A 54,705-nucleotide genomic window follows, 5' to 3' on the forward strand; every position below is an offset into this window, starting at 1 on the left:
CGCGAGTATGGCGCGATGTTCATGCGTGGCGTGCGCCCGCACGACGTGCTGATGTACTGGGGCGGCGACGAACGCGGCAACGATTACGGCGGCAACGCGGCCAAGGACTTCCCGTTCTGCGTGCCGATCTCCACCCAGTGCCTGCATGCCGCAGGCGCCGCGCTGAAGTTCAAGCTCAACAAGGAACCGCAGATCGCCGTGGCGGTGTGCGGCGACGGCGGCAGCTCCAAGACCGACTTCTACGCGGCACTGAATTCGGCCGGCGCCTACAAGCTCCCGCTGATCCTGTGCATCGTCAACAACGGCTGGGCCATCTCGGTCCCGCGTTCGGCCCAGACCGGTGCCGAAACGCTGGCGCAGAAGGGCCTGGCTGGCGGCCTGCACTGCCTGCAGGTGGACGGCAACGACCTGATCGCGGTGCTGGCTGCCATGGAGCAGGCGCGCGAACGTGCGCTGGCCGGCGACGGTGGCACCGTGCTGGAACTGATGACTTACCGCCTGTCCGACCACACCACCGCCGATGACGCGCGCCGCTACCGCGACGATGCTGAAGTGAAGGATGCCTGGCAGCGCGAGCCGATGCTGCGCCTGCGCAAGTACCTGATCAACGCCGGTGTGTGGAGCGAGGATGAGGAAAGCGCCTGGGTCGCCGAGTGCGGCAAGCGCGTGGACGAGGAAGTGAACCTGTACCTCAACACGCCGGTGCAGCCGGTCGAGGCGATGTTCGACTTCCTGTATGCCGATCCGCCGCCGGACCTGCTGGCCCAGCGTGCCCAGGCGATCGCCCTGGAGAAGCGCCATGGATGAGATCAAGAACGGCGCGCCCGGCGCGCACACCAACGCCGCCGACAGCGCTGCGGTCGCGCGCGGAGAAGAGAGCATGACCACCACCCCGATCACCCTCATCGAAGCCATCACCCAGGCGCTGGCCTGGGAGCTGGAACACGACCCGTCGGTGCTGGTGCTGGGCGAGGACGTGGGCGTCAACGGCGGCGTGTTCCGCGCCACCGCCGGGCTGCAGCAGCGCTTCGGCTCGGACCGCATCCTCGATACCCCGCTGGACGAAACCACCATCGCCGGCCTGACCATCGGCCTGGCCGCACAGGGCATGAAGCCGGTGGCCGAAGCCCAGTTCGACGGCTTCATGTACCCGATGGTCGACCATATCGTCTGCCACGCGGCACGCCTGCGTTACCGCACGCGTGGCCGCCTGCACTGCCCGATGGTGCTGCGCGTGCCGTGGGGCGGTGGCATCCGCGCGCCGGAACACCACAGCGAAGCCAACGAGGCGATCTTCACCAACGTGCCGGGCCTGCGCGTGGTGCTGCCGTCGTCGCCGCAGCGTGCCTATGGCCTGCTGCTGGCCGCGATCCGCGAGCCGGATCCGGTGATCTACATGGAGCCCAAGCGCATCTACCGCCAGTACAAGGAAGTGGTCGTCAACGACGGCGAAGCCTTGCCGCTGGACGTCTGCTTCGTGCTGCGCGACGGCACCGACGTGACCCTGGTGACCTGGGGCGCGCAGGTGAAGGAAGCGCTGGAAGCGGCGGACAAGCTGGCCGGCGAAGGCATCAGTGCCGAAGTCATCGACGTGGCCACGCTGCGTCCGCTGGACTTCGCCACCATCGCCGAATCGGTGGCCAAGACCGGCCGCTGCGTGATCGTGCAGGAGGCCCCGAAGACCGCGGGCTTCGGCGCCGAGATCGCCGCGCGCCTGGCCGAGGAATCGATCTACGACCTGCTGGCACCGGTCGAGCGCGTCACTGGCTACGACACCCACATTCCGCTGTTCCGCCTGGAAATGAAGTACCTGCCGAGCGTTGAGCGGATCGTGGCTGCGGCCAAGCGCGCGGTGGCGGCCGGCTGACATGCGGGCCCGCCTTCTGGGGGCTTACCGCAGCCAGTATCCCAACCCGCTCCGGTTCCGCACCGGCCAGATCGTCGAAGTAGGTGTCCGTGACGAGGAATGGCCGGCGTTTGCCTGGGTACGCACCAACGATGGGCGCGCTGGATGGGCGCCCATCGCTTGGTTGCAGCTGCTGGACGAGGGTCGCGCCGAAGCACTGTGCGACTACGACGCCCGCGAGCTGGATGTGGAAAGCGGCGAGATGGTGAAGCTTCATCACGAACACGGCGGGTGGTGGTGGTCCGAGCGCGCCAATGGCGCGACGGGCTGGCTGCCGGCCCGCGAACTGGAACTGCTGGAAGAGAACTGCAAATGAGCCAGACCAAGAACTTCAACCTGCCCGACCTGGGCGAAGGCCTGCCGGACGCGACCATCGTCGAGTGGTTCGTCAAGGAAGGCGATGTGATCAAGCTGGACGAGCCGCTGGTGTCGATGGAGACCGCCAAGGCCGTGGTGGAAGTGCCCTCGCCGTTCTCCGGCAAGGTGCTGAAGCTGTCCGGCGGCGCCGGCGACATCATCCCGACCGGCTCGGTGCTGGCCAGCTTCGAACTGGACCCGAACCTGCCGCAGCGAGCCGATGGCCAGGACACCGGCCACAGCCATGGCCACGCTGCACCGGCGGCCGCACCGACCCCGCCGCCGCTGCCGGCTGCGGCCGCTCCGGTTGCCGCCGAGGAGGCCAAGCCCGCCGCGGCCGAGCGCGATGACGCCGGTACCGTGGTCGGCGCGATGCAGAGCTCCAATGCCGTGCATGCCGAACAGGCGCTGGCCGTCGGTGGCGTCAAGGCCGTGCCGGCCGTGCGTGCGATGGCGCGCAAGCTGGGCGTGGACCTGAGCCGCGTGGCCGCTACCGGCACCGATGGCGCGGTGACCATGGCCGACGTCAAGCAGGCTGCCGCCAGCGGCAGCGCCAAGCTCGGCGCTGCTCCGGCACCGGTTGCCGCTGCTGCCTATGCCGCGCCGGCCCCGGCGCAGGTGTCTGCCCCGGTGCAGAGCGAAGCCCGCACCCCGCTGTCCGCCGCCGGCAAGCCGATGCGTACCCAGCCGCCGGGCGTGGTCGCCAAGGGCCAGCCGGAACCGCTGAAGGGCGTGCGCCGCAACATGGCACGCGTGATGGCCGATGCGCACAGCAAGGTCGTGCCGACCACGCTGAACGACGACGCCGACATCCACGCCTGGCTGCCGGGCAACGACGTCACCGCGCGCCTGGTGCGTTCGATCGTGGTCGCCGCGCAGAAGGTGCCGGCGATGAACGCCTGGTTCGACGGTGAAGCGCTGACCCGTACCCTGCACGCGCAGGTGGACATCGGCATCGCCGTGGACACCGACGACGGCCTGTTCGTGCCGGCCCTGCGCAACGCCGACATGCTCGACGCACGCGGCATCCGCGAAGGCGTCAACCGCCTGCGCGAGCAGGTGGAATCGCGTTCGATCGCGGCGTCGGAACTGAGTGGCTACACCATCTCGCTGTCCAACTTCGGCATGTTCGCCGGCCGCTACGCGACCCCGGTCGTGGTGCCGCCGTGCGTGGCCATCGTCGGTGCCGGCCGAGCCCGCCACCAGATGACCCCGGTGATGGGCGGCGTGGAAGCGCACAAGGTGATCCCGCTGTCGGTCACCTTCGACCACCGCGCAGCCACGGGTGGTGAAGCCGCCCGCTTCCTGCGCGCGATGATGGACGACCTGGCACTGGCCAGCTGATCGGCCACCTGACCGGTGGGTGCCAACCGTTGGTTGGCACATGACTTGGAGAGAACGCCGGGCATTGCCCGGCGTTTTTTTTCCGGCATCCACGCATGGCGTGGATCTACACAATGCGGGCGATCAATCGCGCGCGACCATGCCTTCGGCGCGGCTGTACACACGCAGCCGGTGGCCATCAGGGTCGGCACCGACGAAGGTGTGGCCGAACTCCAGCGTCACCGGCGACTGCAGGATCTGCACGCCGAGCCCACGCCACGCATCGTGCATCTGCTGCACGGCCTCGGGGTTTGCGACCACCATCGCCAGTTCGGCGGCGCCTGCCTGCGCAGACACCGGCGGTTGCACGTCATCGCGTTGCCACAGGCCGAGTGCGGCGCCATCGCCGAGCAGGAACAGGGCGAAGCCAGGCGACTGCTCGACCGGCGGTTTGCCGAGGATGCCGCTGTAGAAGGTGGCGCTGGTGGCGACGTCGCGCACGTACTGCAGCAGGGTGCTGGGCGTGAACATGGGGAAGCTCCGTTGTTGGGAGCGATCATGTTGGTACGGCCCTGCTGACAGATTCTGTCAGTAGCGGCGAGCGTGCTCTACTGCTGTCGCTCCTGCCCTGGTAGAGGCCGAGCTTGCTCGACTGCCGTTGCCACTGCCCTGGTAGAGGTCGAGCTTGCTCGACTGCTGTTCGCGAAGATCAAAGGCGGTCGAGCAAGCTCGCCCCCTACCAGGAGCAAAGTGCGAAGGCCGCCCTCCCCCAGAGGCAGGAAGCAGAACGCAGCAGCAGTCGAGCAGGCCCGACGCTACGAACGGTCCAGCCAGTCCGGCGCCACGCTGCTGCGCCTTCTGCCAGCGCCGCAGCAGCGTGGCGCGTGGTACGAGGTAGTGCTCCTCCAGCACGCGCACCTGGCGGATGCGATTCAGGCGGAAATGGCGAAAATCCTCGCGGCGCTCACACCACGCCGCAAGCATCGGCACCTCATCGAAGTAGCCCAGCGCGAACGGCCAGACGATGCGCTCGCTGCGCTGGCCGTGCGCGTCCTCGTAGCCGAACTTCAGGCGCTGCTGTGAACCGACAGCCTCTCGCACGGCCTGCAGACGAGCAGGGGGAACCTTGGCCGCCGCACGCGAAGGGCCCACCCGCAGGCCACTGTCACGCAGGGCCTCGCGCCGCGCTGCGGGCAACACATGGGCGATACGCGCCAGGGCATCGCGTGCGGCTTCGGCCAACGCGGGTTCGGTACGGGCCGCCACCCAGCGCAGGCCCAGCACCAGTGCGTCGATCTCGACCGGTGGCAGGGTCATCGGCGGCAGGGTATCGCTCGGCGTCAGCTGGTAGCCGACGCCGGCCTCGCCGCGCAGGTCGGCGCCCTGCTCGCGCAGGGTTTCGATATCGCGGTACAGCGTGCGCAGGCTGACTCCCAGCGCGTCGGCCAGCACCTGGCCGGCCACCGGCCGCCGATGGCGGCGCAGCAGCTGTTGGAGCTGGGTCAGGCGCAGCGCACGCGACATCAGCCGGCCAGTGCGCTCGATGCCACCACGTGCTCACCCGGTTGCGGGGCCAGCGCGGCCTCGACCAGCGCCTTGGCGATCTCGCTGGCCGGGTTGATCCGCCACGCCCGTGGCAGTACCGGCCCCAGCACGCCCAGCACCTTCAGCGCGAGACGCTCACCGCGCCGCACCTCGTTGCGCTCGCCACCGATCAACCCTGGGCGGACCAGGGTCAACGAGGTGAAGCCCAGCGCGCGCAGATCGCGCTCCAATTCACCCTTCACCCGGCTGTAGAAGATCGACGACCGCGGATCGGCACCGGCTGCGGAATTCAGCACATAGGTCTGCGCACCCTTCGCCTGCGCCAGACGGGCGAACGCCAGCGGGTAATCATGGTCGATGCGATGGAAGGCCTCGCGGCTGCCAGCCTGGGCAATGGTGCTGCCGAGCGCGCAGATGACCGCGTCCACGCCCGCCCACCCGGCGGCGGCGGGCAGCGCATCGAAGGCCAGTACCGGGTTCTCCAGCTTCCCGTGGGCTGCGCCCAACGGGCGACGGGTCGGGGCGATCAGGGCGCTGCAGCGCGGGTCGTCCAGCAGCCGGGGCAGGGTCAGCCCACCGACCAGGCCGGTCGCCCCCAGCAACATCACGCGCATCACCACCTCCACTGCGGCATCCTGTCGCCCATCCTAGCCGTTCAAGCCGTCGGCGGCCGCGCCGATATGCTGGAACCAGTCCCTGCCAGCCCCCAGGATTCGCTCCATGACGGACCAGCCCGACCACCGCCCTGCCCCCGGTACCGCCCTTGGGCCGCCGGCACGCGTGCGCGCGGTGGTGGACGATGGGCTGGGCGACCGCGTGGTGCTGCGGGGCGGCGGTGGCGTGGCGCTGCAGCAGCTGTTCGCAGGCGCCGACGCGCCGGAACCGCTGCTGGCCGCATTCGCCAACGGCATGGCCACCCTGCCCGGCGAGCTGGGCGATATGGGCGACCGCCTGCAGTCGGCGCAGGCCAGCGCCGATTGGCCGCGCTACGGGCGCGCGATGCGCCAGTTGATCGACAAGTACATCCGCACCATCGAACAGCATTCGCCGGATGGGCAACCCGAAAGCCTGCGCCTGTCCGAGCAGCTGCGGCTGCTGCTGGGCGGCGCGGTGGTGGCGCTGCTGCAGCACGACCCGGACCTGCGCGAACAGGCGCAGGCACTGGCCATGCACCTGCGCCAGTGGCAGCCAGGCACGGCGCTGGAACCGATCGAGCAGGGCGTGCGCGAACTTGGCCACCAGGTCGGCGTGCGTGCCGAGAGCTGGCAGGAGCAGCAGGCACTGCTGCTGGAGCTGTTCGCGCTGCTGCTGGAGAACGTGAGCGAGCTGCTGGATGACCGCAGCTGGCTGCAGGGCCAGATCGCCGCGGTGCGCCAGCTGCTGGACGGGCCGTTGGAAGCTGAGGCGGTCGAGCGCACCCGCGCCGAACTGCGCGAAGTGATCTACAAGCAGGGCCTGCTGCGCCAGGGCATTGACGATTCGAAGGCGGCGATGCGCGGGCTGATGGGTGAGTTCATCGAGCGCATGGATGGCATGGCCACCAGCACCGGCGAATACCACGATCGCATCGGCAGCTATGCGCTGCAGCTGCGCGAGGCGCGCAGCATCGCCGACCTCAACCAGCTTCTGCAGGACGTGATGCGCGACACCGGCAAGGTGCAGCAGCAGGCCGCGCAGGCGCGCGATCACCTGGCCAACGCACGGCAGGAAGTGGAGCGTGCCGAGCAGCGCATCGCCGAGCTGGAGCAGGAACTGCGCGCGGCCGGTGACCTGGCACGCATCGATCCACTGACCCAGGCGCTGAACCGCCGTGGCCTGGACGAACTGCTGCAACGCGAGCTGGCCCGTGCCGCACGCAACAACTCGCCGCTGGGCGTGGCGGTGATCGATCTGGATGATTTCCACCAGACCAACGATGCACATGGTCATGCCGGTGGCGATGCACTGCTGCAGCACCTGGTGGCCGTCTGCAAGCTGCTGCTGCGCGCCACCGATGGCATCGCGCGGCTGGGCGGCGACGAGTTCGTACTGGTGCTGCCGGAAACCCAGGGCGCCGACAGCATGGCCACGGTGCAGCGCCTTCAGCGTTCACTGGCGCATCGCGTGCTGACCGTGCAGGACCGGCGCGTACCGGTGCATTTCAGTGCCGGGCTGGCGCAATGGCAACCCGGCGACGACACCGAAACCCTGCTGCGGCGCGCGGACGACGCGCTGTATGCCGCCAAGCGACAGGGCAAGAACCGCGTGCAGGCAGGCTGACCGTCCGGCCCGCAGCAAACTACGTTGGTAGGTGCCAACCTTGGTTGGCACACGCAGAAACAAAGCGCCGACCAAGGTCGGCCTCTACCCGGCGACCCGCCGGCGATGATCCCGACCACCCTGAACCGCTTTGGTAGGTGCCAACCTTGGTTGGCACACGCAGGAAACAAAGCGCCGACCAAGGTCGGCCTCTACCGGGGAACCCGCCGGCGACGATGCCGACCACCTTGAACCGCTTTGGTAGGTGCCAACCTTGGTTGGCACGCGTGGGAAACAAAGCGCCGACCAAGGTCGGCCTCTACCGGGAACCTGCCGGCGACTACTTGCCGCGCAGCTTCTGGAACCCGGTCACCGCCGCCAGCACGATGGCGCCGGCGATGATGCCCACCACCATGTTGCCCGCCGCGCTGACCAGCCAGCCCCACTGGCCCTCGCCGCCCAGCGCCTGTACTGCGTGGTGCAGCGCCGGCACGTTGTGCACCAGGATGCCGCCGCCGACCAGGAACATGGCAATGGTGCCGGCCACCGACAGGAACTTCATCAGCCACGGTGCCGACGCGACCAGGCCGCGACCGAAGGCGGCAACAGCCCCACCCTTGCGCGACAGGTACAGGCCCACGTCATCCAGCTTGACGATGCCCGCCACCAGCCCATAGACGAAGACCGTCATCGCCAGTGCAACCACGGCCAGCGTGACCAGCTGGTTGGTGAACGATGCGGTGGCGACCACGCCCAGGGTCAGTACGATGATCTCGGCCGAAAGGATGAAGTCGGTGCGGATCGCACCCTTCACCTTGTCCTTCTCCCACGCGACCATGTCCACCTGCGCGTCGGCCAGCGCCTTGCGGCGTTCGGTCTGGCGCTCGGCATCGTCGTCGGCCGAATGCAGGAAGCGGTGCGCCAGCTTCTCCACGCCCTCGAAGCACAGGAAGGCACCACCGATCATCATCAGCGGCACGATCAGGGGCACGTTCCAGCCGCGGCTGTGCAGCCAGGCTTCCAGCGCACTGATCGCCAGGGCCGCCGGCACCAGGATCACCTTGTTGACCAGCGAGCCCTTGGCCACCGCCCAGACCACCGGCAGTTCGCGGTTGGCGTTGACCCCGGTGACCTGCTGCGCGTTGAGCGCCAGATCGTCACCGAGCACGCCGGCGGTCTTCTTCGCGGCGACCTTGGTCAGCACCGAGACATCGTCGAGCAGAGTGGCGATATCGTCGAGCAGGGCGAACAGGCTGGCACCGGCCATGGGGCGTCCAAGAAAGGGAATAGGCGGATTCTGACCGATCCGGTGTGGACTGCGGAAGACACCGGGTTCACCGCATGCCCACCGCCCCCCGGCGACACTGCGGAATCCGGACATTGCCGGCCCGCAGCCGGCGCTACCTGTCTTCGTCGCATGGGAGTCCCGCTTGAGCAATCCGTCCGCCGCCAATGGCAATCCCCCGCTGGTCAAAGGCATGAGCCGGCGCAGCCAGATCCTGCGCCTGCTGATGCGCTACCGCCATTCGGGCGTGTTCTCGGGCATGAACCTGGATGCGGCAAGCAACCAGGCCGACGTGCCCGCCGACGGCAATCCGGAACAGTTCGTCAGCGACCTGGAAGCGTTGGGGCCGACCTTCGTCAAGCTGGGCCAGATGCTGTCCACGCGGCCGGACATGGTGCCGGTAGAGTTCGCCACGGCGCTGGAGCGCATGCAGGAGAAGGTGGCGCCGATCCCCGTCGAGCGCATCCACGCGATCATCGAGCAGGAACTGGGCGTAGGGGTGAACAAGCTGTTTGCCTCGTTCGATCCCGAGCCGTTGGGCTGTGCTTCGATCGCGCAGGTACATCGCGCGGTGCTGCACGATGGCCGCCAGGTGGCGGTGAAGGTGCAGAAGCCTGAAGTGGCCGCGCAGCTGCGCTCGGACCTGGAGGCACTGCGCAGCTTCGCGCTGGCCGCCGATCACCTGACCCAGGTCGGACGCCGCGTGCGCCTGCGCGACTGGCTCAACGAGTTCGCCAAGACCCTGATGCAGGAGCTGGACTACCACGCCGAGGCCGAGAACCTGGCGCGCTTCGGACGGCACCTGCGGCCGTTCCGCCGGCTGTGGGTGCCGCAGCCGATCTGGGACTACAGCAGCCAGCGCGTGCTGACGATGGAGCTTGCCACCGGCGTGCGCGTGGATGCGATCTCCGGCGTACGCCGCACCGAGCAGGACATGGACCCGTTGGCGGCGGCGCTGATCCGCGGCTACCTGGACCAGATCTTCGTGCATGGCGAGATCCATGCAGACCCGCACCCGGGCAACCTGCGGGTGATGCCCGACGGCCGGCTGGCGATCTTCGACCTGGGCATGGTCGCGCACATGCCGCCGCGCCTGCGCGAGCGTCTGCTGAAGATCCTGTTCGCGGCGGTCGACGGCCGTGGCGAGGAAGTGGCCGATGACCTGATCAGTATCAGCACGCGGCTGGAGGCCTTCGATGAAGAGCGCTACCTGCGCGAAACCGGTCAGCTGATCGCGCGCTATGCGGCCAGTGGCAGCTTCTCCGAAGGCCGCGTGGTGCTGGACATGGTGCGCATCGCCACCGCCTGCGGCCTGCGCACGCCGCCGGAACTGAGCCTGCTCGGCAAGGCCCTGCTCAACCTGGAAACCGTGTGCCGGCTGCTGGCGCCAGAGCTGGACACGCGCCGCATCGTCGAGCGCCAGCTGCAGCACGTGATGCGTGCGCGCCTGAAGAAGTCGCTGTCTGCAGCCAACATCGCCAGCGAGGCGATGGAGCTGCAGCAGCTGCTGCGTGATGGGCCGCGCAAGCTGTCGGACATCATGGCGCTGCTGGCCGAGAACCGCCTGCAGATGAAGGTCACCGGCCTGGAAGAATCGCGGCTGATGGAGAACCTGCAGAAGATCGCCAACCGCGTGGCGGCCGGCATCATCAGCGCCGCATTGATCATGGCCGCCGCGATGATGATGAGGATCGACACCGGCTGGCACCTGTTCGGTTACCCGCTCATCGCCCTGATCCTGTTGTTCATCGGCGTGGTGCTCGGCCTGGGCATCGTAACCAGTGCATTGCTGTTCGACCGTCGTGCGCGGGCACGCGAAGAACGCGGGCATCGCTAGCGCATCGACGAAAACGCCCGTATTCATGCAGTTTTTAATGCAATCCAGCTACCCCTTTCACGCTCGTTTTACCTTCTGAGCGCGATTACGCGCGCGTCATTTCAACAAACATTTCAGTCAGGTTCGTGCATGCACTATCGGGTCATCGGCCTGTCACATGCATGTGCTTGCGGCAGCGCCGGTCGGATGGACACGCGTCGGTACGACGTCCATCACCACCACCCCGTCACTGCCGAAGCTGCCTATGCTCTGGATACTGCTGCTGTCGTTGTTGCTGTTGTGCTGGTTGTTCCTCGCGTCCGACAAGTGGGTGTGGTGGAAGGCCGGCGCGTTCTCGCTGCTGCTGCTGATGCTCAGCGCGTGGTGGCTGATCGACAAGCTGTCCGGTGATGGGCTCAATGCCGCCACCCTGTACCACCTCGGCGCCGACATGGAAGGTGCCGGTGTCTCCGACTTCAAGGGCTACATCGCCGGCTTCATCGTGTTGGCGCTGGTCTCGCTGCTGCCACTGTTCGCCACACGGGTGAAGCGCTGGCGCCGGCCCGGCCACGGTGGCGCGTTGTTCGCCGGTTTCGCGGCCGTGTGGGTGGCCACGATCATGATCAGCCCGCTGGCCCGTGACGGCCAGCGCCTGTACCAGCAGCTGCGCCCGGTCGACTTCGCCCGCATCGCCCCTGAGTACCAGGTGCCGACGCAGCCGCTGCAGCGCCCGCGCAACATCGTCTGGATCTACGGCGAAAGCCTGGAACGCACCTATCTGGACGAGGCCGTGTTTCCCGGCCTGATGCCCAACCTCAACCGCCTGGCGTCCGAGTCGCTGGACGTGCGTGGGCTGGCCTCGGCCGAAGGCAGCGGCTGGACCATCGCCGGCCTGGTGTCGTCGATGTGCGGCGTGCCGCTGACCACCTCGCAGGGCGATGAAAACAGCATGGACCGCATGGGCAGCTTCCTGCCCAAGGCGGTCTGCCTGGGCGACTACCTGAAGCAGCAGGGCTACACCAACCACTATCTGGGGGGTGCCAACGGCCAGTTCGCCGGCAAGGGCCAGTTCCTGGCCAGCCACGGCTTTGATGAAGTGCATGACCTCGCTTGGTTCAAGCAGCAGAAGAAGATCGGCCGCATCCACTACTCGGCCTGGGGCGTGCACGACGACGTGCTGCTGGACACCGCTTACCAGCGCTTCGAACAGCTCTCGCGCGCCGGTTCACCGTTCATGCTGACCACGTTGACCATGGACACCCACCACCCGGCGGGCCACCTGCCGGTATCGTGCAAGGGCGAGCGCTACCAGAGCCAGTACGGCAACATCAACATGCTCAACGCGCTCAAGTGCAGCGACCGGCTGATCTCGCAGCTGGTGCAGCGCATCCAGGCCAGCCCGTACGGCAAGGACACGCTGATCGTGATCGCCTCCGACCACCTGGCGATGCCCAACGATCTGACCCACATCCTGACCCGGCAGAAGCGCGAGAACCTGCTGCTGTTCCTGGGCGATGGCATTACCCCGCAGCAGCTCAGCGCCGACGCCGGCACCACCCTGGATTCGGGTGCCACCCTGCTCAGCCTGCTGGACCCGAACCTGAAGACGATGGGCTTTGGCCGCTCGTTGATCGACAGCCAACGCGCACCCAGCGCCAGCGTGGCGGCCCGGCGCGATGGTGGCCGCGACTACCCGCAGTACCTGGCCTTCGCCCGCTCACTGTGGCTGGGCGAACCGACCCGCGAACTGAAGATCGATGGCGATGACCAGGTAGTAGTCGGCCTGCAGCACGTGCAGCCGCCGGTGCTGCTGGAGTACGACAAGGACTGGGGGCTGAAGTCGGTCTACCTGGAGAACACCTCGCGCCAGTTCGATGACGCGGATCCGGACAACACGCTGGCCTATGTTGATCGCTGCACCGCATTCGAGGACGGCTCGGCCGACGGCGACTGGTGTGCGCTGCTCGTCAACCGCGACAACGGCATCAAGCTGTACCGCGACAATGACCTGCGCGGCGGCATCGCGGTCGATGCACCGCTGGACGCATTCCAGGGCCCGCGCCCGAGCGTGCGCCAGGCGCACATGATCACCCAGAAGGGCCGCCGCACCCGTGCCGGCCAGTACATGCTGCAGCTGGTGGCGAGCACGCGCCCGGATCGCGGTTTCTGGATCGAGGCGGTGTCCTCGCAGCGCAAGGTGGTGCTGGCCCAGCAGTGGGTGCAGCCCGATGCCGACGGCAAGATCAACGTGTCGTTCGGGCTGGACCACGAAGTGGATGATCTGGAGATCCGCGCGTGGTTGAACCATGCCGAGAAGCTGGCGGTGGATACGTTCGCACTGGTGCCCTCGCGCAGCCGACCACGGGGATAGGGTTCTTTGCAGGGCTGCGCCCTGCACCCGTGGTAGTGCCGGCCGCTGGCCGGCAACCTCAGAAGCAACGGCAACAGCGTGCAATCCGTGGTTTGGCGGGGCAGTGTCGACCTTGGTCGACACACTCTGTCAGATATCGAAAATCAAGATGGGGTCAGATCCGTTTTCCTCCGGAAAACGGATCTGACCCCAAGAGCATTTCCGACAGATCGCGGGAAACTGTCGAAGGCGGGGTGGGTCCGATCGCGGGAGTGTCCGCGGCATGGATGCCGCGGCCAAGCCCCCATGGGTGATGGCGCTTTGCTTGCGAAGCACTGCTTCGCAAGCGCCCGAACGCACAGCCGCCAGCGGCTGGGCCGGCCTGGGGGTTTACGGCGTCTCCCGCAACCGGACCCACCCCGCCATCCCGCAGGAAATCAGCTGTCGCTGTTGCTGTTGAAGTTGCCGGCCAGCGGCCGGCACTACTGGGGGTGCAGGGCGCAGCCCTGCAACACAACCCCTACTCCTGCGGGTCGCGGATGATGTGGATGTCGGTCGGGGTCGACAGCGGGATGTTCCGCTCGGCCAGGATCTGCAGCAGGCTGAAGTACAGATCACTGCGGGTTGCATACACCTGCCGCGGGCTGGCCACGTACGCGAAACTGTTGATGGTGATCTGGCCACCGGCAATGCTGTCGATGTAGACCGTCGGCGCCGGCTGCTTCAGCACGTTGGTGTGCGCGGTGTACGCATCCAGCAGCGCCTGCCGCAGGTTGCCGACATCGGTGCTGGGCGGCACCGCGAACTGGATCTGGATGCGGCCCTGGTTGTTGCCCATCGTCATGTTGCGCACGGTCTTGGTGACCAGCTCGGAGTTGGGCACGATCAGCGTCGACTTGTCGCCCACCTGGATCTCGGTCGATCGCAGGCTGATGCGGCGGATGTCGCCCTCCTGGTCACCCAGCTTCACCCAGTCGCCGATCTTCACCGGGCGCTCGGCCAGCAGGATCAGGCCGGAGACGAAGTTCTGGGTGATCACCTGCAGGCCGAAGCCAATACCCACCGACAGTGCGCTGACCAGCAGGGCCAGCTTGCTCAGCTGCAGCCCCATCGCCGACAGCGCCCAGATCACCGCGATGATGATGCCCACGTAACGGGCAACGGTGCTCACCGAATTGCGCGCGCCCAGGTCCAGCTCGGTCTTGGGCAGGTAGGTGTCGGTCAGCCAGCGCTGCACCAGCTGGGTGATCGCCAGGCCGGCCAGCAGCGCCAGTACCGCCAACACGATCCCCGCCGGTGCCAGCTTGGTGCCACCGATATCGAATCCGGTCGTGAACAGTGAAGTGAAGCGCTCCACCACCGCGCCGATGTTGCCGAACGGTGCCACCAGCGCCAGCAGCGCGATCAGTACGACGATGGTACGCAGCGCTGCCGACAGCAGCACGCCCGCCTGTTCCAGCCGCGATACGCTCAGGCCGGTGCTGAGCAGGATGGTCTGGCCGACCTTGCTGTCGGCGTTGAGCATCCACGTGCTCAGGTCATCGACGAACTTGAACAGCAACGTCGCGGCCAACACCACGATGCTGCCGCCGATCAATTGCTGGTTCACGAACTTGGCGAAATTCAGGTAGCCCAGCAATGTGGCAATGATGGCGGCCACCACCGCGATGTTGCCCGCTACCCGGGCCAGTACCAGCCAGCTGCTGCGGCGCACCGGCGTGGCTGCACCCACGCCATCGGCCTGCGCTTCCAGCTTGGCCTCGGCCTCGGCGGTCTGCCGGCGATGCAGGCGCGCCAGGGTCACCAGCATGGCCATGATCAGGCCGAGGTAAGTCAGCGCAATCAGTCCGTCCAGCGCCACCGTGGTGACGTCGCTGGTGCGCGTGGCCTGGTCCAGGGCCACCAGCACCGTGCTCAGCCAGGCCAGCGCCGCCGCGCCCCAGGCGTATTTGCGCAGCTTCAGCGCGGCGGTGTCGTCCAGGTTCAACAGCCGCCATGACGGGCGCTTGGGCACCAGCAGGCAGGCGCTGAGTGCGGCGATGAAGGCCGCGCGGAACGTTGCGGTCTCCAGGCCGTCGGCCACCACCTGCAGGCGCGGCGCGATCGCATCGATGGCATCCAGCGCCGCCATCAGCACCACCACGGCGTAACCGGGCAGCAGCGTGCCCACCAGCAGCAGCCACATGGCCAGGCCGGACCGGCGCAGGCGACCATCGGGCGCACGCTCGGACGCAGCAAAGCGGCGTCCCAGCCTGCGCAGCCACAGCCGCAACGGGAACATCATCACCAGCGCGGCCAGCAGGCCCAGCAACGGCGTGCCCCAGCCATGGGCGCGGATACCGGCGACCAGCGCATCGCGGCCCTGCCCGGCCAATGGCACAACCCGCGCGATATCGATCGGCAGACGCTCGGCCACCTTGCTCCACAGCGCGGGCGACAACGGCGAGGCCACCTTCTGGCCCAGTTCTTCCGTGCGTTGCGCGGTTCGCTGCTGCTCGATGTCCGCCGCCAGCTGCTGCGCACGCACGGCACTGGCCTTGGCCTGCACCACCGAAGCGGCCAAGCCGTCACGCTGCTTGGTGAGGGTGCGCCGTTGCGCCGCCAGCTCCGGCGGCTCAGCGGCCCCTTCTGCCGGCGTTCCCAGCTGCGCCAGCTGTTCGTTGAGTCGGTCCAGCTGCGGCTGCAGCGCCTTTTCCAGCGCCTCGGCATCGCGCCGTGCCTGCGAGGCATTCTCGGACAGCATCGCCAGCGTCTCGGTGGCTTCTGCATCGCCACGCTTGCGCTCCACATCCTTCAGGCTGGAATCGATATCCGCCAGCTGCTGCTTCGGCGTGGGGTCCTCATCCTGCGCCAGCACCGGCGCGGACAGCAGGAAGGCGGTGCACAGCAGCAGGACCCACCAGGGCCCCCGTGCACGGATCGATCGCAGGAAAGAAGACACGCAGCCACACCGGTTCGCGCGGACCACCGCGCCTGCGCGCGACTATACGGCAGAGCCGGTCAAGGCCGGATGGGCGGCCCCGCCAGCGTCGCGCATCAGTACTTCAGCCGAAGCTCTTCCACCGTCGGCTGCTGCAGCGCATACCAGTCCTGGAACTCTTCCTCGGTGATCTCATCGGGCGCGTACACCGCCACCGGGTGCCAGTCGTGGTCGGTCGGCAGCGGCTGGCGCGGGCCGGCGCGCAGGCTGTAACTCACACCTTCGTAGTCGACCAGTTCGTCGACCTGCGGCCACTGTTCGCGCGCGAACGCGGATTCACTCTTCAACAGGATCACCTGGTACATCGGCACCTCCACCTCGGTTGGATCAGGAAAACACGGCGCTGGCGGCAGGATACCCCCAGGCCGGTGACAACGGGCGCTCCGCCGGGGCGACGGAACGTTCTGGACACGGCCATCGCCCCGGCTTCACCCGCCCATGGCAAGGCCATCGGCATCGTGGAGGCCCACCCCTGCCACGACCGCCGATGACCGAGCACCCGCCGCTGAAAACCGTCGCCGACCTCAAGCTGCCGCGCTACCTGGGCACCTGGTACGAGATCGCACGCCTGCCGATGCGCCACGAGCCGGAAGGCTGCACCGACGTATCGGCGCACTACACCCTGCTCGACAACGGCAACGTCGGCGTCACCAACCGCTGCCGCATGGACGGCGAGATCGAAGAGGCCACCGGCGAGGCCTGCGCTGTCGACAACGACAGCGCGCGGCTGGAGGTCAGCTTCCTGCCCAAGGGCCTGCGCTGGCTGCCGTTCGCCAAGGGCGACTACTGGGTGATCCAGATCGCCCCGGACTACAGCGTGTCGCTGGTCGGCAGCCCGGATCGCAAGTACCTGTGGCTGCTGGCGCGCGAGCCGCGCCTGGACGCGACCGTGCAGGACCATTATCTGGCGGCGGCCCGCCTGCAGGGCTTCGATCTGTCCGAACTGATCCAGACGCCACATACCGGCAAACCCACAGCCTGAGCCCCACGCACGCATGGACCTGAAAAGCGGTTACCCGTGGTGGGCCGTACGCAACGGACTGATCCAGGCGTTCCCCCCGCTGGAGAAGGATCTGCGCTGCGATGTGCTGGTGGTCGGTGGCGGCATCACCGGCGCGCTGATTGCCGACGAGCTGTCCCACCATGGCCATGACGTGGCCGTGATCGAGCAGCGTGACATCGGCTGGGGCAGCACGGCGGCCAGCACCGCGCTGCTGCAGTACGAGATCGATACCCATCTGCTCGAACTGGCCGAACGCTACGGGCAAGACGCCGCAGCACGGGCGTACCGGGCCTGCGCGGAGGCAATCCCGGCACTGGGCGAAGTGGCACGCGGGTTGAAGGACGTGGATTTCCAGCGCATGGACAGCCTGTACCTGGCCAGCCGCCATCGCGACGTGCCGCGCCTGATGGCCGAAGGTGAGGCGCGGCGCAGCATCGGCCTGGATGCCCGCTGGCTGGACCGCGAAGCGCTTCGCGAGCGTTTCGACGTGGATGCCGGCGGCGCCCTGCTGACCCGCCAGGCGGCGCGGGTCGATCCCTACTGTCTCACCTACGGCCTGCTCAAACGAGTGCGCCGCCGCGGCGGCCATGTGCACGACCGCACCGTGCTGCACACGCTCAAGCCTGGCGCGCAGGGCGTCACCGCGATGACCGAGGCCGGCGCCTCGGTCCGTGCCCGCCACGTGGTCCTGGCCATGGGCTATGCCAACCAGACGTGGCTGGAACAGCGGGTTGCGCGCAACCGCAGCAGCTATGCCTTCATCACCGATCCCATCGAAGCGGACGTGCTCGGCAGGCTGCGCAACACGATGGTGTGGGAAAGCGCCCGCCCGTACCTGTACCTGCGCGCCACCGGCGACCGCCGCCTGCTGGTGGGTGGGCTGGACGACGCCATCGATATCCCCGCCCGGCGCGACCGGCGCGTTGATGGCAAGGCCGGCAAGCTGATGAAGCAGCTGCGGCACTGGTTCCCGCGACTGGATCCGATACCCGCCTTTTCCTGGGCCGGCACCTTCGCCGAAACCGCCGACGGCCTGCCCTTCTTCGGCCCGCACGCGCAGTGGGGACCGCGGGTCCATTTCGCCATGGCCTACGGCGGCAACGGCATCACTTATTCGATGATCGGCGCCCAGCTGCTGCGGGCCCGGATCGAGCGGCGCAGGCATGCGCTGGAATCGCTGTTCGGGTTCGAACGGTTGTAGCGTGCAGCCAGGCATGACCTGGCTCTACCGCAAGCGGGCGCCGACAGGCATCATTCAAGCAACCCCTGCTAGCGTCGGCCTGTACCGCCGCGTGTTGCGTGGCCACCTGTCCGCTGGAGCGCCGTCATGATCCGCCCCCTGACCCTGCTGCTGTGCCTGGCCCTGCCGGGAACCGTGCTGGCCCAGTCCGCCGCTGGCGCCACTGCGCCGCAGGCTGCCGGCCTGGACTTGACGCTGCCGCAGGCGCCGATGCGCTACCTCAACGACCCGGCCCTGCAGCAGGACCCGCCCGGCACCTATTACGGTGACAAGAGCGGCCCGCGCGTGCACGACGATGCGAAGATCGCCGACGTGACCGACGACAAGGTCAAGGTGTCCGGCAGCTTCACCACCGGCATCGGCTATTCGAAGAACGGCGGCAACAGCCACTACAACGCGGCCACGCTGAACCTGAGCAAGAACTACACCACCGATGAAGGCAAGACCCACGGGGTCAACCTCAACATCCACGTGAGTGAGGGCAAGGGCCCGGGCTTCTTCGGCCCGTATGGCGGCTACTACGGCCGCGGGCCGGGCTGGGATTACCCGCCGCCGTACGGCTGGTAAGCCAGCCCCTGTAGAGCCGAGCCCATGCTCGGCTACGGTTGGCCGCAAAGCCGAGCATGGGCTCGGCTCTACAGAGGCCAACGTCAATCCAGCCAGCCATCGCGCTCGCTGTGCAGGATGCGGCCATCATGACCGCTCAGGCGCACCTCTACCTTCTGGTTGCGGGCATTGCGGGCTTCCAGCGACCAGGTCGCACCATCGCGTTCCAGCGAATGGATCTCGCGCAGGCCATGCGACTGCGCCCGTGCCAGCACCTGCTCGGTAGTCAGCAGCGCGCGGCCGCTGTGCTCATCGAAGATCTCGCCGGTCTTCGGGTCAACGTAGACCTCGCTGAAGCGGCCATCGGCGCGGCTCACGTCAGCCTCCCACAGGCCATCATCGCGTTCGATCTCGTGGATCTGGGTGTAGCCGGCCTTGCGCAGGGTCTGTTCAACCTGGGCCATGCCCAGCGGCGCGGCCTGTACGGCCGGCGCGACGGCGAGCAGGGCAACAGTGGCGAGGGTGAGCGACTTCAACATGGGGGTTCTCCTGTTCGTGGCCGGACCATCCCGGCAACGCCACGATGCATGGCCCGGTTAACAGCGCCGTAGCCGTGGCTGTTAGCCGGCTGTTAGTCATCCCCGCCACACTCGCGCCTGTACCCCTCTCTCTTTCGTTACCCGCATGCTCGCCACCCTGCCCCTGCTGCTGGCCCTGGCCAACGCCCCGACCGCCGCCGCGCCCCTGCAGGACCCGGCGCAGCAGGTCGCGCGTCGCGCCGTGCAGCAGGGCCGCTACGTGCCGCTGGAGAGCGTGGTGCGCGATGCGCTCAAGCGCTACCCCGGCCAGCTGCTGGAAGTGGAGCTGGACGACGGCGTCTACGAAGTGGAGATCCTGCGCGGCGACGGCGTGGTGGTGGAGCTGGACTATGATGCGCGCAGCGGAAAGCTGCTGAAGACGGAGCTCGACGACTGATGCGCATCCTGTTGGCCGAAGACGATGCCGCACTGGCACAGCGCCTGGTGCCCCTGCTGGAACAGGCCGGCTATGTGGTGGCGGTGGTCGCCGACGGTCGCGAGGCCGAAGAAATCGGGCAGATCGAAGACCTCCAGGCCGCCATCGTCGACCTCGGCCTGCCCGGGCTGGACGGGCTGAGCGTGATCGAGCGCTGGCGCGGCAACGGCCGCAGCTTTCCGGTGCTGGTGCTGACCGCGCGCGGGCGCTGGCACGACAAGCTGGCCGGCTTCGATGCCGGTGCCGACGATTACCTCACCAAACCCTTCCAGGCCGATGAGCTGGTGCTGCGCCTGCGCGCCCTGATCCGCCGCAGCCATGGCCACGCCAGCCCGCGCCTGCACTGCGGCCCGCTGCAGCTGGACGTCAATGCCGGCCGCTTCGAGCTGGATGGACAGGCGCTGCCACTGAGTCCGCAGGAATTCCGCCTGCTCAGCTACTTCATCCACCACAGCGGACAGGTGATCAGCCGCGACCGGCTGGGCGAACAGGTGTTCGACGGCGGCCACGACCCGGACTCCAACGCACTGGACGTGCTGCTCGGACGCGTGCGCCGCAAGCTCGGCATCGACCTGATCCAGACCGTGCGCGGCCAGGGCTGGCGGCTGGCCGAGCCATGAACCGGCAACCGTCGCTGCGGCGGCGCCTGCTGCTGGCCGGCGGCGTCGGGCTGCTGCTGGTCTCGCTGCTGGCCAGCGCTCTGCTGGGCGAGCTGTTCAAGCGCAGCGCGCGCGACCGCCTCGACCACGAACTGCAGCAGGACATGCTGACCCTGCTGTCACAGGCCGAAGTGGACCCGGACGGGCAGTTGCGCCTGCGCCAGGAACCCAATGATGCGCGCTTCCAGCGCGTGTTTTCCGGTGCCTATTGGCAGATCGCCGGTGCCGATGGCCGCGTGCTGCTGCAGTCGCGCTCGCTGTGGGATGAAACCCTGCCGGCGAAGGCCGCCGGGCCGGCCACGCGCAATCTGCCCGGGCCGCTGCAACAATTCCTGCGTGCACGCGTGCAGCAGGTGCGCCTGCCACGCGCCAGCGAACCGTTCGTGGCCGTGGTCGCCACCGACCGCAGCGCGCTGGATGCCGATGTTGCCGCGTTCCGCAAGCGCACCGCCATCGCACTGGGCGTGCTGGTCGCGGCGTGGCTGGCGGTGCTGGCCAGCCAGGTGCACTTCGGCCTGCGCCCGCTGCATCGCCTCGGTGCGCAGCTGGAACGGGTACGTCGCGGCGATGCGCAGCGCATCGACACACAGGGACTGGGCGCGGAGGTCGCACCGCTGGGTGAGGAACTCAACGCGCTGCTGGACCACCAGCAACGCATGGTCGCGCGTGCGCGCACCAGTGCACAGGATCTGGCGCACGCGCTGAAGACTCCACTGAGCGTATTGGCCACCGAAGCTGACAGCGACGGCACGCATTGGCGTGCCACCGTGCGCGAGCAGAGTGCGCGCATGCAGGCCAGTGTCGACCGTTACCTGGCTGCAGGACTGGCTGCCGACCATCGCCAGCGCACCGACGTGGCGGCCGTCGCACAGGCGATGTGCCGGCTGATGGCACGCGTGCATGGCGAACGTGGCATCACGTTCACGGCGGCAGGCATCGATCCGGCGCTGCAGTTCGCCGGCGCCAGTGCGGATCTGGAGGAGATGCTGGGCAACCTGCTGGACAACGCCGGGCGCTGGGCGCAACAGCAGGTCACTGTCGAAGCGGAAACCAGCGAAGGGCAGCTACGCATCGAAGTGCGCGACGATGGCCCCGGCCTGGCCGCAGACGCGCTGGAACGGGTCACCCAGCGTGGTGTACGGCTGGACGAGCGCGAAGGCAGCAGCGGATTGGGCCTGGCGATCGTGGGCGATATCGCCGCCAGCTATGGCGGACGATTGCAGCTGGAGAATGCGCAGCCGGGCCTGCGTGCGACGTTGTGGTTGCCGGTGGCGTGACGCGGCCAACCCAACGGTGGGTAGTGCCGGCCGCTGGCCGGCAGCCACGTGATCACCGGGAACACCCAGCGGAAGCCGGCCAGTGGCCGGCTCTACCGAGCGCCAATCCGACCGGTCGCCGTGCACCCGGTAGGTGTCGACCTTGGTCGACACGCACCAAGCATCAACGGTGATGCATCCACCAGCAATCAATCGCGTCCAGCACGATGTGGATGATCAGACCGATACCGAACAACCGCGTTTTCTTCGGCACGCACAGCCCGGCATAGACTGCGATGGCCGGTGCGGTGTGCAGCGGGTGGAACCCGATGCTGCAGCGGTTCGGTGCATAGATCGGGTCGGCCAGCAGATGGTCCAGGTCGATGATCCAGCCCAGCAGCATCAGCAGCCACGCCGAGGCAAAGCGCTTGCGCCAGAACAGCCATGCCAGCAACGCTGGCACGGCGGCATGCAGGAACAGGTGGAAGATCGCGCGCGCGCTCATCGGCAACGGTGGCGCCGGGCAAACCCGGTGCCGTCCATCACACCAGCGGTTCGTCGGACAGGTAGGTGTAACCGGTCAGCCCGGCTTCCAGCGCTTCCGACAGCTCCTGTGCGCGTTCGGGCGACAGCTGCGCCGCGGCCACGCGCTGCGCATAGGTGGCACGCAGTTCGTCCAGGCGATAGCCCACGTAATCCAGCATCACGTCGGTGGTGTCGCCGCGGCGCTGCTGGGTGATGGCATAGCCATCGGCGTCGGCCAGCACTTCAACCGCGTCGGTATCGCCGAACAGGTTGTGGATGTCGCCCAGGATTTCCTGGTAGGCACCGACCATGAAGAAGCCGATGCGGTAACTCTCGCCCGGATTCATCCTGTGCAGCGGCAGCGAACTGTCCAGGCTCTCGTTCTCGACATAGGTCTCCACCATGCCGTCGGAGTCGCAGGTCATGTCGGCGATGATGCCGCGGCGGTCGGGAACCTCGTCCAGCCGCTCGATCGGCACGATCGGGAACACCTGGTCGATCGCCCACACGTCCGGGATCGATTCGAACACGCTGAAGTTGACGAAGTACTTGTCGACCAGGCGCTCGTTCAGTTCGTCCAGCACCGGGCGGTGGCTCTTCTCGTCGTAGCTCAGGCGCGCACGCACGCCGTGGGCGATGGCGTAGAACAGGTCGTCGATGCGCGCACGCTGCGGCAGGTCGATCTGGCCCAGCGCGTAGCTGGCCAGGCCTTCGGCATGGAAATGCTGCGCCTCCTGGAACAGTTCCACCGCCGGGCGCACGTCCAGCTCGTCGTGGATCTCGCGCAGGTGGCGGATCGCTGCCGGCTCGTCGTCGTGCTGGTCCGGCACGCGGCCTTCCTGCGCTTCTTCCACTTCCGACACGTTGGCGATCAGTACCGCGTGGTGCGCGGTCATTGCGCGGCCGCACTCGGTCACGATGCGCGGCGGGGTCAGGCCGAACTCTTCGCAGGCATTGGCCAGCGGCTGCACGATGTTGCTGGCGTAGGAATGCAGCCCGTAGTTGATCGAGCAGAAGCTGCGCGAACGGGTGCCTTCATAGTCCACGCCCAGGCCACCGCCCACGTCGACGTGGGTGATCTTCGCGCCCAGGCGCGACAGCTCCACGAAGTAGCGGGTGGCTTCGCGCATGCCGTTGGCGATGTCGCGCACGTTGGAGATCTGCGAGCCCATGTGGAAGTGCAGCAGGTTCAGGCAGTCGGCGTACTCGGTGTCACGCAGCGACTTCCACAGGTCCAGCAGCTGGCGCGGCGACAGGCCGAACTTGGCCTTGTCGCCACCGCTGTTCTGCCACTTGCCGGCACCCAGCGAGGCCAGGCGCATGCGCACGCCCAGGCCCGGCTTCACGTCCAGCGCCCTGGACTCTTCCAGCACCAGCTTCAGCTCGGACGGCTTCTCGATGACGATGAAGGTCTGCAGGCCCAGCTTGCGGCCGATCAGGGCCAGGCGGATGTACTCGCGGTCCTTGTACCCGTTGCAGACGATCAGGCCACCCGGGCGGGACAGCGCCAGCACGGCCATCAGTTCGGGCTTGCTGCCCGCTTCCAGGCCGAAGCCTTCGCCGTGGTGGCTGGCCAGGGTGCCGGCCACGCCGCGGGTCTGGTTGACCTTGATCGGGTACACGGCGGTGTAGCCGCCGCTGTACTCCCAGTCCTGCTGGGCCTGGGCGAAGGCCGCCTGCAGCTTGCCCAGGCGCTGGCCGAGGATGTCCGGGAAGCGCACCAGCAGCGGCAGCTTGGCACCGGCCGCGCGCGCAGCGTCCACCACCTTGGGCAGCGATACCACCGGGCCGTCCGCCCCGGTCGGTCTCACCACCATGTGCCCGGCCTGATCCACGTCGAAGTAACCGTCCGCCCAATGCGGGATCGAGTAGGTCTTGCGGGCTTGGTCGAGGGACCAATCGGTCATTTCAGTCGGCCTTGTTGGCAATAAAAGGGGGGGCATGATAACGCCTATATGCCCACAGGTTCGTTATCATGCGCGCCCGCGCCCGTGACAGGTTCCAACCTGAACGGGCCGATCCGTCCGGATGTGGCATCTGTGCCACGCGGCCCCGCCCGCCAGCCCGGCTCCACCCCTCCGAACAGGACTGTTTTCCAATGACTGACAGCAACAACTGGTACATCGAACACTTCGAGCGCACCGGCTCGGCCATCGGCTACCGCATCACCGGCAAGCTGGACGAGGTGCAGTCGCCGTTCCAGAAGATCGAGATCTTCCAGACCACCGACTGGGGCAACCTGATGACCATCGACGGGGCCATCATGCTGACCAGCAAGGACAACTTCTTCTACCACGAGATGATCAGCCACCCGGTGCTGTTCACCCATGCCGCACCCAAGCGCGTGGTGATCATCGGTGGCGGCGACTGCGGCACCCTGCGCGAAGTGCTCAAGCACAAGGGCGTGGAGAGCGTGACCCAGTGCGACATCGACGAGCAGGTCACCGTGATGGCGCGCAAGCACTTCCCGGAACTGTGCGACTCCAACGACGACGCCCGCGCCGAGCTGCTGTTCGACGACGGCGTGGCCTACATGGCCAACTGCCCGGCCGGCAGCGTGGACGTGGTGATCGTCGATTCGACCGACCCGGTCGGCCCCGGCGAAGGCCTGTTCAACAAGGCCTTCTACGAGAGCTGCTTCAAGGCCCTGAAGGACGACGGCATCCTGGTGCAGCAGTCCGAATCGCCGCTGATGCAGCTGGACCTGATCAACGAAATGCGCACCGAGATGGGCAAGGCCGGCTTCGGTTCGTTCAAGACCCTGCCGTTCCCGCAGCCGTGCTACCCCACCGGCTGGTGGAGCGTGACCATGGCGCGCAAGGGCGACAGCAGCTTCGACTTCCGCCAGGCCGACTCGGCCGCCAAGACCTTCAACACCCTGTACTACACCGCCGCGCTGCACACCGGCGTGCTGGTGACCCCGCCGTTCGTACAGGCGGCATTGAAGGGTTGATCCAAACAAAAACCCGCGCTGGCGACAGCGCCGGTTTTCTGCCTTCTGTAGAGCCGAGCCCACGCTCGGCTGCTCTTCGGACAGGTTGCGGTAAACCCAGCCGAGCATGGGCTCGGCTCTACAGTCAAAGCGCCCAGATGCCCGCAATCACCGCCACCACCAGGCCCCACTTGATCAGCTGGTAGGCCACCACGCTGCGCTCTCTGAGCGCCTTGGCCTTCAGGCGTACCTTGTACAGGCCGCCGAACGCCTTGTTGACGCCACCGGTCGGGTCACCCGGCAGGTTCGGCGATGCACCACCGGCCAGCAGCGTGGCCGCCACCGCGCGGTTGAACAGGCCCGGCAGGCCGAAGCGCAGCGGGCGGGCGATGTCGCAGAACAGGATCACCCGGTCCTGCTGCGTCTCGTTGTGCGCATGGTGGATGTAGGTCTCGTCGAACATCATCCACTCGCCGTCGCGCCAGCTCTTCTTGATGCCGTCCACTTCGATGTAGCAGGCATCGTCGTTGGGCGTGCTCAGGCCCAGGTGCAGGCGCAGCGAGCCAGCGAACGGGTCGCGGTGCGGGCGCAGCTCACTGCCCGGTGGCAGCTGCGCGAACATCGCCGCACGCACGTCCGGGATCGACTCGATCAGCGCCGTGGTCTTCGGGCACAGCGTCTTCGCCGACGGGTGCGACGGGCCGTACCACTTCAGGTAGAAGCGCTTCCAGCCACGACGGAAGAACGAATTGAAGCCGGCATCGTTGAACGTGCTGGAGGCAGCGATCTTCTGCGCGTCGCGCAGCGCCAGCGCCTCGTCGCGGATCATCTGCCAGTTCTGGCGCAGCGGCTCCAGCTGCGGGAACTCTTTGCCCGGGTCCAGGAACGGCGTGGTCGGCACCTTCGAGAACATGTACATGACCACGTTGATCGGGGCCATGAAACTGGAGTGGTCCAGCAGCTGGCGCGACCAGCGCGCGCGGACCTTGCCACGGAAGTGGATGTACAGCACGCAGGCCACGAACAGCGCTGCAATGACGATTTTGATGATCAAAGCACTTTCCTCCAGCCGCGGCCGGAACGGGAAACGGGGCGATGCACGGCCAGGCGGCCAGCACCGGTTCGGAACGCGGCAGGGGACGGGGACGTGCCGGAGGGGGGCGGCCGCCGATGTCGCGGGTTAACAGCTTATGGTCGGCAGGGCGTGCGCCGGGGTCAAGCTGGACGTGCGTGGCGTTCAGCGCGCCGCCGATGAATGGGCTGGAAGCGCGCCCAACTCATTGATCCAGCGGGGCAATCCTTATAAGTGAGACGGAATTGTCCGATTCTGCGTGACGAACTGTTCCAGCCACGACCCCGACATTTCTCCGACAAATCGTGGAATAGCGAACTGGCGAGTACTAAAATTAACGAAAACTTAGTAACTCCCTGTAACACCGGTTCGCTTGACGCTTTGCGCCACCCACCGGGTCGTTCGAGACCCCGACATGCATCTTCCTGCTCTTCCCCCCTCCTCCTGCGGCAATGATGCCGCCTCCCCGCTGCTGCTCAAGCGCGGCGAACGTTTCCTGGCCCCCGACGTCTACCGCACCTGCCTGGACGGGCGCGAGGCGGTCATCAAGGACTACTCCCGCTACCGCGGCACTCCCGTTTCGCTGATCGCGCGACTGATGGTGCGCCGCGAGGCCCGCATGCTGCAGCGCCTCGGCGGCTGGAAGCATGCCCCCGCGCTGCTCGGCACCCTCGGTGGCCTGGCTCTGGGTATGGAGTTCATCCCCGGCCAAACCCTGAGCACCGCGCAGGCCGTCGGCAATGACGTGTTCGAGCAGCTGCAACACGCGCTCAGCCGTCTGCACGCCGCCGGCATCACCCACAACGACCTGCATGGCACCAACGTGGTGGTCAGTGGCGGCGTGCCGGTGCTACTGGATTTCACCTCCGCCTGGCGCGTACCCCGCTGGCTGCGCCGCGGCCCGCTGAGCCGGCAGATGCGCCGCAGCGACATGAAGAACCTGCTGAAGATCCGCCAGCGCGTGACCGGCCAGGCGCCGAGCGCCGCGCAGGCCGCATTGGTGGCCGACCCGGGCTGGGTCGCCGCCGTGCGCCAGGGCTGGAAGCGGTTCTACAAGTGGGCCAAGCGGCGGTAGGGGTCGAGCTCGCTCCCGCTTTACCGCTCTTTGTAGAGCCGAGCCCGCGCTCGGCTGCTGTTCCTGCATCGCGCGAAATGCAGCCGAGCATGGGCTCGGCTCTACAACATCCCGCCGAGCGGGTTACAACGCGTCCGCGTCCAACTCGCCGGTACGGATACGCACCACGCTGCCCAGGTCGTACACGAACACCTTGCCGTCCCCAATCTTGCCGGTGCCGGCGGCCTTCACGATGGCCTCAACCACCGCCTCCACCTGGTCATCGGTTACCGCCACTTCCAGCTTCACCTTCGGCAGGAAATCGACCACATACTCCGCGCCACGGTACAGCTCGGTATGGCCCTTCTGGCGACCAAAGCCCTTCACTTCCGTCACCGTGATCCCGGTAACCCCACGCTCGGCCAGCGCTTCGCGCACGTCGTCGAGCTTGAACGGCTTGATCACCGCCATGACCATCTTCATCGTCTATCTCCTGTCTTCCGGCGTGGAGGATAGCGCCTGAACGCGGCCCGTGCGAAGCCGCTGCCGCCTGTCCGGGCAGTGGGTGCCGGCAGTATCCTTGTGCCCGAACGGCCTGCCCGCGCCGGATGCACGGGCCCACCCCCACGGAGCACCCTATGATCGACCTGAACCAAATCGATGACCTCGCCCGTCGCCTCAGCGACCTGGTGCCGCCGGGCCTGCGCGAATCGCGCGAGGAACTGCAGGCCACCTTCAAGAGCGCGTTGCAGGCCGGCCTGGCCAAGCTGGACCTGGTCACCCGCGAGGAGTTCGAAGTGCAGCGCGCGGTGTTGTTGAAGACCCGCGAAAAGCTGGATGCGCTGGAAACGGCCGTGCGCGAGCTGGAAGGGCGCTCGACATCAGATTGAGTTGACGCCACTTTCGCCAGACAGCGAGGCGAAAAGCAGACTACCGCTCATCGTCAAACGCGAAGTGCCTCACATCCTCGAGATCGAACACGGCACGATCCTGCGTCAGCCGAATCCGCCCGGACACCTGCACGCTGGCAGAGATATTGCACAGCCCAGGACTGTTACGCTCCAGGCATATGCGCTTCTGTTCGGCGTAAAAACGTGCGACCGAACTGGCGGCCCCATGCTTGCCGATATCGAGGATTCGTGCGTCATCGCTGCAGTGGGAGTTGCGCAGAACCTCTTCGTGGCGGTTATCCGTTACATATCGAGCTGACAACACGACCTCGTCCCGATCGTATTCGCCGGGACTCTTAGCGATGGCACACAGCACTTCATCATGAGGATCATCCTTTACGGTTGTCGCCCCCCCACTGGCACATGCAGATAGCAGCAGGCCCAGCATGGGCACTAATGACGCTGATTTCATAATCATTTGTCCTTCTCGGTCTTGGGCTGACGCGCTTCCCAGTTTGCAACAGAACCCTCCACCCCCTTGGCCTGTTCATCCTTGCTGATGTTGATCCCGAGGCCTTTAGCAACAACCGCCTCCGTGCCGTAAGCACTCCGCTCTGTGGCACGAACCTCATCACTGGTGGCCGCGGGGCGTCCTCGCTCCGCCGTATCAATATCGTGCTGATCTTCATGGGCTATCACCTGCGCGCCCGTCTTCGGGCTGTCGACCTTGCTGAGATCGACAGTGACTGTCCCCTTCTGATTGGTATTGGCGAGCGTGACTACCTGTGTTGGAAGCCCATCTGCGGCGTAACTCCAAGTCTGGCTTCCGTTCCCATCGGGGAACGTTAGCGTCGAAATCCTGTTGAGCGCATCGTACGCCCGGTCAATGACCTGTAGCCCTTTTCCTAACAAGCCCCGCCAGCCACTGCCTTTGTGCTCGAAAAGTCCTAGGGAATGGACTGAGGAGGCCATCACAAGGTTTCATGCGTGGTTTAACTCGGCGGGCTGAAGATCGAACCGGCTGTTACCCCACGGCCCCTCCCCATGATCGACCTGAACCAAATCGATGACCTCGCCCGTCGCCTCAGCGACCTGGTGCCCCCGGGCCTGCGCGAATCGCGAGAGGAACTGCAGGCCACCTTCAAGAGCGTGCTGCAGGCCGGCCTGGCCAAGCTCGACCTGGTCACCCGCGAGGAGTTCGAAGTGCAGCGCGCGGTGTTGTTGAAGACCCGCGAAAAGCTGGACGCGCTGGAAACGGCCGTGCGCGAGCTGGAAGGACGCGGCGCCGCAGAATGAAAAAAGGAGGCGCACCGCGCCTCCCGTTTACAGATTATTTCCCGGATGGGGCCTTGCAGCAAGGCCCACCGGGCGCCCTAGACTCGCCGGCCTGTCGATCCGGCAGCACAGAGGGGGGCAGCAGCGATGGCGCAGGACACCGATTGGACACCCGTTTCGCATGACACCTGCGACCAGATCGCCGGGCCGTTCTATCACGGCACCCGCGCTGACCTGGCGGTGGGCGAGTTGCTGAGCGCGGGCTTCCGCTCCAACTACCGCGACAGCGTGGTGATGAACCACATCTACTTCACCACCATTGCCAAGGGCGCCGGGCTGGCTGCGGAGATGGCTCGCGGTGAAGGGCGGCCGCGCGTGTATGTGGTGGAGCCGACCGGGCCGTTTGAAGACGATCCGAACGTGACCAACAAGAAGTTTCCCGGCAACCCGACGCGATCGTATCGGAGTGCGCAGCCGTTGCGGGTGGTTGGGGAGGTTACGGAGTGGGAAGCCTACGACGCGGAGTTCGTTCGGCAGTTGAAGGCGTTTGTTGCTTCGGGGAGTGGGGAGATCATCAACTGATGGCCTGCTGGCGCTGGGCGTTGCGCACTTCTACATCGGCTTCATAGATGTCCAGCCCGAGCTCAATGCCGCGCTCACCCAAGGCGAGCAGCGCGCGAGGCGAAAGCGAGACACCACCGTTGCTGCTGCACATGAAAAGGCCACAGAACAGATCAGGCCGGAAGCGTGCCAGAGCCTGCCATACGGCGAGATCGCCGGTGAGTTGATCGAGGATCTCGAAGATCTGAGCGTCCAGATCTTCAGGCTCACGACGCTCCGCATCAAGTTGCCAGCTTCCAGTCCTGGCGATACGCACGGTGCCTGATCGGCTGCCTCTGAGTTCCTGGCCCTTGTGATGCGATGCGGTCGGGGTCGCCCCGAGCAAGGCACTGACTTCTTCGGGTAGGAGGTCATCCCCGAAGAATCGGAGGGTTACCAGGGAATGATCGAATGCTGCCATGGGAATCCAGCTGTCCTTTTCGGAACGTATTCCAGTGCGTAGGCCTCGTTGATGCCAGATTCCGGCCGGAACCGGACGACAGCAGCTTCGGAATAGGCCGAACCGGGGGAATCGGCTTGGGCTCAAACGGAGGGCTGGCCGGTCCCTACTTGAACATGTCCAAAAAGCCCAGCCGTAAAAATCATCAAGCCCCATCCGGAAGGCGGACCTGCGCCGCGCATTCTGCCGCAACGGACGCAACCGATGTGCCCTTCAGTCGTGAAAGTGCCGCAAGCGTACGTCGTTCATACGCCTCCGCGACTCCCGGATCTGGCTCGATGAACGGCGATATGCAGATGTCCTCGACCTTGAATCCCTGGGTGGTCAATGCCAAGACCCGCTCTGGCGTTTTGGGCAATGCACGGGCTACCGCGTAATTGATGGATAGCGAGGCGCCCGCATCTGAAAACGGCTTTAGCGCAGCCGCAACCTCAAGCCATGCAGGATCGCCTGACTCGATGCCAGCGGTGACCTGTCCAAACTCCCGCTCGTGCTGCCACAGGTCCCAAAGCACCTTGCGCCCCCCTTCGTTGGCAACGCGATTGAGCACGGCCTGTGCCGAAGGGCGATCCGCCGCGACTGCAGCTGCGCTGGCAATCGCAAGCACGAGTAGGAGCACTGTCATGTTTCTCATGGGACCTGACTCCCTGATGGATGGACCCTTGGATCCGGTCATACGACCTGCCCACAAAGCACCATGTGGCGTACTTTCCCCTGATACAGCGCGATCCTAGGGTGGCTGGGTTCGGCCATCAAGCCGGCGCATGGCCAGATCCAGGCATAGGATCAGACGCCCCGCCAAATCCACGTTCAAGACATTTGGGCCATGTCCGCTACGGGTCGCTGGCTGGTCAGTGATCCACAGGAAATACCCTGCGCGAGCCAATGTCCGCTCTCGGCCAGTGGTGGACATTCGCGAACGCCATGAGTTGAGCCGCGAAGTGCTTCAGATCGAAAGAACGCCCAGCATCGACCAGTAAGCCTCCTTCTCGTACGAGACACTCTTGCTGTGCCAGTGATTGCCGCCCCTTAGAGCTTCGTAGTGCCCGATCTCCGTGCTGGACAAAGGGCGCCAGCCAGATCCGCGGCGAAAGCCGCTTGCGACCTCGACGCCAAGGGGGAAACTGGAAAGAGCATTCTGCTGCGCTTGCGCCAGAGACTCGCCGTTGGCTCCGCCGGTGGATGTGGGGTTGGCAAGTTGCACTCCGTCATCCTCCCAGTTGCAGATCGGACATATGGCATGGGACCCGTAGACGTCTTCCAGGGTCAGGAAGCCACACGATGGACAAGGCAGATCGATCATTGAGAACCAAGAACCTCAGGTAGACGAATCACTGGACTGGCAGGTGTCGCGTAGGGCTGAAGGGGACGAACGTCCGCTTCGGATCGAGAGCGGCCTCTAGCATTCCGGGTCGCGTTGTCTGGCGCCGGCACGTTTGCATTCAGCGAAGAGCGGGCATCAATCGCAAGAGCCTTCTCTGGGCGCGGTTGCGCTACTTATAGCAGAAGGCGCGCACGACCTTTCCCCTCTTGCCACCCGTGGTGCCAGCATCAAGGAACAGATGGTTGAAGAGCACCCACGGCTTGAACAGCGAGCACACTGGCATGAATCCCGAGAAGATCACCTTGAGCTGGGGCCGGAGAATCGAGAAGTCCTTGTTCGGCCCTCTATGTTCCTGTCGCGCGCCCCCATCAATGCGCAGCCTGCGCCTTCAGCGCGCTTGAATCCCTGCGCAGCAGGTACAGCGTAACCAGGAACGGCCACAGCGAGTTGATCGACGAGAACAGGCGCTGTGTCAGCCCCCTGAATCCCTCCGGATCCGCCCCCACCACGTTCAACCAGAGATAGACAATCCCCGCGATGCTCACCACAGCGGTCACGGCGTACGCCCTTCGCTTGGCCGACCACGCGCTCAGTTCGATGTGCGACATCGCCGGTGCAATGATGTTGGCGATACCGATGGTGTAGAAGCCGTGCATCGGGTGGCCCATGGGCCAGAGCCCGTTGGTCAGCATGGAGATGCCAAAGATCGCCCAGCAGATTGCGCCTACGGCAATCCGCCGGCCGGACTCCCGCCATATCCCGATGGCAAACGCCACGAAGCCCACGCCGGAGCCGAGGGCGGCGATCCTGCCGCAGATGCTTGCAAGCGTGGGCGCCTGCAGCAGCTCGCTGGCGTGCTGCGCAAGCGGGTTGTAGCCCGGCGCGAACAGGGCAGCAACGCTGGTCCAGAACAGGAACCACGGAAGCGGGAGCAGACCCGCGCAGAGAAGCAGTCGGCTGCGGCGTGACACGTACAGTGGTCCTTGTTTGGCCTGCGCCAGTGGGTGGAATCCAGACGAACGCTGCAGAACCTTCCTACTGCGGGCAGGACGATCGTGAGTGACTACAACAGTAGTCAGATTGCGCGCGGCACTCGGTAGGTTCAATAGGCAAGAAGTCATTTAACCCATCCAGCGGGTGTCGCAGCGGTTCGGTTGCATGAGCGATCACGCATGCCCGATGGGCGAGTGCTGTCGCATTTGCCGCGCCTTACACCTCTGACTAAACGTTCTGACGAATCCGTTCCAGAAGTGCCGTTCCGCCAGGCATGCCAAGGCTCTCGCCTCTTCCAGTGCGATGCGCCAATACCGAGAACGTCTTGGGTTTTGGCGGCATTGACCCCTACCCCTTGGCATTCCGCATAACAGCAGGTAATCGTTACTGCGCCACCGTGCATCGGTGGTTGGAACTCAAAAACCGGATTGCTGGACGTAAGTTTGCGCTTGCCAGGCGGCTATGGCGGGCGCGACGTGGGGGCCTCATGCCCGCCGGCTTTGTCTAGCAACCGGTCTTCGAGCCACGCCCCGTCCAGCGCGAACGGTCAAGCCTTTCCCGATCAAGCCATCCGATCCGTAGGCCGGTCAGACCTGTCCCCCTCTCCTGCACCCCTCTATGGAACAGGCACCTGGATCGTGCAGAACGCCGCGCTGACGGTGCTGAAGTAGTCGACCGTAGTAGAGACGAACCAATGCTTCTGCACTCCCTTGAACTGCGTACTTTCTGTCCGAAAAGGAGGCTATGACGTGTTACTCGATCAGCATCTTTCTCCCCGCACCATCACGATGATCACGACCTATGGCTGCACCGCTGAGTGTCGCCAATGCTGCTTCGAGTCCAGCCCACGAGTCAAAGGCCGCCTATCTCTTGAAGCGATGACGCAGGCCATATCTGAAGCCAAACGGAGCTTTCCATCCCTGCTCATGGCTGTGTTCAGCGGCGGCGAGGCTACGATGCTCAAAGCGGATCTGACGGCCGCCATCGCGCATGCAACCCAGGAGGGCCTCTCCACCAGAATCGTCAGTAACGGTTCGTGGGGAAAGACGCTCGCAGGCGCACGCAGAATGATCGCCGAACTGGCACGTGCTGGGCTTAGAGAGCTGAATCTGAGCACGGGCAAGGACCACCAGGAGTGGGTTTCAGCCAAGAGCATCATGCATTGCGCCGTTGCCGCCGCCGAGCATGGACTGTTCTGCCTGATCACTATCGAAGCAGATGTTGAGGGGAACCCACACTTCCGCGCGGTGGTGGAGCAGAAGGAGGTTCAAGCGCTGGTTCGGGACAGGAGGATCGTCATTCAGTCCAACTCATGGATGCCATTCCAGGGAAACAGTGACGTACGCGTCGGCACAGTCGCGAAGGAAGCGCTGCGCAAAGGATGCAATCAGATCTTCGACAACATCGTTGTTACGCCCTATGGAGAGGTCTCTGCATGCTGTGGTCTGGCACTGGAGCACATTCCCGAAATGAAGCTTGGCAACGTCCAGCACGCGTCGGCCTCGGAGATCTATCGGCGACAGACAGGCGATTTTCTCAAGTACTGGATTCATGTGGACGGTCCGTACCGGATTGTCGAGCAGCTTCTTCCCGGCGACACCGTAGGGAATCTTCTGAAGGATGTTGTACATATCTGCCAGGCCTGCGTGATCCTCCACAAGAACGAGAACGTGCGCGCATGCCTGCGGGAAGGGCACAGGAAATTCATGTCCTCAGTGATGACCCGCTTCTTCCTGGCCAAAGCCGTTGATGCGGCCGGCCTGAAACTCACCACAAGCGAACCTGCCAAGGAGGCATTGCAATGAAGCGTCGTCGTTTCATCCAGTCCGCCCTCGTTGCCGCGACAGTGGCACCCGCTACAGCCGGAGCAACTGTGTCCAGCGCCGGCAAGCGGCTCTATGGAAAACCCGGGAGCCTGACAGGTGGGTCCCACGGAGCGGACCGGCTTTTGCTGCCCATTTCGCGGGCTGGAGTTCCAGCTGAGGGTTGGCTTGAGTACGCTCGATTCAGCGCGCTCATTGAAGATCTGCTTCTGGATCGCACGGCCAGTGCCGACTTCAACCGAGATCCTTCTGCGTTCCTGAAGACTCGAGGAATGGATGGCTCAGAGCTGGTGAAGAGTGATGTCAACGTGGCGCTGTTGGTCGCGATGTCTCAATCTGAAGTCAAGCAAGCGGTCCAAGATAGGGACTATCGCGCAGTAGTTTCCTATCTTCAGGCAGCCGGGACGTTCTCCCCTGTGTCCACTGATGCACTGACACAGAGGGTCGGTCAGATCATTCAGCGGAATAGGGATTCGATTGCAAACGAGCTGGAACTGACACCAGGCGCCAAGCTGGATCTGAAGACCTACAGGACGTTGCTGGCCACCTCGGGAGGCGGCGCCACGCCATTGGACACTGCTGCGCTGGCCTCTCTCAGTGACAGCAGCAGCACGCCCGAGGTTCTCGGCGCTTTCGCCGTGGTCGTCGCTGCCGTCGTCGCCGCCGTGGGTGTCCATTCAGCTGTTGTGGCGTTCACGCTTGCGGCCATCGTATCCAGCGTGTTGGTCAACGGTGGCGGCGAGGATAACGAGGAGAGCAGGACGGCTCGCCCGTACGGCGAGCTCCTGCAACGCACGGATCCGGGAGCCCGGCAGAACCTCGAGGTCGCGGCCCGCTTGGCGCGGCTTACTGGTTCGGCAGGGATATACGAATTGACCAAGGACGACTTGGCCAGAGCCGAACTTAGTGCGTTCTTTGCCGCGATGAAGGAACAGCATCTGCTCGACTACGACGACGGAGAATTGCCTGATCTGGTTGAAGCAACGCTGCTCCATACCGAAAAGTCAGTGGGGCGTTAGCTAGGAGATCCGAACCGATGCAATGTACGATTCCCATCTCATTGTTCACCCGCGGCGTGCTCTTTCAGGAACTTGTTCCCGCCGCTTTCCTCTTTATCTGCGCAGTAGGCTTGGCATTCTACGGCGGCCTGGAACCCAGGAAGAAGGCATTCGGAATTGCCGTCCTTTGCGCTATCGGCTTGGCGATGTCAGCCTCGACGGTCATGCTGGCCGTGCGCTCGAAGGTGGTGGTCGACAGAAGTGGTGTCAACCTGCATGCAGGCTTCTGGAGCGCTCATCTCCAACGTGGCTCACTGATTGATATCCAGGCAACCGACCAGATTGGTGCTTCCTTGCGCAAACGCACCAACGGCATGAGCTCGCAAGGAATCAATGCAGGCTGGTTCCAGGATCCAAGCGGGCGGAAGACTTTTGCAATATCTTCTGGCGCCACGCGTGTGCTGGTGCCGACAACCGCCGGGTTCAACCTGGTGCTGGATCGGTCGACATACGATGAGCTGAAGCGGTGTGGGGTTACCGCAAGCGACCGCTAGGCATTGCATCATCGTCATCTGACTACGTGGCTATCGTACCAGGGCGAGGGGATGGATACTCATCCCCTCATCCGCCTTCCGGCACTCTATCACTTTCCACCGACAGCTCGAGCAAATGCAGTTCCCGCAGCCTCGGGATGGACCCAGATCGCCAGCCGGAAGGACACCGTCAAAGACCCCATTGGGAATCCCCCTAGCCGCTTCACCCACAATTCCCGATGGTTCGCCACAACACACCTGCAGCACCATCAAGCGTCCCTCTGCAGGAATCCACACATGAGCCTGGCGCTGGTCCACAGCCGTGCCCGCGCCGGGGTCGATGCCCCACTGGTGCGGGTGGAAGTGCACCTCTCTGGCGGCCTGCCTGCCACCCAGATTGTCGGCCTGGCCGAGACCAGCGTGCGCGAATCGCGCGAGCGCGTGCGTGCCGCCCTGCTCTGTGCACGCTTCGACTTTCCGCAGCGGCGCATCACGCTCAACCTCGCGCCTGCCGACCTGCCCAAGGAAGGTGGGCGCTACGACCTGGCCATCGCGCTGGGCATTCTTGCCGCGAGTGGCCAGGTCGATCCGCAGTCGCTGCTGCAATACGAGTTCCTGGGCGAGCTGGGGCTGACCGGCGAACTGCGGCCGGTGGCCGGAGCGCTGCCTGCTGCGATTGCGGCGGCTGATGCCGGCCGCATCCTGGTGGTGCCGCCCGGCAATGCCGCCGAGGCGGCGCTGGCCGAGCACGCGGATGTGCGCGTGGCGCGCACGCTACTGGAGTGCTGTGCCGGTCTGGGCAATCCGCGCCTGCTGCCGTCCGTGGAGCGCGTGGACACGACACCGTTGCCCCTGCCCGATCTGGCCGACGTGCGGGGGCAGGCGCATGCACGGCGCGCGTTGGAAGTGGCGGCCGCCGGTGGGCACCATCTGTTGTTGATCGGCAGCCCTGGCTGCGGCAAGACGCTGTTGGCTTCGCGCCTGCCCAGCCTGTTGCCGGATACCGAGGAAGCCGAGGCGTTGCAGCTGGCCGCGATTGCCTCGGTGAGTGGCGAAGGGCTGGACCCAAGACGATGGCGGCAGCGGCCCTTCCGGGCACCGCACCACAGTGCGAGCGCGGCGGCGCTTGTGGGTGGCGGCAATCCGCCCTGCCCTGGCGAAATCTCGTTGGCCCATCACGGCGTGCTGTTCCTGGATGAGCTTCCGGAGTGGAACCGCAGTGCGTTGGAGACCCTGCGAGAGCCGCTGGAATCCGGCCACATCCGCATCGCCCGCGCGGCACGCAGCGTGCAGTATCCAGCGCGATTCCAGCTGGTGGCGGCGATGAATCCCTGCCCCTGCGGCTGGGCTGGCGACCGCAGCAACCGCTGCCTGTGCAGTGATGAGCGCATCAACCGCTACCGTGCGCGCGTGTCCGGCCCGTTGCTGGACCGTATCGACCTGCATATCAGTGTGGCCCGTATGGACGCAGTGGAGTTGCGGGAGAGCACGCCGCTGGGGGAGCCCAGTGCGGCGGTACGTGCACGGGTGGAAGCCGCCCATGCCAAGCAGCAGGTGCGTGGCGGGCTCAACGCGCATCTGCCGCCGGCGGCACTGCGGGCCTGTACCCGACTGAGCGAGGCAGATCAGGACATGCTGGAACAGGCCATCGAGCGCCTGCAGCTGTCGGCGCGGGCGATGCACCGGATTCTGCGGGTGGCGCGCACGATTGCCGATCTGGCGGGTTGCGAAACGATCCAGACGGCGCATCTGGCCGAGGCCATTGGCTACCGGCAGCTGGACCGGGGGAAGGCGAGCACGTAATCGCAGCGGGCAGAATCAGGCCGCGTCATGCGGGCACACGTTCAAAAAGATCCGGCAGCCATTCCGGCTTGAACAGGGAAGCAGGCTGTTCTCTCATCTCTTCTACGCGCCACCATTTCCACGCCCTGATCGTGGCATTTTCCTCCTCCGTCCACCCGTCACGCTGGATGTCGGGCTGGTTGGGGCTGCGGACCAGAAAATATTCTTCCAGCCATCGCGCGGGCGTTGATCGGGCGACCGCGTAGATGGCATCGCGCTTTTCCAGCCGCACGCCTATCGGCAGATCCAATCCGGTCTCCTCCCTGAGCTCACGCCGTGCGGCGTCCGCATATCCCTCCCCGGGCAGAAGCTCCCCGCCCGGTGTAGCCCAGAAGGGAGCGTGGTGTTCATCGTGATACCGGAACAGCAACACCGCATCCTCAGCAACGATCACAAGGCGTGCAGATCGTCTGATTTCCATCGTTTCCCGTCCTTACCAGCCCGCCCCAGAATAGGCCAAAAGCAGGCGGACCAAGAGAAAGCCATCAACGCGTGTCGATTCCTGGCCAGTGATTCACTTTCCCGGGATGGGCGCCTGTCGCCGGACGGCAACGGACGCCATGCGGCGGCTGACAAGGCCGAAGAGGTCCTGCAGTTCGGCTGCGCGCTCGGGCGTGCTGTTGCTGCCGAAAAGCACACGCGCCAGCGCGGCTTCACGGGTGTCATGCGGGAACCGCAGGCGGTCCCGGTACACCTTCTGGCACACCAGCCAGGCCCGGCGCAGCCCACCGCCGGGCAGCGGGCGGACCACGCGTTCGTAGACCTGCCAGAACTGGTACTCGCCCTGCAGATCGATCGCCGGCGCCACGGACAGAGCCTGCCGGGGCCGTCCTGGGCCCCGGATGCCGAACAACGGGGTTCGCGGGTTGTGCTGTGCCATGCCAACAGGATGACCCAGCAACATTGTGGGAACCTTGCGTCGCCGCCAGAAAACCCCTGTTGTTTGCGCAAGGCGGGTTTCTAGGCGGGTTTTGGGGGTCAGAGCCCTTTGCTGCGCAAAGGGCTCTGACCCCGATCACGGGGTGGCTGCGGGGTCGGATCCCTTTGCGCAGCAAAGGGCTCTGACCCCACCCTCATCGCCTCAGAACGCCATCGAGGTACTGAACATCAGCTGCCGTGGCGCGCTGCGCTGCAGGGTCTGGTAATCCCCCGAGAACGACGAGCCGGCGATGGTGGCGGTGCCGATGTTGTGGCGGTTGAACAGGTTGCTCACGTCCAGCCGCAGCTCCAGGCCGGGCACCGCGCTGTCCGTACCGAAGCGGTAGGCGGCATAGGTATTGACCTGCCAGAACGTCGGCACGCGGATGTCGTTCTCGTAGGTGAAGGGCTGGCGCAGGTAGGAGGTGCTGGTGGCGCCAAAACGCCAGTCACCGAAATGCGCTGACAGGTCGCTGACCAGTGAGATCTGCGGGTAGCCCGGCTGCGCGTTGCCCTTGATCGGGTACACCGTGTCACCCACCACGAAATCGCTGTCGTAGTACGAACGGGCCACGGCCACGCCCTGGTAGAACTGCAGGTGGTCGCTCAGGTCGGCGGTGATGCCAAGGTCAGCGCCGATCACGTGCATCTTCGGCATCAGCCGCACGGTGTTGATCTGCGCGAACTGGGTACCGATGGCGGCCGACAGCAAGCGGTTGCGGATGTCGTTGTAGAACACGTCGCCGGTGATCGTCAGCCGGTCGAAACGATGCGATGCGCCCACGGTGAGGTTCCAGTTCTTCTCCGGCCGCAGCGTACCCGCCACGCGGTCGAACTCCTCCTGGTCGGTGATGGTCCACGCCGAGGCGGTGTAGCCGATGTTGCCGCGCTGGGCCACGCGGTAGCCGTTCATGGTATTGGCCAGGTCGATGAAGGCATCGGTGGATTCGGTCGGGCTCCAGAACAGCGAGACATGCGGCAGGAAGTTGCTCTTCGCGCGCAGCGTGCCGTTCACCGGCCGGTCCTTGGCGTCACCGAGGCCGCCGCCGCTGGTGCGGAAGTCCACGGCCTTGAAGCCGACACCCAGCTTCAGCGTGTCGTTCAGCACGATGTCGTCCTGCAGGTAGAGCTGGCGCGAGCGGGTCACCCAGCTCGATGCGTTGTCGGTCTTGAACGCGGGGCCGTACACATCGAACGGACCGGTGGCCTTCAGCGGCGGGCCCTCGCCCAGCAGCGGCTGCTGGTACCACTCGGTCTTGGCAGCGGCCTTGCTCTTCTCCTGCCAGAAACCGGCGGTGAAGGTGTGCGCGCCGGTCTCGAACTGCAGGTTGAGCATGCCGCCCAGCCGGTTGAGGCGCGGGGTCTGCACCTGTTCGGAGAACGGCGCGCCGTTGGGCGACGGCACGTTCGGGTCGGTCAGCGTGGCCTGGGTGTGGCTGTTGGCGTTGTACAGCTGCACGTTGCCGCTCAGCGCCGGACTGATCTGGAAGCGGTGGTTGATCGAGGACACGCGGTCACGCGTGCTCTGGCCGGTGTCGTAGGGAATAAGCCCAGACAGTTCACCACAGGTATAGGCGCCGCAGGATTTGTCTGCGTTCTCCGGCGAGGCCACGTAATACGCCCAGGGGTAGTCCGGGTAGAAGATGTCGGCCTTCCAGCCCAGCTTGCGGATCATGTGGAAGGAAATGTTGTTGTAACCCCAGACCTTGGCCTTGCTGTCGGACAGGAACACGGTGACATCGCCCCAGGCGACCTCCTGCTGCAGCTTCAGGTCGCCGCGCAGGAAGTTCTGCGTGCCCTCGCCCTGGTACTTGTCGGCGGACACGCGCTGCAGGTCGACCAGCACTTTCGGGCCATGCTCGCCGAGCTGGCCGGTCTGCCCGGATACGGTGGTAACCAGCGTGCTGTTGCTGCCCACGCCCTGCTTCACGCGCAGGCTGGGCGTGTCCTGCAGGTCGCGCAGCCGGTATTCCAGGCTGCCGCCGTTGACGCTGCTGGAGAACACGCTGACCGGTGCGCCGCCGGGGCTGACCGTGATCGCGCCGATGCCATCGGGCACGCCCACGTTCACCACGCTGGTGCCGGTGAGCGAGAGGAAGCCGTTGTCGTTCAGCGGCACGCCTTCGAAGGTGATGCCCATTTCGTTCATGCGGAAGCCGCGCACGAACAGGCTGGTGGCGGAGATATCCAGGCCCAGCCCATCGGTGGCGGTATAGCTCGCGCCCGGCACCTGCTTCAGCATGGCCAGGCCGTTGTTGCCGGTGACCATCGCGTCGAGGTCTTCGGCCTTGATGATGTAGCGGTTGGGACCGACCACTTGGGTCGGTGCCACGGCCGCGCCGCGCGGCGTGGCGATGACCTGCAGGGCGTTGAGCGTGGTGGGCGTGTCGAGCGCGGCGTCGTGCGTTTCTGCGGCGTAGGCAGGCGCAGTGGTGGCCGCGATGATGGCCAGGGCGAGGCGCGTCGTGGGTGGGGTGTTCATGGCAGTAGATCCAGGGTGCAGGGAGAGAGTCGCGCAGGCGCACGCCCAGCGCGTTGCAGCGCCGGTGTCGGCGCCCTGGCTGGCGATGCGATTGCGTTGAGGGGTGACGGCGCGGTGCGCGCCGGTCAGTGGCAGACGAAGACGATCATCTGCCGTGGGATTCGATGGCGTAATTTCGACGTGCGAAATTCTTGCATCGCGCTGCCGCATACGCCATTGCGCGGTGGTACAGCGCCGATGGCGGTGGGGATGGGTGGGCTATACGTGGGTATAGACCCAGGTCGGCGCTGGCCGCCTGCGTGTGCCAACCAAGGTTGGCACCTGCCGGGGCGAATGGGGCCTGGTAGAGGCCGACCTTGGTCGGCGCTTGCCGATTGTGTGTGCCAACCAAGGTTGGCAGCTACCAGAGCATAGGGACGCGCGGTTACTGCAGGACGAAACGCTCGATCGCGCGCGCCACGCCTTCATCGGCATTGCTGCTGGTCTCAAACCGCGCCACCGCCTTCACCGCGTCGATGGCATTGCCCATCGCCACGCTGGTGCCGGCATACTGCAGCATGGTCAGGTCGTTCTCCTGGTCGCCGATGGCCATCGCGTTGGCCCGCTCAATGCCCAGGTGCTCGGCCAGCTTCTGAAGGCTCGGCCCCTTGCCCGCGCGGTGGTCGAACACTTCCAGGAAGAACGGTGCGCTCTTCAATACCGCGAAGCGCTCGGTCAGCGCGCTGGGCAGGCGCGCGATGGCAGCGTCCAGCACCTCGGGTTCGTCGATCATCATCAGCTTGATGAAGGACATGGACGGGTCCATGTCTTCCACGCGGCGATACGACAGTGGCATCCGCGAAAGATGCGAGTCGGCCACGGTGTAGTAGCTGATGTCCTGGTTGGGCGTGTACATGCGCTGGCTGTCCAGCGCCTGGAAGTGCACGCCCAGGTCGCGGGCCACCTGCTCGCAGAACAGGAAATCGTCGAAGCTGAGCGGATACTCGACCACGGTTTCGCGCGTGCCGATGCGCTGCACCAGGCCGCCATTGCAGGCGATGCAGTAGTCGTCGTTGCCGGTGATGCCGAGCTCGTGCAGGTACGGCGCCAGGCCCGGAACCGGGCGGCCACTGGTCAGCACGATGTGCACGCCCAGTGCGCGCGCCTGCGCGATGGCCTTCCTGGCGCGGGGGGTGAGCTGGTGCGACGGGTCCAGCAGCGTGCCATCCATGTCGATGGCGACCAGTTCGATGGTCGATTGCCTGCGGCCCATGTCCATTGCGTTCAACTCGTGCGGGGCACGCCAGTTTACCCCCTCATGCCCGGTTCACCTCTTTGCCCACGTTGGCCGGGATACTGCAGGAGCCTGTGCGTCCCCCACCGCAGGACGGCCCGCTGACCGCCCTTCCCTGGAGAACCTTGCGACGCATGACCTACCGTGCCCCCGAAACCAACGACAGCGCCCCCCTGGCCCAGCAGATCGAGCAGATGATCGACGAGCTGCCCGGCGACCAGGTGAGCGTCGGCACCCTGCTCAGCGCGCTGGGCGATGAGGGCCTGCTGCTGGTCGTGATCCTGCTCTCGGCCATCTTCATCATTCCGGTGTCGATTCCCGGGCTGAGCACGGTGTTTGGCGCCTCGATCCTGCTGATCGGCCTGAGCCGGGTGCGCGACCGCCCGCTGTGGGTGCCGCAGAAGCTGGCGCGCCGCGGGATCGCCACCGACAAGCTGAAGGCCAACCTGGGCCGTGCGCTGAAATGGGTGCACCGCATGGAGCGGCTGTCGCGGCCGATGCGGCTGGCGGTGATGGTGCGCTCGAAGAAGATGATGCGCCTGAACAACCTGATGCTGGTGTTTGCGACCCTGCTGCTGATGGCGCCGGCCGGGCCGATTCCCTTCAGCAACACGCTGCCGGCGCTGGCGCTGATGTCGTTTGCGATTGGCTTCATCCAGCGCGATGGTGCGGCGGTGGCAGCCGGCTACGGCTTCGTGGTGGCCACGGTGGTGTACTTCGGCGTGCTGCTGGGCGGCGTGGGGTTTGCTGCGGAATCGGTGTTCAGCGGGTTCCGCAGCAGTACCGCCGAACTGTAGAGCCGAGCCCATGCTCGGCTGCTGTTCGCTCGGTGCACGGAAACCCGCGCGCTGCGCGCGTAAGCCGAGCATGGGCTCGGCTCTACAAAGGCCGGATCCACAGCAGTCGAGCGTGGCTCGACGCTACACAGCTATTTCGCCGACACCCGCCACACCACGTCGCCCACGTCGTCGGCCACCAGCAGTGCGCCCTCGGCATCCATCGCCATGCCCACCGGCGCACCCATCAGGGTCTTCTCGTCCTTCGAGGTGAAGCCGCTGACCACGGTCTGCGGCCGCCCGGTCGGCTTGCCGTCCTTGAACGGTACGTAGACCACTTCGTAGCCACTCAGTGGCGAGCGGTCCCAGCTGCCGTGCTCGCCGATGAAGGCGCCGCCGTGGTACTGCGCCGGCAGTGCCTGGCCGGTGTAGAACAGCAGGCCCAGCGGTGCCACGTGCGAGCCGATGGCGTAGTCCGGCACGATCGCCTTGGCCACCAGGTCCGGCCGCTGCGGCTGCACGCGCTCGTCCACGTGCTGGCCGTAGTAGCTGTAGGGCCAGCCGTAGAAGCCATCTTCCTTCACCGAGGTGAGGTAATCCGGCACCAGGTCGGCACCGATCTCATCACGCTCGTTGGCCACGGCCCACAGCTGGCCAGTGCTCGGCTCCCAGTCCAGCCCGGTCGGGTTGCGGATGCCCGACGCGAAGATGCGGCTGCCACGGGTGGCTACGTCCACCTCCAGCACGACCGCGCGGCGGTATTCGACGGCCAGGCCATTTTCAGTAATGTTGCTGTTGGAGCCGACGCCCACGTACAGCTTGCTGCCATCGCGGCTGGCCAGCAGTTCCTTGGTCCAGTGGTGGTTGATGGTGCTGGGCAGGTCGGTGAACTCGCGGCCCTTGTCGGACATGCGGGTTTCGCCGGGCACGTAGTGGTACTGCATGATGTTGCCGGTGTTGGCCACATACAGCGTGTCACCGATCAGCTGGATGCCGAACGGCGAGTGCAGGCCTTCGATGTAGACGTGCTGGGCCCAGGTGTTCGTGCCTGGCGAGCGGCGCAGCAGGGTGACCCGGTTGCCGCCCTTGCCGGCCTTGCCCGAGCGCGCCTTCACCTTGCCGGCGATCCACTGCTTGGGTGTGGTGACCGGCTCTTCGCCGGGGCCATTGCCTTCCACCACCAGTACATCGCCGTTGGGCAGGGTCAGCAGCCGGCGCGGGTGCTGCAGGTTGGCGGCGATGCGCTCGATCTTCAGGCCTTCGGCCACCGTGGGGGCCTGGCCGTCGGCCCAGCCCACGCCCTTGGGCACCTGCATCGGCGGCATCAGGAAGTTGGCCGGCTTGGGCAGTGGCGGCTGCGGTCCCGACTGGTCGGCCGGATGGTATTCGGCCTTGCCGGCGCAGGCCGACAGGGTGACGGCCAGTGCCAGCGCGGCCACGGTGGGCAGGATGTGCTTAGCCATGACGACCTCCCTGCAGCACCGGCGGCTGCAATGACAACAGGATCAGGCCCAGGGCGATCAGGGCCACGGTCAGCGCCGACAGGATCGTGCCCGGCACAGCAACGGCATACGCATCGCGGCTGTGCACGAAGGCGTTCCAGATGGCCAGCACCACCGCGACCAGGTTGAGGAAGAAGTCGATGCGGTCGATGCGGGTGGCCGTGCCGTTGCGGCGCCAGACCGCGAACAGGTTGATCAGGCGCGGCACGATGGCGATCAGCAGGCCGAACGTGATCAGCCAAGCGGCGGCCTTGCCCCACATCACCTCGGCGCTGTTGAGATAGATCGCGTCGAAGATCAGTGCACCGACGAAGAAGCCGAAGGGTATCGGGTTCAACAGGCTGAACAGCGTGGTGCCGAGGCCGCGATGGGCCTGGGCGAGCGGATTTACCATCATCGTGCTCCGTGCGGAAGGGTGCACGGGCTGTAGTAGCACAGCGCGATGTGAGGGCGCGCGATGATGCCCCGGCGACGCTGCCACACCCACCGGGCAGGCACCGCACTACGCGGGTTCGTCCTCGCGCACCTCGTGGAAGGGCAGCATCGTCTCGAAGCCGAATTCGTGTTCCATGCTGGTGCGGACCAGGCCGCCGATGGCGTAGCGGCTGGTGTTTGCATGCACGTCTATGCCACCGTGCCGCCACTCGGTGCGCAGATGCAGCGTCTCTGCGCGTCGCATGACGGTCCGTTCCTCCTGCAGCAGCGCGCGCCGGTGCTTCTTCATCAACAGCCGCAGCGGTTTCACCATGGTGATGCCGAATGCGGCCAGCTCGGGCAGCAACTCGCTGATATCGGCATCGTCGCCATAGTCGTGGCTGCGCGTATGCACGGATAGCACCACCTTGCGGATGGCGGCGACCGAGAGCGGGGTCTGGTCTGCGCGCGCACGTGCACGCTGGCGTCCATTCTTCATGCGTGTCTTCACCTGCATGTGATTACCACGTTTCCGGCCCTCGAAGCAGACGCGCGAAGATGGCGTGAAGGCATTCGCGCGCCCTGTCATAACCTGACGTACTAAGTGTTTGTGACGCAATTTGCATATTCGTACATTGCGGATGTGAAGAGGTAGGGGGTTCTCCGTTGTGTCGCGTTTGGCTCGTTGCGATGGGGCAGTTCCGCCCCGCCGTCCTGCCATGCCGATTCACAACAGAAGGATTCGTGTATGAAGCGACACACGCAACGCTCCGCGCCACCGCGCTCTGCGCGCCTGGCCCTTGCCACTGCCCTGGTGCTGGGCAGCCTGGCCGTCACCGCCCAGGCCCAACAGGCCGATCCACTGGCGGGGATACAGTGGCACCTGCTCAACACCGGGCAGACGGTCCCGGCTGACACCCTGCCGGTGGCCGGCAACGACCTGAACGTGGATGGCCTGTTCCGCAACGGCATCCGCGGCCAGGGCGTCACCATCGCCATCGTCGACGATGGCCTGCAGATCGCGCACCCGGACCTGGCCGCCAACGTGGCCGCGGTGGCCGGCAAGAACTTCATCAACGGCTCGAACAACCCCACCCCGACCAACCCGGATGTCGACAACCACGGCACCATGGTCGGCGGCATTGCTGGCGCGGTGGGCGCCAACAACCTGGGCGTACGTGGTGTGGCGCCGGCGGCGACGCTGAAGGGCTTCAACCCGATTTCGCGCTCAGCCCTGGGCAACCAGCAGAGCAACATCGAGTACGCCTGGTGGGACGGCGCGGAGTCGGCCGACGTGCAGGTGTTCAACAACAGCTGGGGCGCCGGCCCGGGCAATCCGAACCTGCCGCTGGCGTACAGCGAAAACACGATTCGTTCGTACGAGCAGGCACTGTCGGGTACGCGCGGTGGCCGCGGCGGCATCTACGTGAAGTCGGCGGGCAACAACTTCAACAATGCCTCGATCAGCCAGACCCAGGATGTCTGCACCACCGACACCAAGAACCGCAACACCGGCTGCGTGCCGGCCGGACGCGATCCGCGCAACAACCTGTTCAACGTGATCACGGTAGGCGCGGTGCGTGCCGATGGCGTGCGCTCGTCGTATTCCTCCACCGGCTCGGCGCTGTGGGTGTCGGCCTTCGGCGGCGAATACGGCCTGCAGGCCCAGTACGCCCCCGGCCTGGTGGCACGCGCGTACGACCCCGCCATCGTCACCACCGACGTGACCGGATGCGCGCAGGGCAGCAACAAGAACACCAACCGCCAGAACACGCTGGACAGCAACCTGTCGGCCATCGACAGCACCTGCAACTACACCGCCAAGATGAACGGCACCTCGGCGTCAGCGCCGATGGTCTCGGGCGTGGCGGCACTGGTGCTGGAAGCCAATCCGAACCTGTCCTATCGCGATGTGAAGTACATCCTGGCCACCACCGCCACCCGCAACCACCCGAACCAGCCGGCGGTGACGCTGGCCGACGGGCGCACGCTGGTGCCAGGCTGGACGGTGAATGCTGCCGGCCGTGCCTACAGCAACTGGTATGGCTTCGGCGTGGTCAACGCTGCACGCGCGGTGCAGGTGGCCGAGAACTTCCAGTCGCTCGGTACGCTGGTCGACAGCGGCTGGCGCAACACCACGCGTACCGTGGCCATCGGCAACACCTCGGCCGCCGCTGCACGCCTGACCTTCCAGTTGGCCAACGGCGCGCGCAACATCGAAAGCGTGCAGCTGGGCTTCCGGGTCAACCACCGCAACACGCGCCAGCTGCAGTTCGTGCTGGTGTCACCCAGCGGTACCCGCAGCGTGGTGCAACCGGCGTTCACCGCGATCGGTTCGGGCACGGGTGGCGCGCAGAGCAACTTCACCAGCTGGGACCTGCTGTCCAGCAATGCCTTCCTGGATGAGAACGCCACGGGCACCTGGACGCTGGAAGTGACCGACATGGGGCAGGCCGCGACCGCTGCATCGCGTGGCAACCTCGAATTCTTCAAGATCCGCGTTCTGGGGCACTGATGATGAAGACCACCATTCTGTTGAGCACGCTCGCCTTCGCGGCGATGACCTCCCCTGCCTGGGCACAGAGCTCGGGACAGACCCCTCCGGCCAAGACCCTGTCGACCGTGGATGCTCAGGAACTGAAGGCGTCCGCTACCGGCCGCTCGTTCGATGTGGGCGGCACGCGTTTCCAGCTGTCGCCCTCGGCAACGGTAAAGCAGGCCAGCGGCGGCCAGTTCACGATCACCCCGCAGGCGGCGGCGACCACCAGCTCGCGTACCAAGCGTTCGCTGGATGGCGCCGCGGCGGCGCCTGCTGATGCCGGTGCCGGCAAGTTCGCGGCGGCGGTCTCCCGTGACGGAGCGCCGGTGGTGGCGACCTCGCGGGTCAAGGTGTTCTTCACCGATGCAGCATCGGCCCAGCGCGCGGCTACGGCCACCGGTGGCACCGTGGTGAAGGTGTCGAAGGCTTCGGGCCAGGCCATCGTGGAGTACCCGTCGGTGAACGCGGCACTGGATGCGACCACCAGGTTGCTGTCCACCGCCGGTATCCGCGCCACAGAGCCGGACGTGGTGCAGTGGGAAGAGACCAAGTAAGGCGTTGAGCGGTGCCCCGGCCGGCTGGCTCTCCTGGCCGGCCGGGGATTGGTGTGGGGTGTGCCGACCAACGGTCGGCACCCACGTGTCGACCAAGGTCGACACCTACCGGGGTAGCGCGCGCGACCAAGGGTCGGCATAAGCCGGGCATGGACCGGGATTACCGCGCGGCGAGTGTGCCGCTGTGCTTGAGGTGGCAGCTGGCCAGCGCGTCGTTGCCGGCGGCCGAGTGGCCGGGCTCGAGCAGCAGGCGCTGCACGTCCGAGAACAGCTTTTCCACCGGCATGCCGTACGGCGCGAACAGGCGCAGGCGGCCCTGGCGGTCGAACACGTAGCCGCCGGCAATGTGGCTCATGGTGTAGGTATCCGGTACCTGACCGGGTTCCTTTTCGTAGAACGCCTTGAAGTCGCTGGCCATCGCGGCCAGCTGCGCATCGTTGCCAACCAGCGCGATTGCCTTGGGATCGAACGCTTCCACATAGGTGCGCGCGACCTCGGGCGTGTCGCGGGCCGGGTCGACGCTGACGAACACGACCTGCAGCTGATCGGCATCCTTGCCCATCAGGTGCTTGACTTGGCTCAGCTCGACCATCGTGGTCGGGCACACGTCCGGGCAGCTGGTGAAACCGAAGAACAGGTAGGTCACCTGCCCCTGCAGGTCCTTCGGGCCGCGCACGGTGCCGCGGCTGTCGGGCATCGACCACTGCTGGCCAAGTTCTTCGCAGGCGATGTCCTTCGCATAGAAGTCCATGCGCGACTGCGCGCTGCAGCCGGCCAGCAGGCCGAGCAGCAGGCCTGCGGCCAGGCGCAGGCCACGATGGGGGAACGCAATGCCTTTCACGGTTCGCCAGCTCAGTTGATCATCATGTGGTAGTGCATGCTCCAGATGATCCAGACCGACAACGCGACGACGATGAACAGGATCACCAGGGTGAACACGAAGCTGGCCAGGTTCCAGCCACCTTCGGACTTGCGGTCCATGTGCAGGAAATAGACCAGCTGCACCAGGATCTGCGCCACTGCGAAGCCGACCAGCAGGAACAGCGTGAGCGGCCGCGACAGCACCGGATTCATCACCAGTGCGAACGGCACCACGGTCAGCAGCGCGCACAGCACGAAGCCGATCAGGTAGGACTTGGTGGAGCCGTGCGCATTGCCGGCGCGCGAGGTTTCGACGTGGGCCATGTCAGAAGGCTCCGATCAGGTAGACGAAGGTGAAGACGCAGATCCACACCAGGTCCAGGAAGTGCCAGAACAGGCTCAGGCACGACACGCGGGTGATGTTGGTCGGGGTCAGGCCACGGCGGTAGACCTGGTGCATGACCACCGCCATCCAGATCAGGCCGCTGGCCACGTGCAGGCCGTGGGTGGCGACCAACGCGAAGAACGCCGACAGGTAGGCACTGGTGCTCGGACCTGCGCCTTCGTGGATCAGGTGCGAGAACTCATAGATCTCCATGCCGATGAACGAGGCACCGAGCACGAAGGTCACGCCCAGCCAGCGCAGCACCGCCGAGGCATCGTGGCGATGCATGGCCAGCACGGCCTGGCCGTAGGTGATGCTGGAGACCAGCAGCAGGAAGGTCTCGGCCATCACGAACGGCAACGAGAACAGGTCCTTGCCGGTGGGGCCGCCGGCGTAGGCGGTGCTGAGCACCGCGTACGAGGCGAACAGGGAACCGAACAGCACCAGGTCGGACATGAGGTAGACCCACATGCCGAACACCTTCATGCCGCCCTGTTCGTGGCCATGGTCGTGCTCGTGGTGGTCCTCGTGCGCCTGCGTGTCGCTGGCCAGCTCCGGGCGGGTCAACAGGTTCATGCGCGTACCTCCTTCAGCTTGGCAAGGTTGGCCGCTTCGGTGCGCGCCACCTCTTCGGAACTGACGTAGTAATCCACGTCCTCGTCGTAGGACCGCACGATCAGGGTCACGATCATCGCGATGAAGCTGGCTGCGGCCATCCACCAGATGTGCCAGACCAGGGCGAAGCACAGCACCAGGATCCAGATGTTGAGGATCAGCGGCACGCCGGTGTTCTTCGGCATGTGGATCGGGGCGTACGTCTTCGGCGGCGGCGGCAGGCCGCGCTTCTTCGCTTCGTGGAAGGCATCCAGCTCATCGGCCTTGGGCACCACGGCGAAGTTGTAGAACGGCGGCGGCGACGGCGTGGCCCATTCCAGCGTGCGTGCGTTCCACGGGTCGCCGGTCAGGTCCAGGTTGCGCTTGCGGTCGCGCACGCTCACGTAGATCTGCACCAGCATCAGGATGATGCCCGCGAACACGAACAGTGCACCGATGAAGGCGGCGATCAGGTACGGCGTCCACGCCGGGTTGTCGTACTGGTTCATGCGGCGGGTCATGCCCATGAAGCCCAGCATGTACAGCGGCATGAAGGCCAGGTAGAAGCCGATCACCCAGCAGGCGAACGACCACTTGCCCAGGCGCTCGTTGAGGGTGAAGCCGAACACCTTCGGGAACCAGTAGGCGAAGCCGGCCAGGTAGCCGAACAGCGCGCCGCCGATGATGGTGTTATGGAAGTGGGCGACCAGGAACAGGCTGTTGTGCAGCAGGAAGTCCGCGCCCGGGATGGCCAGCAGCACGCCGGTCATGCCACCGATGGTGAAGGTGACCAGGAAGGCGATGGTCCACAGCATCGGTACGCTGAACTCGACGCGGCCGCCGTACATGGTGAACAGCCAGGTAAAGATCTTCACGCCGGTGGGGATGGCGATGATCATCGTCATGATGCCGAAGAAGGCATTGACGCTGGCACCCGAGCCCATGGTGAAGAAGTGGTGCAGCCAGACGATGAACGACAGGATGCCGATCGCCAGCGTGGCGCCCACCATCGACTTGTAGCCGAACAGCTTCTTGCGCGCGAACGTGGCGGTGACTTCAGAGAAGATGCCGAACGCCGGCAGCACCAGGATGTACACCTCCGGGTGGCCCCAGGCCCACACCAGGTTCACGTACATCATCGGGTTGCCACCCAACGTGTTGGTGTAGAAGTTGAAGTCCAGGTAGCGGTCCAGGGTGAGCGCACCCAGCGCCACGGTCAGGATCGGGAAGGCGGCGATGATGATCACGCTGGTGACCAGCACGGTCCAGGTGAACACCGGCATCTTCATCAGGGTCATGCCCGGCGCACGCATGCGCAGGATGGTGATGAACAGGTTGACGCCGGTCAGCAATGTGCCGATGCCCGAGGCCTGCAACGCCCAGATGTAGTAGTCCACGCCTACGCCCGGACTGAACTCGATGCCCGACAGCGGCGGATAGGCCACCCAGCCGGTCATCGCGAATTCGCCAACGCCCAGCGAGATCATCATCAGCGCAGCGCCAACCACGAAGATCCAGAAGCTGAAGGCGTTGAGGAACGGGAACGCCATGTCGCGTGCGCCGATCTGCAGCGGCACGATGATGTTCATCAGGCCGACCACGAACGGGGTGGCCACGAAGAAGATCATGATCACGCCATGCGCGGTGAAGATCTGGTCGTAGTGCTCCGGTGGCAGGAAGCCATCACTGCCTGGCCCGGCCGCGGCCAACTGCGCGCGCATCATCAGCGCGTCGGCGAAGCCACGCACCAGCATGACCAGCGCCACTACCACGTACATGATGCCGATCTTCTTGTGGTCCACGGTGGTGAACCAGTCGCGCCAGAGCACGCCCCATAGCTTGAAGTACGTCACCGCGCCAAGCAGCGCGAGGCCACCCAGCACCATGGCCGCCAGCGTGACCACGACGATCGGCTCGTGCAGCGGCACGGCCTCCCACGTCAATTTACCCAACATGTTCGTTACTCCTGGGAAACCTGGGCACCACCGGCAGCACCCGCCGGGGACGCAGCAGCGGTGTTCTCACCGACGCCGATGAACTGGTCGATGACCTTCTTGAACAGCAGCGGTTCGACGCTGGAGAAGTGCTGCACCGGCGCGTTCTTCGACGGTGCGGCCAGCGCCTTGAACTGGTTGAAGTCCAGCGCCTGTGGTGCGCTGCGTACCTCGGCCACCCAGCGCTCGAACTCCTCGTTGCTGCTGGCGGTGGCAATGAACTTCATGTTCGAGAAGCCATGCCCGCTGTAGTTGCCGGACATGCCACGGAACTGGCCTGGCTCGTTGGCGATCAGGTGCAGCTGCGTGCGCATGCCGGCCATCGCGTAGATCTGCCCACCCAGCTGCGGGATGAAGAAGGTATTCATCGTCGAGTTGGAGGTGATGTTGAACGCCAGCGGGCGGTTGGCCGGGAAGTTGAGCTGGTTGACCGTGGCGATGCCCAGGTCCGGGTATACGAACACCCATTTCCAGTCGGTGGCGATCACGTCCACGTGCAGCGGCTCACCGGCCACGTCCAGCGGCTTGTACGGGTCCAGTTCGTGGGTCGACTTCCACACGATCACGGCCAGGCCGGCAATGATCAGCAGCGGCACGCCCCAGACCACGATCTCCACCTTGGTGGAGTGCGACCACTCCGGCGTGTATTTCGCCTTGGTGTTGCCGGCGCGGAAGCGCCAGGCGAATACGAAGGTCAGCACGATGGCCGGTATCACCACGATCAGCATCAGGCCGATGCAGATCAGGATCAGGTCGCGCTGGGCGAGCCCGACCATGCCCTTCGAATCCAGCAGCACCCAGTCACAGCCCGACAGGCCGACGCAGGCCAGGGCGACCAGCGCCAGGCGGATGCGGTTCCAGCAGATATTCATTGGAGGTCAACCCTGTTGAAGAAGCGCGCTTGACCGGCTCGCCTGCGCGCAGCGCCCGGGCGTGGAGCGGCTACACTGTGGGTACGAAGTCGCCTACAAGAGAGCGATCCACTCCAATCAAGCCCATACAAGATACATCATTGTATGGACTTGTGCATCTGCACGTATGGAAAAACTGACCGATGACGCCACCTGCCGCCGGCCGCCGCCTGAAACACCCCAATCGCACCTGGGTTCGCCCCTTCCGCGAGGGCGCTGGCCCGCTGTACCTGCAGATCGCCCAGCAGGTGCGCGAGGCAGTGGATGACGGCGTGCTGCGTCCGGGCGACCGGCTGCCGCCGCAGCGCGACCTGGCCCAGCAGGTGGGCGTGGACCTGACCACGGTCACCCGGGCCTTTGCCGAGCTGCGCCAGGCTGGCCTGCTGGATGCGCAGGGCGCCGGCGGCACCTTCATCGCGCTGTCGGCCGGCAACCGCAGCACCTCGGTGGACCTGAGCATGAACATCCCGCCGCTGCTGGGCAGCGCGCCGTTCGCACAGGGCATGGAGGCCGGTTTCCAGCACGTGGGCCAGCAGCTGGGCCAGGGCGAACTGATGAGCTACCACGTCGGCGCCGGCACCCGCGAGGACCGCGCCGCCGCCGTGCAGTGGCTGTCACCGGTGCTGGGCACGGTGGGTGCCGACCAGGTGGTGATCTGCCCCGGCGCGCAGACCGCACTGTGCGCACTGATCCTGGCCCGCACCCAGCCGGGCGAGCTGATCGCCGCCGAGCAGCTGACCTACCCGGGCCTGCTGGCCGCCGCGCGCGTGCTGCAGCGGGGCGTGGTGCCAGTGGCGATGGACGCCGAAGGCATGCTGCCCGACGCGCTGGAAGAGGCCTGCCAGCTGCGCCGCCCGCGCCTGCTGTACCTGGTACCGACCATCCAGAACCCGACCACGGCGACGATGTCGGCACAACGCCGGCAGGCCCTGCTGGCGGTTGCCAAGCGCCACGATCTGACCGTGATCGAAGACGATCCCTACTGGTTGCTGGCCGGGGACGCCGCACCGCCGCTGGCCGCCCACCGCGACGCCGGCTGCCCGGTGTATTACATCTCCACCCTGTCCAAGTGCCTGGCACCGGGCCTGCGCACCGCCTACCTGGTGGTGCCGGGCGGCGAACCGATGGAACCGGTGCTGGACGCCCTGCGTGCGATCGCGCTGATGCCGACCCAATCAATGGTGGCGGTGGCGTCGCAGTGGATCCGCAGCGGCCAGGCCCAGGACATGGTGCAGCGCTTCAAGCAGGAGCTGCGCGAGCGCCAGGCGATTGCCGCGCAGTACCTGCCGTCCCGCGCGCGGGCGCACCCGGCCGGCCTGCACGTATGGCTGCCGCTACCGCCGCGGCTGGACCAGTACCGGCTGATCCAGGCCGCACAGGAACAGGGGCTGGGCATCGCCAGCTCGGACGCCTTCAGCGTGGAGGAACCGCCACCGGGCAACGCGATCCGCCTGTCGCTGGGCGGCGCAGTTGACCAGGATGCGCTGGCCGGGGCGCTGGCCAAACTGAACGAGATCCTGTCTGAGGCCCCCGAGGCCCGGCACAACGCCATCGTCTGAACCGGGCGCATGGCGCCTCATCCATACAAGATGATATTTTGTATGCAATGTATGGATGAAGGGACGTGCGTCGATGCGCGCCGAGAGACTGAAGTTCCACCTGG

General features: G+C 65.9%; 54 protein-coding genes and 2 pseudogenes (2 of these 56 cut by a window edge). 27 read left to right on the top strand and 29 right to left on the bottom strand.

Translation table 11 applies throughout. The features are described 5' to 3' along the window. The 4 genes in view from pdhA to AC5P6H_RS03330 are tightly spaced (at most 1 nt apart) and all read left to right on the top strand, a layout consistent with a single transcriptional unit that may run on beyond the window. Positions 1 to 807: the 3' portion of a pyruvate dehydrogenase (acetyl-transferring) E1 component subunit alpha gene (gene pdhA / locus AC5P6H_RS03315; RefSeq protein ID WP_014648690.1), read on the top strand. The gene continues 276 nt to the left of window position 1, outside the view; only the last 807 of its 1,083 coding nucleotides appear in the window; the start codon falls outside the window, past its left edge; it ends in the stop codon at positions 805 to 807. Continuing rightward, complete coding sequence (locus AC5P6H_RS03320; RefSeq protein ID WP_005414714.1) at positions 800 to 1,867, top strand: alpha-ketoacid dehydrogenase subunit beta; 1,068 nt, start codon at positions 800 to 802, stop codon at positions 1,865 to 1,867. The genes pdhA and AC5P6H_RS03320 overlap by 8 nt, the downstream gene beginning before the upstream one ends. A gap of 1 nt (position 1,868) precedes the next feature. After that, the gene (locus tag AC5P6H_RS03325; RefSeq protein ID WP_012512332.1) at positions 1,869 to 2,222 is read left to right on the top strand and encodes an SH3 domain-containing protein; all 354 of its coding nucleotides are present in this window, start codon (positions 1,869 to 1,871) and stop codon (positions 2,220 to 2,222) included. Beyond that, positions 2,219 to 3,607 (top strand): dihydrolipoamide acetyltransferase family protein, encoded by a 1,389-nt coding sequence (locus tag AC5P6H_RS03330; protein WP_495202307.1) that lies wholly within the window; start codon positions 2,219 to 2,221, stop codon positions 3,605 to 3,607. Before AC5P6H_RS03325 ends, AC5P6H_RS03330 begins: the two co-directional genes overlap by 4 nt. A 123-nt stretch (positions 3,608 to 3,730) precedes the next feature. Here AC5P6H_RS03330 and AC5P6H_RS03335 read toward each other — a convergent pair whose 3' ends face one another. The 3 genes and pseudogenes from AC5P6H_RS03335 to AC5P6H_RS03345 all read right to left on the bottom strand — a co-directional run bounded on the left by AC5P6H_RS03335 (position 3,731) and on the right by AC5P6H_RS03345 (position 5,745). Then, positions 3,731 to 4,117, bottom strand: a complete 387-nt coding sequence (locus AC5P6H_RS03335; RefSeq protein WP_014648692.1) for a VOC family protein — start codon at positions 4,115 to 4,117, stop codon at positions 3,731 to 3,733. A gap of 284 nt (positions 4,118 to 4,401) precedes the next feature. Next, a pseudogene (locus AC5P6H_RS03340) lies at positions 4,402 to 5,110 on the bottom strand (helix-turn-helix transcriptional regulator). Further along, positions 5,110 to 5,745 (bottom strand): Rossmann-fold NAD(P)-binding domain-containing protein, encoded by a 636-nt coding sequence (locus AC5P6H_RS03345; RefSeq protein WP_204302095.1) that lies wholly within the window; start codon positions 5,743 to 5,745, stop codon positions 5,110 to 5,112. The pseudogene AC5P6H_RS03340 and the gene AC5P6H_RS03345 overlap by 1 nt, the downstream one beginning before the upstream one ends. A 106-nt stretch (positions 5,746 to 5,851) precedes the next feature. Here AC5P6H_RS03345 and AC5P6H_RS03350 point away from each other — a divergent pair, with 106 nt between their 5' ends. After that, positions 5,852 to 7,390 carry a GGDEF domain-containing protein gene (locus AC5P6H_RS03350; protein WP_495202308.1) on the top strand — a complete coding sequence of 513 codons (1,539 nt, stop codon included), beginning with the start codon at positions 5,852 to 5,854 and terminating at the stop codon, positions 7,388 to 7,390. A 319-nt stretch (positions 7,391 to 7,709) separates the two neighbouring features. On the opposite strand, the gene AC5P6H_RS03355 is transcribed toward AC5P6H_RS03350, so the two are convergent. Continuing rightward, a complete protein-coding gene (locus AC5P6H_RS03355; RefSeq protein ID WP_014648696.1) occupies positions 7,710 to 8,636 on the bottom strand; it encodes a DUF808 domain-containing protein in 927 nt (308 codons plus the stop codon). Positions 8,637 to 8,841: 205 nt separating this feature from the next. Between AC5P6H_RS03355 and AC5P6H_RS03360 the strand changes: the two are divergent. Then, a pseudogene (locus tag AC5P6H_RS03360) lies at positions 8,842 to 10,491 on the top strand (ABC1 kinase family protein); the annotation flags it as partial. 244 nt (positions 10,492 to 10,735) lie between these two features. Further along, on the top strand, positions 10,736 to 12,841 hold the full coding sequence (locus tag AC5P6H_RS03365; protein ID WP_126411443.1) for a phosphoglycerol transferase I: 2,106 nt from the start codon (positions 10,736 to 10,738) through the stop codon (positions 12,839 to 12,841). A gap of 499 nt (positions 12,842 to 13,340) precedes the next feature. On the opposite strand, the gene AC5P6H_RS03370 is transcribed toward AC5P6H_RS03365, so the two are convergent. After that, positions 13,341 to 15,761, bottom strand: coding sequence for a DUF3772 domain-containing protein (locus tag AC5P6H_RS03370; protein WP_288496598.1), 2,421 nt, complete (start codon positions 15,759 to 15,761; stop codon positions 13,341 to 13,343). Positions 15,762 to 15,856: 95 nt separating this feature from the next. After that, on the bottom strand, positions 15,857 to 16,105 hold the full coding sequence (locus tag AC5P6H_RS03375) for a hypothetical protein (RefSeq protein ID WP_014648700.1): 249 nt from the start codon (positions 16,103 to 16,105) through the stop codon (positions 15,857 to 15,859). A 182-nt stretch (positions 16,106 to 16,287) separates the two neighbouring features. On the opposite strand from AC5P6H_RS03375, the gene AC5P6H_RS03380 reads away from it, so the two are divergent. The 3 genes from AC5P6H_RS03380 (at position 16,288) to AC5P6H_RS03390 (ending at position 18,610) form a co-directional block, all read left to right on the top strand. Continuing rightward, positions 16,288 to 16,782 carry a lipocalin family protein gene (locus AC5P6H_RS03380; protein ID WP_032958822.1) on the top strand — a complete coding sequence of 165 codons (495 nt, stop codon included), beginning with the start codon at positions 16,288 to 16,290 and terminating at the stop codon, positions 16,780 to 16,782. 13 nt (positions 16,783 to 16,795) lie between these two features. Then, complete coding sequence (locus AC5P6H_RS03385) at positions 16,796 to 18,004, top strand: NAD(P)/FAD-dependent oxidoreductase (protein ID WP_049441947.1); 1,209 nt, start codon at positions 16,796 to 16,798, stop codon at positions 18,002 to 18,004. Between the two features lie 126 nt (positions 18,005 to 18,130). Further along, positions 18,131 to 18,610, top strand: a complete 480-nt coding sequence (locus tag AC5P6H_RS03390; protein ID WP_014038776.1) for a hypothetical protein — start codon at positions 18,131 to 18,133, stop codon at positions 18,608 to 18,610. Positions 18,611 to 18,693: 83 nt separating this feature from the next. On the opposite strand, the gene AC5P6H_RS03395 is transcribed toward AC5P6H_RS03390, so the two are convergent. Then, the gene (locus AC5P6H_RS03395) at positions 18,694 to 19,128 is read right to left on the bottom strand and encodes a PepSY domain-containing protein (protein WP_032958820.1); all 435 of its coding nucleotides are present in this window, start codon (positions 19,126 to 19,128) and stop codon (positions 18,694 to 18,696) included. A 145-nt stretch (positions 19,129 to 19,273) separates the two neighbouring features. Between AC5P6H_RS03395 and AC5P6H_RS03400 the strand changes: the two genes are divergently transcribed. From AC5P6H_RS03400 to AC5P6H_RS03410, 3 genes are read left to right on the top strand one after another with little or no spacing between them, the layout of a single operon-like run. Then, the gene (locus tag AC5P6H_RS03400; RefSeq protein WP_049403791.1) at positions 19,274 to 19,564 is read left to right on the top strand and encodes a PepSY domain-containing protein; all 291 of its coding nucleotides are present in this window, start codon (positions 19,274 to 19,276) and stop codon (positions 19,562 to 19,564) included. After that, positions 19,564 to 20,223, top strand: a complete 660-nt coding sequence (locus AC5P6H_RS03405; RefSeq protein WP_049441948.1) for a response regulator transcription factor — start codon at positions 19,564 to 19,566, stop codon at positions 20,221 to 20,223. Before AC5P6H_RS03400 ends, AC5P6H_RS03405 begins: the two co-directional genes overlap by 1 nt. Beyond that, complete coding sequence (locus AC5P6H_RS03410; RefSeq protein WP_111205621.1) at positions 20,220 to 21,539, top strand: sensor histidine kinase; 1,320 nt, start codon at positions 20,220 to 20,222, stop codon at positions 21,537 to 21,539. Before AC5P6H_RS03405 ends, AC5P6H_RS03410 begins: the two co-directional genes overlap by 4 nt. 163 nt (positions 21,540 to 21,702) lie before the next feature. On the opposite strand, the gene AC5P6H_RS03415 is transcribed toward AC5P6H_RS03410, so the two are convergent. Beyond that, positions 21,703 to 22,023, bottom strand: coding sequence for a DUF6122 family protein (locus tag AC5P6H_RS03415; RefSeq protein ID WP_005411369.1), 321 nt, complete (start codon positions 22,021 to 22,023; stop codon positions 21,703 to 21,705). A 37-nt stretch (positions 22,024 to 22,060) separates the two neighbouring features. Further along, a complete protein-coding gene (speA, locus tag AC5P6H_RS03420) occupies positions 22,061 to 23,950 on the bottom strand; it encodes an arginine decarboxylase (protein ID WP_495202309.1) in 1,890 nt (629 codons plus the stop codon). Between the two features lie 191 nt (positions 23,951 to 24,141). Here speA and speE point away from each other — a divergent pair, with 191 nt between their 5' ends. Continuing rightward, positions 24,142 to 24,996: a polyamine aminopropyltransferase gene (gene speE / locus AC5P6H_RS03425; protein WP_008268330.1), complete on the top strand. Its 855-nt coding sequence runs from the start codon at positions 24,142 to 24,144 to the stop codon at positions 24,994 to 24,996. Between the two features lie 124 nt (positions 24,997 to 25,120). Here speE and AC5P6H_RS03430 read toward each other — a convergent pair whose 3' ends face one another. Continuing rightward, the gene (locus tag AC5P6H_RS03430; RefSeq protein ID WP_168708244.1) at positions 25,121 to 26,026 is read right to left on the bottom strand and encodes an aspartyl/asparaginyl beta-hydroxylase domain-containing protein; all 906 of its coding nucleotides are present in this window, start codon (positions 26,024 to 26,026) and stop codon (positions 25,121 to 25,123) included. 436 nt (positions 26,027 to 26,462) lie between these two features. On the opposite strand from AC5P6H_RS03430, the gene AC5P6H_RS03435 reads away from it, so the two are divergent. Beyond that, positions 26,463 to 27,122: an RIO1 family regulatory kinase/ATPase domain-containing protein gene (locus AC5P6H_RS03435; RefSeq protein ID WP_032958814.1), complete on the top strand. Its 660-nt coding sequence runs from the start codon at positions 26,463 to 26,465 to the stop codon at positions 27,120 to 27,122. Between the two features lie 123 nt (positions 27,123 to 27,245). Here AC5P6H_RS03435 and AC5P6H_RS03440 read toward each other — a convergent pair whose 3' ends face one another. After that, on the bottom strand, positions 27,246 to 27,584 hold the full coding sequence (locus AC5P6H_RS03440; protein WP_005411374.1) for a P-II family nitrogen regulator: 339 nt from the start codon (positions 27,582 to 27,584) through the stop codon (positions 27,246 to 27,248). A gap of 155 nt (positions 27,585 to 27,739) precedes the next feature. Here AC5P6H_RS03440 and ubiK (AC5P6H_RS03445) point away from each other — a divergent pair, with 155 nt between their 5' ends. Continuing rightward, the gene (gene ubiK / locus AC5P6H_RS03445) at positions 27,740 to 27,991 is read left to right on the top strand and encodes a ubiquinone biosynthesis accessory factor UbiK (RefSeq protein ID WP_049441951.1); all 252 of its coding nucleotides are present in this window, start codon (positions 27,740 to 27,742) and stop codon (positions 27,989 to 27,991) included. Positions 27,992 to 28,031: 40 nt separating this feature from the next. Here ubiK (AC5P6H_RS03445) and AC5P6H_RS03450 read toward each other — a convergent pair whose 3' ends face one another. Beyond that, on the bottom strand, positions 28,032 to 28,439 hold the full coding sequence (locus AC5P6H_RS03450) for a hypothetical protein (RefSeq protein ID WP_152906994.1): 408 nt from the start codon (positions 28,437 to 28,439) through the stop codon (positions 28,032 to 28,034). Between the two features lie 26 nt (positions 28,440 to 28,465). Further along, the gene (locus AC5P6H_RS03455) at positions 28,466 to 28,963 is read right to left on the bottom strand and encodes a hypothetical protein (RefSeq protein WP_495202310.1); all 498 of its coding nucleotides are present in this window, start codon (positions 28,961 to 28,963) and stop codon (positions 28,466 to 28,468) included. A gap of 72 nt (positions 28,964 to 29,035) precedes the next feature. Between AC5P6H_RS03455 and ubiK (AC5P6H_RS03460) the strand changes: the two genes are divergently transcribed. Both ubiK (AC5P6H_RS03460) and arr read left to right on the top strand, forming a co-directional pair. Further along, positions 29,036 to 29,287 (top strand): ubiquinone biosynthesis accessory factor UbiK, encoded by a 252-nt coding sequence (gene ubiK / locus AC5P6H_RS03460; RefSeq protein ID WP_197605348.1) that lies wholly within the window; start codon positions 29,036 to 29,038, stop codon positions 29,285 to 29,287. A gap of 126 nt (positions 29,288 to 29,413) precedes the next feature. Beyond that, positions 29,414 to 29,848, top strand: coding sequence for an NAD(+)--rifampin ADP-ribosyltransferase (arr, locus tag AC5P6H_RS03465; protein WP_053495282.1), 435 nt, complete (start codon positions 29,414 to 29,416; stop codon positions 29,846 to 29,848). Here the strand turns inward: arr and AC5P6H_RS03470 are convergent. From AC5P6H_RS03470 to AC5P6H_RS03485, 4 genes are all read right to left on the bottom strand, one after another. Further along, positions 29,841 to 30,287, bottom strand: coding sequence for a DUF4279 domain-containing protein (locus AC5P6H_RS03470; RefSeq protein WP_495202311.1), 447 nt, complete (start codon positions 30,285 to 30,287; stop codon positions 29,841 to 29,843). The two genes, arr and AC5P6H_RS03470, sit on opposite strands and share 8 nt — an antisense overlap. 184 nt (positions 30,288 to 30,471) lie before the next feature. Continuing rightward, entirely contained in the window at positions 30,472 to 30,960 is a 489-nt protein-coding gene (locus AC5P6H_RS03475) for a hypothetical protein (RefSeq protein ID WP_445391970.1), read from the bottom strand. A gap of 312 nt (positions 30,961 to 31,272) precedes the next feature. Further along, entirely contained in the window at positions 31,273 to 31,629 is a 357-nt protein-coding gene (locus tag AC5P6H_RS03480; RefSeq protein WP_032958808.1) for a CPCC family cysteine-rich protein, read from the bottom strand. Positions 31,630 to 32,018: 389 nt separating this feature from the next. Further along, the gene (locus AC5P6H_RS03485; RefSeq protein WP_495202312.1) at positions 32,019 to 32,621 is read right to left on the bottom strand and encodes a DUF998 domain-containing protein; all 603 of its coding nucleotides are present in this window, start codon (positions 32,619 to 32,621) and stop codon (positions 32,019 to 32,021) included. 771 nt (positions 32,622 to 33,392) lie between these two features. On the opposite strand from AC5P6H_RS03485, the gene AC5P6H_RS03490 reads away from it, so the two are divergent. The 4 genes from AC5P6H_RS03490 to AC5P6H_RS03505 all read left to right on the top strand — a co-directional run bounded on the left by AC5P6H_RS03490 (position 33,393) and on the right by AC5P6H_RS03505 (position 37,800). Continuing rightward, positions 33,393 to 34,448: a radical SAM/SPASM domain-containing protein gene (locus AC5P6H_RS03490; protein ID WP_329890580.1), complete on the top strand. Its 1,056-nt coding sequence runs from the start codon at positions 33,393 to 33,395 to the stop codon at positions 34,446 to 34,448. After that, entirely contained in the window at positions 34,445 to 35,485 is a 1,041-nt protein-coding gene (locus AC5P6H_RS03495) for a hypothetical protein (RefSeq protein WP_154582516.1), read from the top strand. Before AC5P6H_RS03490 ends, AC5P6H_RS03495 begins: the two co-directional genes overlap by 4 nt. Positions 35,486 to 35,502: 17 nt before the next feature. Then, positions 35,503 to 36,018 (top strand): hypothetical protein, encoded by a 516-nt coding sequence (locus AC5P6H_RS03500; protein WP_262087799.1) that lies wholly within the window; start codon positions 35,503 to 35,505, stop codon positions 36,016 to 36,018. A 276-nt stretch (positions 36,019 to 36,294) separates the two neighbouring features. Next, positions 36,295 to 37,800 (top strand): YifB family Mg chelatase-like AAA ATPase, encoded by a 1,506-nt coding sequence (locus AC5P6H_RS03505; protein WP_495202313.1) that lies wholly within the window; start codon positions 36,295 to 36,297, stop codon positions 37,798 to 37,800. A gap of 25 nt (positions 37,801 to 37,825) precedes the next feature. Here AC5P6H_RS03505 and AC5P6H_RS03510 read toward each other — a convergent pair whose 3' ends face one another. The 4 genes from AC5P6H_RS03510 to yidA form a co-directional block, all read right to left on the bottom strand. Beyond that, positions 37,826 to 38,260 (bottom strand): NUDIX hydrolase, encoded by a 435-nt coding sequence (locus AC5P6H_RS03510; protein ID WP_049408006.1) that lies wholly within the window; start codon positions 38,258 to 38,260, stop codon positions 37,826 to 37,828. Between the two features lie 93 nt (positions 38,261 to 38,353). Continuing rightward, a complete protein-coding gene (locus AC5P6H_RS03515; RefSeq protein WP_049408008.1) occupies positions 38,354 to 38,743 on the bottom strand; it encodes a hypothetical protein in 390 nt (129 codons plus the stop codon). A 177-nt stretch (positions 38,744 to 38,920) separates the two neighbouring features. After that, entirely contained in the window at positions 38,921 to 41,239 is a 2,319-nt protein-coding gene (locus tag AC5P6H_RS03520) for a TonB-dependent receptor (RefSeq protein WP_495202314.1), read from the bottom strand. Between the two features lie 424 nt (positions 41,240 to 41,663). After that, positions 41,664 to 42,497, bottom strand: a complete 834-nt coding sequence (gene yidA, locus AC5P6H_RS03525; RefSeq protein ID WP_495202315.1) for a sugar-phosphatase — start codon at positions 42,495 to 42,497, stop codon at positions 41,664 to 41,666. A gap of 149 nt (positions 42,498 to 42,646) precedes the next feature. On the opposite strand from yidA, the gene AC5P6H_RS03530 reads away from it, so the two are divergent. Further along, positions 42,647 to 43,309 (top strand): exopolysaccharide biosynthesis protein, encoded by a 663-nt coding sequence (locus AC5P6H_RS03530; RefSeq protein ID WP_069117699.1) that lies wholly within the window; start codon positions 42,647 to 42,649, stop codon positions 43,307 to 43,309. Positions 43,310 to 43,440: 131 nt separating this feature from the next. On the opposite strand, the gene AC5P6H_RS03535 is transcribed toward AC5P6H_RS03530, so the two are convergent. The 3 genes from AC5P6H_RS03535 to AC5P6H_RS03545 all read right to left on the bottom strand — a co-directional run bounded on the left by AC5P6H_RS03535 (position 43,441) and on the right by AC5P6H_RS03545 (position 45,703). Beyond that, on the bottom strand, positions 43,441 to 44,751 hold the full coding sequence (locus AC5P6H_RS03535) for a PQQ-dependent sugar dehydrogenase (protein WP_069117698.1): 1,311 nt from the start codon (positions 44,749 to 44,751) through the stop codon (positions 43,441 to 43,443). Next, positions 44,744 to 45,184: a DUF2231 domain-containing protein gene (locus AC5P6H_RS03540; RefSeq protein ID WP_041863928.1), complete on the bottom strand. Its 441-nt coding sequence runs from the start codon at positions 45,182 to 45,184 to the stop codon at positions 44,744 to 44,746. Before AC5P6H_RS03540 ends, AC5P6H_RS03535 begins: the two co-directional genes overlap by 8 nt. A 108-nt stretch (positions 45,185 to 45,292) precedes the next feature. Then, entirely contained in the window at positions 45,293 to 45,703 is a 411-nt protein-coding gene (locus AC5P6H_RS03545) for a hypothetical protein (protein WP_230548513.1), read from the bottom strand. A gap of 249 nt (positions 45,704 to 45,952) precedes the next feature. Between AC5P6H_RS03545 and AC5P6H_RS03550 the strand changes: the two genes are divergently transcribed. Then, complete coding sequence (locus AC5P6H_RS03550) at positions 45,953 to 47,719, top strand: S8 family serine peptidase (RefSeq protein ID WP_495202316.1); 1,767 nt, start codon at positions 45,953 to 45,955, stop codon at positions 47,717 to 47,719. Then, complete coding sequence (locus tag AC5P6H_RS03555) at positions 47,719 to 48,297, top strand: DNA breaking-rejoining protein (protein ID WP_126411460.1); 579 nt, start codon at positions 47,719 to 47,721, stop codon at positions 48,295 to 48,297. Before AC5P6H_RS03550 ends, AC5P6H_RS03555 begins: the two co-directional genes overlap by 1 nt. A gap of 160 nt (positions 48,298 to 48,457) precedes the next feature. Here the strand turns inward: AC5P6H_RS03555 and AC5P6H_RS03560 are convergent, their stop codons facing one another. From AC5P6H_RS03560 to cyoA, 5 genes are read right to left on the bottom strand one after another with little or no spacing between them, the layout of a single operon-like run. Then, positions 48,458 to 49,138: an SCO family protein gene (locus AC5P6H_RS03560; protein ID WP_495202317.1), complete on the bottom strand. Its 681-nt coding sequence runs from the start codon at positions 49,136 to 49,138 to the stop codon at positions 48,458 to 48,460. An 11-nt stretch (positions 49,139 to 49,149) separates the two neighbouring features. Next, positions 49,150 to 49,482, bottom strand: a complete 333-nt coding sequence (gene cyoD, locus AC5P6H_RS03565; RefSeq protein ID WP_006399830.1) for a cytochrome o ubiquinol oxidase subunit IV — start codon at positions 49,480 to 49,482, stop codon at positions 49,150 to 49,152. Between the two features lies 1 nt (position 49,483). After that, the gene (gene cyoC / locus AC5P6H_RS03570; protein WP_014648729.1) at positions 49,484 to 50,119 is read right to left on the bottom strand and encodes a cytochrome o ubiquinol oxidase subunit III; all 636 of its coding nucleotides are present in this window, start codon (positions 50,117 to 50,119) and stop codon (positions 49,484 to 49,486) included. Next, positions 50,116 to 52,092 (bottom strand): cytochrome o ubiquinol oxidase subunit I, encoded by a 1,977-nt coding sequence (gene cyoB / locus AC5P6H_RS03575; RefSeq protein ID WP_032958781.1) that lies wholly within the window; start codon positions 52,090 to 52,092, stop codon positions 50,116 to 50,118. Before cyoB ends, cyoC begins: the two co-directional genes overlap by 4 nt. Before the next feature lie 5 nt (positions 52,093 to 52,097). Further along, on the bottom strand, positions 52,098 to 53,003 hold the full coding sequence (cyoA, locus tag AC5P6H_RS03580) for a ubiquinol oxidase subunit II (protein WP_032958778.1): 906 nt from the start codon (positions 53,001 to 53,003) through the stop codon (positions 52,098 to 52,100). A 182-nt stretch (positions 53,004 to 53,185) separates the two neighbouring features. On the opposite strand from cyoA, the gene AC5P6H_RS03585 reads away from it, so the two are divergent. Then, positions 53,186 to 54,601, top strand: coding sequence for an aminotransferase-like domain-containing protein (locus AC5P6H_RS03585; protein ID WP_346601275.1), 1,416 nt, complete (start codon positions 53,186 to 53,188; stop codon positions 54,599 to 54,601). A gap of 55 nt (positions 54,602 to 54,656) precedes the next feature. Then, positions 54,657 to 54,705, top strand: partial view of a hypothetical protein gene (locus tag AC5P6H_RS03590; RefSeq protein ID WP_169411283.1) — the 5' end (the start) only. Its footprint extends 230 nt past the window's final position; 49 of the gene's 279 nt are visible here — the first part of the coding sequence; its start codon is at positions 54,657 to 54,659; its stop codon lies off the right edge, out of view.

The sequence above is a fragment of the Stenotrophomonas sp. YJH_SMC_110 genome (genome assembly GCF_059369255.1).

Bases quoted from the DNA above. Each gene is read 5' to 3' on its own strand.
- AC5P6H_RS03495 (WP_154582516.1), top strand. From the start codon at position 34,445: ATGAAGCGTCGTCGTTTCATCCAGTCCGCCCTCGTTGCCGCGACAGTG.
- AC5P6H_RS03440 (WP_005411374.1), bottom strand. From the start codon at position 27,584: ATGAAGATGGTCATGGCGGTGATCAAGCCGTTCAAGCTCGACGACGTG.
- AC5P6H_RS03405 (WP_049441948.1), top strand. From the start codon at position 19,564: ATGCGCATCCTGTTGGCCGAAGACGATGCCGCACTGGCACAGCGCCTG.
- AC5P6H_RS03535 (WP_069117698.1), bottom strand. From the start codon at position 44,751: ATGGCTAAGCACATCCTGCCCACCGTGGCCGCGCTGGCACTGGCCGTC.
- AC5P6H_RS03385 (WP_049441947.1), top strand. From the start codon at position 16,796: ATGGACCTGAAAAGCGGTTACCCGTGGTGGGCCGTACGCAACGGACTG.
- AC5P6H_RS03410 (WP_111205621.1), top strand. From the start codon at position 20,220: ATGAACCGGCAACCGTCGCTGCGGCGGCGCCTGCTGCTGGCCGGCGGC.
- AC5P6H_RS03400 (WP_049403791.1), top strand. From the start codon at position 19,274: ATGCTCGCCACCCTGCCCCTGCTGCTGGCCCTGGCCAACGCCCCGACC.
- cyoD (WP_006399830.1), bottom strand. From the start codon at position 49,482: ATGGCCCACGTCGAAACCTCGCGCGCCGGCAATGCGCACGGCTCCACC.
- AC5P6H_RS03335 (WP_014648692.1), bottom strand. From the start codon at position 4,117: ATGTTCACGCCCAGCACCCTGCTGCAGTACGTGCGCGACGTCGCCACC.
- AC5P6H_RS03530 (WP_069117699.1), top strand. From the start codon at position 42,647: ATGACCTACCGTGCCCCCGAAACCAACGACAGCGCCCCCCTGGCCCAG.
- AC5P6H_RS03455 (WP_495202310.1), bottom strand. From the start codon at position 28,963: ATGGCCTCCTCAGTCCATTCCCTAGGACTTTTCGAGCACAAAGGCAGT.
- AC5P6H_RS03470 (WP_495202311.1), bottom strand. From the start codon at position 30,287: ATGGCAGCATTCGATCATTCCCTGGTAACCCTCCGATTCTTCGGGGAT.
- arr (WP_053495282.1), top strand. From the start codon at position 29,414: ATGGCGCAGGACACCGATTGGACACCCGTTTCGCATGACACCTGCGAC.
- cyoB (WP_032958781.1), bottom strand. From the start codon at position 52,092: ATGTTGGGTAAATTGACGTGGGAGGCCGTGCCGCTGCACGAGCCGATC.
- AC5P6H_RS03395 (WP_032958820.1), bottom strand. From the start codon at position 19,128: ATGTTGAAGTCGCTCACCCTCGCCACTGTTGCCCTGCTCGCCGTCGCG.
- AC5P6H_RS03435 (WP_032958814.1), top strand. From the start codon at position 26,463: ATGCATCTTCCTGCTCTTCCCCCCTCCTCCTGCGGCAATGATGCCGCC.
- AC5P6H_RS03555 (WP_126411460.1), top strand. From the start codon at position 47,719: ATGATGAAGACCACCATTCTGTTGAGCACGCTCGCCTTCGCGGCGATG.
- cyoA (WP_032958778.1), bottom strand. From the start codon at position 53,003: ATGAATATCTGCTGGAACCGCATCCGCCTGGCGCTGGTCGCCCTGGCC.
- AC5P6H_RS03325 (WP_012512332.1), top strand. From the start codon at position 1,869: ATGCGGGCCCGCCTTCTGGGGGCTTACCGCAGCCAGTATCCCAACCCG.
- AC5P6H_RS03345 (WP_204302095.1), bottom strand. From the start codon at position 5,745: ATGCGCGTGATGTTGCTGGGGGCGACCGGCCTGGTCGGTGGGCTGACC.
- AC5P6H_RS03390 (WP_014038776.1), top strand. From the start codon at position 18,131: ATGATCCGCCCCCTGACCCTGCTGCTGTGCCTGGCCCTGCCGGGAACC.
- AC5P6H_RS03350 (WP_495202308.1), top strand. From the start codon at position 5,852: ATGACGGACCAGCCCGACCACCGCCCTGCCCCCGGTACCGCCCTTGGG.
- AC5P6H_RS03355 (WP_014648696.1), bottom strand. From the start codon at position 8,636: ATGGCCGGTGCCAGCCTGTTCGCCCTGCTCGACGATATCGCCACTCTG.
- ubiK (WP_049441951.1), top strand. From the start codon at position 27,740: ATGATCGACCTGAACCAAATCGATGACCTCGCCCGTCGCCTCAGCGAC.
- AC5P6H_RS03480 (WP_032958808.1), bottom strand. From the start codon at position 31,629: ATGATCGATCTGCCTTGTCCATCGTGTGGCTTCCTGACCCTGGAAGAC.
- AC5P6H_RS03330 (WP_495202307.1), top strand. From the start codon at position 2,219: ATGAGCCAGACCAAGAACTTCAACCTGCCCGACCTGGGCGAAGGCCTG.
- speA (WP_495202309.1), bottom strand. From the start codon at position 23,950: ATGACCGATTGGTCCCTCGACCAAGCCCGCAAGACCTACTCGATCCCG.
- speE (WP_008268330.1), top strand. From the start codon at position 24,142: ATGACTGACAGCAACAACTGGTACATCGAACACTTCGAGCGCACCGGC.
- AC5P6H_RS03320 (WP_005414714.1), top strand. From the start codon at position 800: ATGGATGAGATCAAGAACGGCGCGCCCGGCGCGCACACCAACGCCGCC.
- AC5P6H_RS03380 (WP_032958822.1), top strand. From the start codon at position 16,288: ATGACCGAGCACCCGCCGCTGAAAACCGTCGCCGACCTCAAGCTGCCG.
- AC5P6H_RS03540 (WP_041863928.1), bottom strand. From the start codon at position 45,184: ATGGTAAATCCGCTCGCCCAGGCCCATCGCGGCCTCGGCACCACGCTG.
- AC5P6H_RS03510 (WP_049408006.1), bottom strand. From the start codon at position 38,260: ATGGAAATCAGACGATCTGCACGCCTTGTGATCGTTGCTGAGGATGCG.
- AC5P6H_RS03415 (WP_005411369.1), bottom strand. From the start codon at position 22,023: ATGAGCGCGCGCGCGATCTTCCACCTGTTCCTGCATGCCGCCGTGCCA.
- AC5P6H_RS03515 (WP_049408008.1), bottom strand. From the start codon at position 38,743: ATGTTGCTGGGTCATCCTGTTGGCATGGCACAGCACAACCCGCGAACC.
- AC5P6H_RS03450 (WP_152906994.1), bottom strand. From the start codon at position 28,439: ATGCTGGGCCTGCTGCTATCTGCATGTGCCAGTGGGGGGGCGACAACC.
- AC5P6H_RS03520 (WP_495202314.1), bottom strand. From the start codon at position 41,239: ATGAACACCCCACCCACGACGCGCCTCGCCCTGGCCATCATCGCGGCC.
- AC5P6H_RS03375 (WP_014648700.1), bottom strand. From the start codon at position 16,105: ATGTACCAGGTGATCCTGTTGAAGAGTGAATCCGCGTTCGCGCGCGAA.
- yidA (WP_495202315.1), bottom strand. From the start codon at position 42,497: ATGGACATGGGCCGCAGGCAATCGACCATCGAACTGGTCGCCATCGAC.
- AC5P6H_RS03585 (WP_346601275.1), top strand. From the start codon at position 53,186: ATGACGCCACCTGCCGCCGGCCGCCGCCTGAAACACCCCAATCGCACC.
- AC5P6H_RS03500 (WP_262087799.1), top strand. From the start codon at position 35,503: ATGCAATGTACGATTCCCATCTCATTGTTCACCCGCGGCGTGCTCTTT.
- AC5P6H_RS03545 (WP_230548513.1), bottom strand. From the start codon at position 45,703: ATGAAGAATGGACGCCAGCGTGCACGTGCGCGCGCAGACCAGACCCCG.
- AC5P6H_RS03550 (WP_495202316.1), top strand. From the start codon at position 45,953: ATGAAGCGACACACGCAACGCTCCGCGCCACCGCGCTCTGCGCGCCTG.
- AC5P6H_RS03365 (WP_126411443.1), top strand. From the start codon at position 10,736: ATGCTCTGGATACTGCTGCTGTCGTTGTTGCTGTTGTGCTGGTTGTTC.
- AC5P6H_RS03505 (WP_495202313.1), top strand. From the start codon at position 36,295: ATGAGCCTGGCGCTGGTCCACAGCCGTGCCCGCGCCGGGGTCGATGCC.
- cyoC (WP_014648729.1), bottom strand. From the start codon at position 50,119: ATGAACCTGTTGACCCGCCCGGAGCTGGCCAGCGACACGCAGGCGCAC.
- ubiK (WP_197605348.1), top strand. From the start codon at position 29,036: ATGATCGACCTGAACCAAATCGATGACCTCGCCCGTCGCCTCAGCGAC.
- AC5P6H_RS03475 (WP_445391970.1), bottom strand. From the start codon at position 30,960: ATGAGAAACATGACAGTGCTCCTACTCGTGCTTGCGATTGCCAGCGCA.